This window comes from Aestuariivivens sp. NBU2969 (assembly GCF_019931125.1).
Taxonomy (GTDB): domain Bacteria; phylum Bacteroidota; class Bacteroidia; order Flavobacteriales; family Flavobacteriaceae; genus Aestuariivivens; species Aestuariivivens marinum.
Genome location: NZ_JAIOUU010000001.1, coordinates 346,029 through 403,699, shown reverse-complemented (window position 1 = coordinate 403,699; position 57,671 = coordinate 346,029). Strand labels below are relative to the sequence as shown.

Here is a 57,671-nt window from a genome sequence, read left to right as displayed (position 1 = left end):
ACGTAGATTACAACGTTCGGTAAGTGAGATGCGTAGATAGGTATGTTTTCTATTGAAAGCATCTTGTAATATGCCGTTGTCTTTTGTCATTTTCAATATTTATAACTTATTCGTGTCTGGCTCCTTTTAAAACCTTAAAAACATGCAGCACTGATGGAAAAATAGCATCCATAGATTCCTTTGCACCATTAGTAGATCCTGGTAAGGCTAGCACTAACGTATTGGCTATTGTTCCAGCAATGCTTCTGGATAACATAGAAAACGGGGTGCGCTCTTGTCCGTAACTTCTAATGGTTTCTTCTATACCGGAAATACGTCTGTCTAATAATGGTATTAAAGCCTCGGGGGTTACATCACGATTGGAAAGCCCTGTACCTCCAGAAAAAATAACCATGTCTATATTCTGACTTTGATAGTGTTTTAGTTTCTCTTGAATAATTTCAACTTCATCCGGAATGATAGTATATTCTGAAACTGTAACTTTACAGCTATTCAGTTTTTCAATAATGGCTTTACCTGCTTTATCCTCTTTAAATCCAGCTGAAATAGTATCAGAACATACTACAACAGCGGCTTTCAAATCGGTTATAAAACGGTCTTTAAAATCGGATTTACCACCTTTTTTGCTTAACAGTTTTATCTGGCATATTTCAATGCCTTTATCAATGGGTTTAAGCATGTCGTACATGTTTAGAGCCACCACACTAGCGCCATGCATGGCTTCAACTTCCACACCAGTCTTGTAAATGGTTTTTACAGTAAATATAACTGTGATTTCCAATCCGTTTATGTTATAATCCACACTCGTAAACTCAATAGGGAGGGGGTGGCAATCCGGTAAAATATCTGGAGTGCGTTTCACCCCTAATAAACCTGCGGCTTTGCTCATTTCAAAAACGTTGCCTTTAGGAACAGCGTCGTTCTCTATAGCAGTAATGGTTTCGGGTTTACTAACTTTGACAACGGCTTGCGCAATAGCCATTCGTAGTGTAGGATTTTTATATGTAATATCGACCATGATTAACGTTTATTGTTTACAATTATTAGTTAATGTTATTAACTTAACTATATGGAGTTACAAATGATTATTAACCAATAACTAGTTATTTACTTTCCATTGATGTGTTTCATCTTCAAAAATTTCCTTTCCATAAACAGGAATATCTGTTTTTATACGTTCTAAAATGTACTCTAAAGCTTCATAAACCACTTTACGACGAGGTGATGAAACAAACACAAACAGGCATATTTCACCAGATTTAACAGTACCTAAACTATGATAAATATGCATACAGGTTATGTCAAAATTTTTAAATGTAGCCTCTCGAATATCATAAAACTTAGTATTGGCCATATCTTCATAAGCGGTATACTCAATGGCACTAATGGTTTTGCCTTCAATAATATCGGCACGCACTTGTCCTAGGAAAATATTATGAGCTCCAATACTGGTTTTGGACTGGTGCTTGGCAATGGAGCCTCCAATAAATTCTGAAGAAATTGCCCCCTGTATAAATACGCTTTTAGACCTGTTTTCTTTCATGTTTTTTAATTTTTATAGCCAATAATTCAAAAATGTTAAGGTAGTTGATTATTACACTAACTGCAATATACTACTACTGTTAACTGAAAACAGAATCACCCTCCCGCAAATGGTGGTAACAGTGCAATTTCTTTGCCTGTCAATTTTATGTTTTCAGATACCAATTCCTGATTTTGGGCAATTTTAAAACTTTTATTTTTCAATTCAGGATATTTGATATACAAGTAAGCAATTAGTTCTGAAACCAAGTTTTTTGAAATAGAAATTATTTCTTCGTCACATTTGGTAACTTCAGCAATTTGCCCAAAATATTTAATATTTATATGCATCCTGTATGTCTTTTAATTCTTGTGGGGTATTTACGTTTGCTGTTACATTATGATCATCCATATCCAGTTTAATAGTTTTAATGGTACATTGGCTAACGGCTTTTCGTAATCGCCTTTCACCATTTTGTAATAAGCTTAAAAAAATATTAGAACATTCTTTTTTGTAAAGTGCAATTAGTGGCATGGTTTTACCATGACTTTCGATTTGAATGACTTCACAAGAATCATTGGCATGTCCTATAAGCCACCTTAACACTTCAGTGCTTATCAATGGGATATCACAACTTAAAACAAGGTTATTATCGGTTTTAGAATGAGTCAAACCTGAGTAGATTCCAGACACGGGGCCAGCATCTTTAATAATGTCTTCTATTCTTTTATAACCAAAATCATCATAATTTAAATTGTCGGAAACAATTAAAATCTCAGAAACTAAGGGCTTTAGGGCGTCAATAATATATTGCGTGAAAGGTTTATTATTAAGCTTCAAAAGGCCTTTATCAGTTCCCATTCTAGAACTTTCCCCACCCGCTAAAATAATTCCTGTAATGTTACTTTTGTTAACTGCTAGCATTATAAATTCTTCATTTTTTCTAATTCACTATCCAAAAATTCCCAACAATTTTGGTTTATATCATCAAAAACCCTGATTAAGGTTTTCCCATAGTTGGTCAATATTGTACCCCCTCCATCCTTACCACCAATAGTGTTGATGGTCACAGGATTTTTTGCTGATTGATTAATAGAATCCAAAAGGTGCCAAGCTTTTTTATAGGATAAATTTAATGTCTTAGAAGCTTTCGAGAGCGATCCGGTTTGTTCAATGGCTTTTAGTAATTGTACACGACCTTCACCTAAGAGTACATGCCCGTTTGATTCAATCCATATTCTACTTTTAATCGAGTAGTTCATAATTCAATAGGTAATAATATAGTTTCAACAGAATCGCCAATAGCGATTTGGTTTTGCTCTGCCGGAACAAAAACTAATGCGTTGGAAAACGCAAAGGTTTGTAACATGGATGAATTTTGACCTTCTAATAGTTCTGCTTTCCCATCTAAATAAATCGCTTTTAAAAATTGGGGTCTGTCACCTTTCTTTTCAAAGTTTGAAAGGGATTCAGCCTTTACCCGAGGTAATTCATTCTGTTGATTATTTGTGATCCTTTGCATTGCAATATAAACGTATACATAAAAACAGGTTAGAGCCGCGGCCGGATTGCCTGGTAAGGCAAAAATGAGTGTCTCGGCTTTTTTTCCAAAGTAGAGCGGTTTACCGGGCTTTTGCACGACTTTATAAAACATTTCTTCAACCTGCAATTCATTTAACGCTTTCCCTACATAATCGTAATCCCCAACCGAGATACCTCCAGTAATCAGTACCAAATCATAATTGTTTATGGTTTTGTCTAAAAGCTGATAAGTATTATCAAAATTATCTTCTACTTTGAAAACGGAAACATTATTATGACCCAAATCCACAAGTGCAGCAGTTAACATATGTGAATTACTTTCATAAATTTTGCCATGATCAAGAGGTTGGTTAGCTTCAATAAGCTCATTGCCTGTGGTAATAACAGCAATTCTTGGTTTTTTGTAAACGTCTACTTCCGTAATTCCCAAAGAAGCTAAAAAGCCAATGCCAGCCGGTGTTAATTTAGTGTCTTTTTTTAAAGCGAAGTCGCCTTTCTTTACCTGTTCACCTAAGCAGCGGATGTTATGCCCCTGAGGAATTTCATACTCAAGTATTATATTACCCTCTTTAATTTTTATTTTTTCCTGAATCACAACAGCATTGGCTGTATCTGGGACGGGTGCTCCCGTAAAAATTCGAACAGCTTCACCCGTATTTAAAATAGGTTGGTTGCCATCACCCGCCTTTATCTCTCCAATAAGTTTATAAGAAAGTTTATCGGTTATGTTTATGGCGTAACCATCCATAGCCGATTGTCTAAAAGGAGGCATGTGTATTGGAGATTTTATATCATTCGCTAAAATATATCCAGAGGCATCATTTAATCTCACCTTGGCTATACCTAAGATATCCGAATTGCTTTTAATAAGCTTTATGGCTTCTTTTATAGAAATCATTTAAAAAGATAATATTCGTTGTGTCTAAACAAATATAACGCTTTAAATTTTCTTGTTTTAATGATAAATATCATTTAACTTAAAATACTTTTGTTACTCATACCACTGGTTCCTAAATATGTTAAGGCATATATACTTGTTAAAGCCGTCTTAAATAGTAGCTTATCAATATCCTGTGGCGTATTTTTAGACTTTATAAAAGCCTATTGACAAATGAAAACATTCGTGTTATTACTATTAATATCTATTTCAATACCATTTTTTTCAATATCACAAGAGATGTCGTTTGAAGAATATAACCCTAAGTCAACACTGGTGGTACCTGGTAAGGTTGTAAAGCGTGCCAAATATCCATTTATTGATATTCATGGACATCAATATAGAATGTCTACTCAAGATTTATCGCCAGTTATTGCAGCCATGGATACACTTAATATGCAAATCATGGTAAATTTAAGCGGACGGTCTGGTAATCATTTAAAACAAGCGGTAGAAAATATAAAAAATAACTATCCAAATAGGTTTGTAGTGTTTGCTAATATTGATTTTAATGGAGCTGGAGCGCCAGGATGGATAGAAAAAACCGTGACCCAACTCAAGGAAGATGTTAAGCAAGGGGCCAGGGGCCTAAAAGTGTATAAGAGTTTGGGGATGTATAGCAAAGATGCAGACGGTAAACGCCTAGCTATTGATGATGTGCGTTTAGAACCTATTTGGGAAACGTGTAGTGAACTGGGAATACCTGTTTTAATCCATGCGGCAGATCCTAAACCCTTTTGGGATGAATTTAACGCTGATAATGAACGTTGGCTGGAACTAAAGACTCACCCCAGGCGTAAGCGTGGTGCTAATAATCCGGTTCCTTGGGAAAAAATTATATCTGAACAGCATAATATGTTTAAGAAGCACCCTAAAACCACCTTTATAAATGCACATATGGGCTGGTTTGCAAATGACTTAGGAGCATTGGGTAAATTGCTTGATGAAATCCCCAATATGAATGTGGGTATAGCTGCTATTATTGCTGAATTGGGAAGGCAACCACGATTTGCTAAAGCCTTTTTTATAAAATACCAAGATAGGATTCTGTTTGGTAAGGATAGTTGGAAACCTGAAGAGTTTCCTACTTATTTTAGAGTACTGGAAACGGCTGATGAATATTTTCCTTACCATAAAAAATACCATGCGTTTTGGCCTATGTACGGCATGGATTTGCCCGATGAAGTATTGAAAAAGGTATATTATAAAAACGCATTAAGGATTGTACCAGGACTTGATGAGAGCTTGTTTGTGGATTAATCTAATTTTTTAATATTCTTTAGAAGATTAAAATTTTATTTCTTTCTTGTATTTTAATTGTTATTTGGTTAGTTAATGTTTACTTAAGAAATTTCACATACATATAAAAAAATGCAAATCCTGTTAAAAACAGAATTCCTAACCAGCTCATTAATTTCATAAGTTTGCCAGGTAAAAAGGCTTTGTCGATATACTTGCTGCTTACCAATTTAAAATTGGCTACGGCAACCAAAGGCGCTATTAAAAAGGAAATGGTAGTTGCCAAATCAATAAGAATTTTAAATTGTCCTGAGAAAAATGCATTAATAGCAAACGAACCAATCGCTAAAATAACCAAGGACCAGATGTAAACCTTTCGGGAATCGGTTTCTTTGTTATCGTTTTTTGCAAACAAAATGGTCGTGGTGCGCTGTAAAGTTCTAGCATAGCCATCAAACAAGCCTATGCAGGTGCCAAACATGATTGAAAATGCTGCCGTGGCTATAATCAGGTAACTCCAATTACCCATGGTAGAGGTATAGAGTTTTATAACCCCATCTGCAAAACCAACACTTCCAGTAGGTAAGGTTTTACCTGTACCGTAAATTAAATACGCACCTATGGTAACAAAGCACAACGATAAAAAAGCTGACACCCAATACCCGAAATTAAAATCAAAAAGGGTTTCTTTTAGAGTAGGGTGGTAGTTGGACGATTTCATTTTGGCAACTGTCCATAAACTTACCCAGGTAGACATGTCCATTGCAGTTGGCATCCAGCCCATCAATGCAATGATAAACAATATGCTCGTGTCATCAAAAATATGGGGAGGTATAAAATGTTTAACATGTTCGACAGGACCGTTTATTAATGTTAGTACAAAAACAATAAGTGTTGAAATCAATAATACGATTCCAACAATCTTAATAAAATGGTCCAAAAAGTTATACTTTCCAGACATGAGCAAAGTCACAGTAACCAAAAACACCAGCGCAATTGGGAATAGTTTGAATGTAGGCCACAACACCGACAATCCAAAAAGGTTATCCATAAAACCTGTCGTGACCAAAACCACGGCTGCACTCACAAAAAACATAGAGCAAATAGTTACTAAAAAGTAAATCCAAATGGCATAATTACCTAAATGTTTGTACCCGTCTATGAGTGTTTTGCCCGTAGCATTGGCATAACGTGCACCGAATTCAAAAAAAGGAAATTTAAAAACATTGGCGGCTATGATAAAAAGGACAAGGCCAAAACCAAAATTAGCACCCGCCCGGGTACTCTGTACTAAATGGGACACACCAATTGCAGTACTAGCAAACAAAATACCCGGTCCTAATGTTTTTTTAATTTTTTCCCAGTTCATAATTAATTCTATTACTTGGTTTGGACACCACTTCCTTTTCGATTGCAGTTAAAACAATATTATAATATGCTCTATTTGAAGAAACAAAATGATTATTATTACCACTGTTTTCTAGCAATTCTTCAAACTCTGAAAGCGTCACTAATTTTAAGGATTTAACTTCATTTGGTTGAGGTGTAAGATGTGATAAAGGCACTTTTAGTTCACATATAAACGTGTTGTGAAATTCGTAATCTTTTAAGCCATTTGGATAATCCTGAAAACATTCAAAAACTCCAATTTTCTTTAAATCGCTTTCAGTAATGGTAAGATCTATTTCTTCTTTGGTTTCCCTAATAGCTGCCTGTACAACTGTTTCACCAGCATCAACATGTCCTGCAACAGAAACATCCCAAAGTAAAGGGCAAATTGTCTTTTTTGCAGAACGTTGTGCTAATAGAATATTTCCAGTCCTGGTATATAACCAAATGTGGGTTGTATGATGAAAAAATCCTTTTTGATGAATCACCGATTTTAATTGTGATTTACCCGTAGGCTTTCCTTCTTTAGTAACAATGTCTATATATTCATCCATAAAAATAATTCCCGCTATTGCGGGAATCCCTAACTATTTAAAGTAACTAAATGTGTCTCCATCTTTAATGTTTAGTAAGGTTTCGTAAATTAAACGGATCACATTTTCAACATCATCACGATGTACCATTTCTACCGTAGTATGCATATAGCGTAAAGGTAATGAAATAAGCGCTGAAGCTACACCTCCATTGCTATATGCAAAGGCATCGGTATCGGTTCCCGTAGCACGTGATAAAGCCGAACGTTGGAATGGAATTTTATTGGTCTCAGCCGTGTTGGTAATTAAATCACGTAACTTTTGTTGTACAGCTGGTGCATAAGCGACCACTGGACCTTTACCCAATTCTAAATGCCCCTCTTTTTTCTTGTCAATCATCGGTGTGGTAGTGTCGTGGGTTACATCGGTAACAATAGCCACATTGGGCTTAATGGTTTGGGTAATCATTTCGGCACCACGCAAACCAATTTCCTCCTGAACAGAATTGGTGATGTAAAGTCCAAATGGGAGTTCTTTTTTATTTACCCTTAATAAGCGTGCAACTTCTGCAATCATAAAACCACCCATACGATTGTCAAGAGCGCGACATACAAACTTATCATTGTTTAAAATATGGAATTCGTCCGGATAGGTAATCACACAACCTACATGTATACCTAATTTTTCAACTTCTTCTTTGGTTGCACAACCACAATCAATAAAGATATTATCTGGTTTGGGTGCTTCTTCTTTAGATCGATCACGGGTATGGATTGCTGGCCAGCCAAACACCCCTTTTACAACGCCTTTTTTGGTGTGAATGTCTACTATCTTGCTAGGTGCAATTTGATGGTCACTTCCGCCATTTCTAATCACATAGATTAGACCATTATCTGATATATAATTCACATACCACGAAATCTCATCGGCGTGACCTTCAATAACCACTTTATATTTGGCCTTAGGATTAATTACACCAACCGCAGTGCCGTAAGTATCTGTGATAAATTCATCTACATAAGGTTTTAGGTAGTCCATCCATAATTGTTGCCCGGTCCACTCATAACCTGTAGGGGCTGCGTTGTTTAAATAGTTTTCTAAAAATGTTAGCGATTTTTTATTGAGAATACTCTTTTTTGCCATATTTAAAAGTTTTGCACTAAAATAATAATATTAAACAGAATCAGGTACTGTTTTATACTTGAAAAATAACAAGAAATCTATAAAAATTATTTTGTTGGTCCATGCTATGGTTAATAACTTAAGCATGATTGGAAAAAATGCTTTTTTGTATAAAATCCTGCCAAATTACAGTTAAAAATAATGTTTTGCATAGTGTAAATTATTAATTTTGGTATGGAAATGGCTCCAAATCCTGTTTATGAAAAACATCTTAAAATATATAACCTTAATTTTTCCAATGGTTTTGCTTTCACAGGTAAATGAAGTAGAGCAGGACACTACCGAATATGAATATTTAATTATTAAAGGAGATTCCATTCCAAGAACGGTAATTGATTTGGAAGAGGTAATGTTATTACACAAACTTAAATTCGATAGCAGAAAAGACCGTATTAGGTATTTAATTTTAAGAAAGAAGACGGTAAAAGTCTACCCATACGCTAAAATGGCTGCAGACCGACTGGACTCCTTAAACAAACGTTTGGAAACCATTACAAAAAAACGAGATAAAAAGCGATATACTAAAATAATCCAAAAATATATTGAAGGTGAATTTTCAGATGAATTGAAAAAACTAACTCGTACTGAAGGTCAGATTTTGGTTAAGCTTATCCATAGACAAACGGGACACACCACCTTCGATTTAGTTAAGGATCTGCGTAATGGATGGCGTGCCTTTTGGTATAACACTACAGCCAGCATGTTCGACATTTCGCTTAAAAAGGAATTCGACCCATATAATGACAAAGAGGACTATTTAATAGAAGATATTTTACAACGTAATTTTCAAAGTGGAGTTTTAGAGCGACAAATGTCTGCTATGAAATACGATTTTTATGAACTCACAGATAAATGGTTAAATGCTGAAGCAACTAATACCCAATAGCATTTATGGTAACGTTTAACCAAGCTAAAACAGAACATGATTATCAAATCGTAGCTAAATTGGCCGATATTATTTGGCGTGAGCATTATATTCCAATGGTGGGTAAAGCACAAATAGATTATATGCTTGAAAAGTTTCAGTCTGCTAAGGTAATTGGTGAGCAATCAAACCAAGGCTATGAATATTATTTGATAAATTTTAATACCACACCTGTAGGTTACATTTCAATTAAAAAAGAAGATGATAGCTTGTTTTTAAGTAAAATATATGTATTAAGTAATCATCGCGGCAAAAAAATTGGTAAAACAGCGTTACAATTTGTAGAAAAAAAGGCAAAAGCATCAAGGATAAACAACATTACCTTAACAGTCAACAAAAATAATTATAATTCTATATTGGTCTATGAAAAGCTTGGTTTTAAAAATATAGGCCCAGCAGTAAAGGATATAGGAAATGGTTTTATTATGGACGACTATAAGATGGTTAAAAAGCTCTAAGCTGTTTGGTTATTTCATAAAGAGCAATATTGGTGGCCTGAACCACATTCATACTGCTATTATTGCCAAACATATCAATATGTATAATATCTTCTGCCAACTTTAGAATATATTCAGAAACTCCAAAATTTTCATCCCCTATAATTAAAGCTAAAGGTTTGTTGTTTGAAAATTGAAAGAAATGTATGGGTTTGCTGTCATTGGTAATCTCCAACGCAATGATATGGTAATTTTGATGCTTTAAAGCTTCTACAACTTCTAATACTGAATTTTCAATACTGTAATTAACCACTTTTTCTGTAGCTCTCGACGTTTTTGTCATTTTTCTACCCAGTGGAATAACTTCACCACAAAGTATCAGTTTTTCTATACCAAAAGCATCGGCCATTCTAAACAAGCTGCCAATATTCGAGGAGTTAGTAACATTGTCGCAAACCAATGTAATAGGAAAGTAGTGGGTTTTAAATTTAGTATTGTAATGGGTAAGTTGCATTTTGAGGTTTAAAGTTTAGTATTTCAGGTTGTTTAATAAAGCAACTATTTAAAGTATTAATACTATCCATATAAAATTAGATAAAACTAATAAAAAGAACACTACTTTCAAGATAACAATAAATAGTGTTTTAATTGATGTTTCATCTCCGTGATTTCGAGTAAAGATTAAATCAGTGATGATTTCTGAGTATTCAATAATTGCTACCAGAACATTTTTAATCATAAATTTGTACTTAGCTAATTTTCAAAGGCATATTTCACAATGTTGGCTCCCATTTTAAGGGCTTTTTCTCGTACATCCTTTGGGTCATTATGTACTTCAGGATCTTCCCAACCATCACCTAAATCACTTTCGTAGGTAAACAACAATATTAATCTGCCTTCATAAAAAACACCAAAAGCTTGCGGGCGTTTACCATCATGCTCATGGATTTTAGGCAATCCGTTTTTAAACTCAAAAGCAGCACTAAAAATAGGATGGTTAGCTGGAAGCTCTACCAGCGTTTCATTTGGAAATACTTTTTTAAGTTCCTTAGTTATAAATGGTTTCATGCCATAATTGTCGTCAATATGTAAAAAACCACCAGAAACTAAATAATTGTACAAATTTTCAGCATCGTCATCACTAAAAAATACATTGCCATGTCCCGTCATATATACAAGGGGATATTGAAAAATATCGCTATTACCAACTTCAACTGTTCGAGGCTTTTCGTCTATTTTGGTATTGATATGCTTATTACAAAACTTGATTAAATTGGGTAATGCTGTAGGGTTGCTATACCAATCACCACCACCTTTGTATTTTAAAACCGCAATTTCTTGAGCCCCTAAAGTTAGAAGTACAACGTTAAATAATAGAAATAAAATCGTTTTCTTCATTTATTGATTTATAAAAGCAGCCGAATGACAAGCAACTATTGCAGCTGTTTCAGTTCGTAATCTGGTTGTACCCAAAGTTACAGGAATAAAATTATTTTTTAGAGCCATTTCAATTTCCTTAACACTAAAATCACCTTCTGGTCCAATTAAAATGGTGGTATGAGTGTTGATACTTAATTGTTGTTTTAGACTTTTGCGTTCGGTTTCCTCACAATGAGCAATAAATAAGTCACCTTCAAAATTTTGTGCTACGAAATCCTTAAATGCAATGGCCTCATTAAGTTTGGGCAGATAACAGTTTAACGATTGTTTCATTGCAGATTGCAGTATCTTTTCAAAACGTTCTTTTTTAACCACTTTACGTTCACTATGGTCACAGATTATCGGAGTTATGGTATTGATGCCAATTTCGGTCGCTTTTTCCAGAAACCATTCATAACGATCATTCATTTTTGTGGGTGCTACCGCCAGATGTAAAGTGTATGGACGTTTTTCTTGTAATGTTTTACTAATAATTTTAGCAACACATTTCTTTATATCGGCAATCAAAATTTCAGCAGTAAATAGCCATCCATAACCATTGGTTATATTCAATGTGTTACCAACATGTTTTCGTAAGACCTTCGAAATATGCCGACTTTCTTCCTTGTCAAAAGTAAACTCAATAGTTTGCTCATTTATGTTTGGATTATAGAATAGTTGCATAACGGTCAATTACTTTTATCATTTAAAAATAATTCTTTAATCTAACTTATTAGCTAGCAGGTTTAACAATTAAATCTTTAATCTAGCAGATGCCGTTACATTTTGTTTTGTAAAGTGCCCATCCAAATATTTCAGATAGCCTACAATGGCTATCATCGCGGCGTTGTCTGTGGTAAATTCAAATTTGGGAATATAGGTGGTCCATCCAAATTTTTGTTCGCCATCCTTTAAAGCCTGTCTTATGCCAGAATTTGCCGATACACCCCCACCAATAGCAATATGCTTAATACCTGTTTGCTTTACTGCTAATTTTAATTTGTCAATCAAAATTCCAATAATAGTGTATTGAATAGAAGCACATATATCGTTAATATTTTCTTCAATAAAACTAGGACTGTTCTTTGTTTCTTTTTGAATAAAATAGAGAATGGCGGTCTTTAAGCCAGAAAAGCTAAAATTCAATCCCTCTAATTTTGGTTTGGTAAATTTAAATGCTTTGGGGTTACCCAACTTTGCCCGTTTGTCAATTTCGGGGCCTGCAGGATAACCTAGGCCAAGGATCTTTCCGCTCTTGTCAAATGCCTCGCCAACAGCATCATCAATGGTTTCACCAATAACGGTCATATTAAAGTAATTATCAACGCGAACAATTTGCGTATGACCCCCTGAGATTGTCATAGCCAAAAAGGGAAATGGCGGTTTATTGTAGCCTTCTTCATCTATATAATGCGCCAAAATATGAGCCTGCATGTGGTTAACATGAATTAGCGGTACATTTAAACCAAAGGCCAAAGATTTAGCAAAAGAGGTGCCCACCAATAACGATCCCATTAGGCCAGGACCTCGGGTAAAGGCTATGGCATTAAGTTGTTTTTTAGAAACATTGGCTTGCTTTAAAGCCTGATCTACAACTGGAACTATGTTTTGCTGATGTGCCCTGGAGGCCAATTCAGGAACAACGCCACCATAGGCTTCATGTATTTTTTGATTTGCAATAACATTACTTAAAATTTTTCCGTTATGAATAACGGAAGCAGCAGTGTCGTCGCAAGATGACTCAATTCCGAGAATATAAATATTTTGTTCAGCCATTACTAAATTTTAGGCACAATAATTGTTAATTTTGAAAACAAATAAAGCAAGTACATTTTTTTAAACCAACACAAAACTAGTCTTTTTATTTTTTTAATAGATAGATTTAGTGAGGATATATAGAAGTAGCACTTCACATCCTTTGTTTTATTTGATGTCCCTGTTTTAATAACTAATCTTTTATCTTTGTAAAATATTAAGAAAGTACTCAAAATAGTATCAAAAATAGCGATAGTTATAATGCTGTTCTTCATCATTTTGGTGTTGGTTTTATCTATCCCTTCTGTTCAAACAGATCTTGGTAATTATGTTACCAAAAAATTAAATAAGGAATTCAAAACTAATATTAATGTTGAACGTGTAAGTTTACAATTTAATGGAGATATAGAGCTAAAAGAAATTTACATTGAAGACTACAAACAAGATACTTTAATTAGCATTACAGAATTGAATACCTCTATTTTAAGTTTGTCCAATCTATATAAAGGTAATTTGATTTTTGGAGACATTGATATTGAAGGACTAATATTCAACATCAAAAAGTACAAGGATTCACAAGATACCAATCTAGATGTTTTTGTTAAAAAATTAGAAAGTGATAATCCTCGAAAGGAAAAGGGGAGCTTTTTGTTGTCTTCTAGTGATGTTTCAATTTATGATGGTATTTTTAAATTATCAGATGAAAATAAAGTCAATGAAAAAACATTGGATTTTAGTCATCTAAATATTAATGCTACAAATTTTTTAATAAGTGGTAGCGATGTTAGCGCAAGAATAAATACATTAAAGCTAAAAGATAGCAGGGGTATTACTGTAAAAAACATGATGACTAATTTTAAGTATACCCTTACTGATATGACCTTTGATGGTCTGGAAATAAAAACAGAAAGCTCTATTTTAAAAGGTGGTTTAAAGTTTTTTTACAATCGTGAGGACTTACAGTTTTTTACAGATAAGGTAATTATTGATGCATCATTTAGTGATTCTAATGTATTATTAGATGAACTCAATATCTTTTATAATGAATTTGGTTCAGATCAACATACCAGATTTGATGTTGAACTATCGGGGACTCTAAATAATTTATATGCAAAAAACTTGAGACTTATCTCCAATAGACGTACACGAGTGTATGGGGATATCAATTTTAAAAATTTGTTCAATAAAACACCTAACAATTTCTATATGGGAGGGCGTTTCAGTAATTTATCATCAACATATGATGAGTTAAAAAGTATGTTGCCCAATGTTTTGGGTGCTTCCATACCGTCTTCGTTTGAGCGATTGGGATATTTTACCATAGTAGGAACTTCAGAAGTTACGGCTTCAAATGTTAAGGCAGATATTACAATAGAAACAGATTTAGGGACAATTAATACAAATCTAGATATCTCTAAAATAAACAGTATTGACAACGCATCATATAAGGGAAAATTCATTTTAGAAGAATTTGATGCCGGGGCATTTATAGAGGCTTCCAAAATAGGTAAGGTGTCGCTTAATTTTGATGTTAATGGTAAAGGCTTTTTAACTGAGACAATTAATACCGAAGTAAAAGGTGATATTTTTAGTGTAACCTACAACGGCTATAATTATTCGAATACCAAAGTAGCCGGTACTATTAGAAATAAAATTTTTGATGGTAATCTTGTTACAAATGACAGGAACTTAATTTTCAATTTTAATGGAATAGTAGACTTTTCAGAGGATGTTCGCAAATATGATTTTCAGGCCAAAGTAGACTATGCCAATTTGCGAGCATTAAACTTTGTTAGAAACGACAGTATTTCCTTATTTGAAAGTTCGGTTAAAATGAATGTAAATGGAAGTAGTTTTGATGATGCTTACGGCAATATAGTATTTAATAATACTACATATAAAAACGAACACAACACTTATTACTTTAATAGGTTTGAAACTAATTCAAGGTTTGTGGATGGGGTAAGGTATATAAGTATTAATTCACCCGATATTATTAGTGGGGGTATGGTTGGTAAGTTTAGGTTTAATGACTTGAAAAAACTCTTTGAAAATTCTTTGGGAAATATATATACAAATTATATCCCCAATAATGTTGCAGGTAATCAGCATATCGATTTTAACTTCACCATTTATAACAAAATTCTTGAGGTTTTCTTACCAGACATTCAAGTAGGTAAAAACACTTTTATAAAAGGAACAGTGGAGAGTGACGCAAAGGAATTTAGGCTATTGTTTAAATCGCCTGAAATTAAATTGGCAGAAAACTTGGTGCGCAATATTGAGCTTCAAGTAGATAATGAAAATCCTTTGTTCAATACCTATATTGAATTAGATAGCTTAAGTACAAAATATTATAGTATATCAGATTTTAGTTTGATTAATGCAACGGTTAACGATACTCTTTTTATGCGATCTGAGTTCAAAGGCGGTAAGCGAAACAATGATGTTTACAACTTAAGTTTCTACCATACCATAAACGAAAAAAACGAATCGGTAATAGGGTTTAAAAAGTCTGATGTAACCATAAAAGATAATAAATGGTATATTAATGAAGACAAGGATAGATACAATAAAATTTCTTTCAATAAAGCTTTAACAAGTTTTAATATCGATCAGTTCAAAATCAATCATAATACCGAAGAAATTAAGTTGTCTGGTTTTATAAAAGATTCAACACAAAAAGATATTAAGCTCAATTTCAAGAATGTTGACTTAGCTAAAATAACACCAGATATAGACAGTTTATCTTTAGCAGGTAATGTTAATGGGAAGTTGGATATAGTACAAAAAAAGGGGAGTTATTTTCCCAATTCTAATATAGTTATAGATAATTTAAAGGTTAACGATTTTCTATTAGGCTCTTTCGATGCCTATATTGATGGAAAAGAATCGTTGACTAATTACAATGTAGATATTACAATAAAAGATGATGTAATAAAATCCTTTAGTGCTAAAGGAGATATCGATGTAGATGGCAAACAATCTGATATTAATCTAAATCTTGAATTTAATAAGTTTAACTTGGCGCCTCTTAATCCGTTGCTGCAAGATGTTTTGTCCAATATTAGAGGGCTTGTATCTGGAACTGCAAATATAAAGGGCGACTTAAAAAAGCCAGATATAAACGGAGCATTAACACTTGATGATGGCGGCTTGGGTATTCCTTACCTTAATGTAGATTACGATTTTAATGATAACACGAAAGTTGGACTTAAGGATCAAAGCTTTACCTTCAAAGACTTAAAACTTACCGATACCAAATATAATTCGAAAGGCGATTTAAATGGTTCATTGAGTCATGAAAATCTTTCTGATTGGCGCTTGAATTTACAAATTTTAACACCACGATTGTTGGTTCTTGATACTAAAGAATCAGAAGATGCCTTATATTATGGTACTGGATTTATTGGAGGTTCTGCAAGTATATATGGGCCAGCTAACCTATTAAATATAAACGTTATTGGGGAAACTAAAGCAGGTACCGTTTTTAAAATCCCTATTCGTGACACCGAATCTTTTGGTGATAACACTTATATAAGATTTGTTACCAAAGAAGAAAAGGAAGCTAGAAAAAATGGGGGAGAAATAGTTTTTAACGATATTAAAGGGCTGGAACTTGATTTTGATCTGGACATCACCGAAGATGCAGAGGTGGAAATCATTATAGATAAAAATACAGGGCATTCCCTAAAAGGAAGTGGGGCAGGTGCTTTATTAGTAGAAATTAATACCAATGGAAAATTTAAGATGTGGGGAGATATATCTGTGTTTAAAGGAGTTTATAATTTTGCGTATGGAGGATTGGTACAAAAACAATTCATTGTACAACCAGGTGGAACAATTGCTTGGGAGGGAGAGCCTCTCGAAGCCGATATTAATATTGAAGCCATATACAGAACTCAAGCCAACCCATCACCTTTATTAGACAATCCTATAAATAGAAGCATTCCTGTTGAATTAAAAATTCATTTACAGGACAATTTAATGCAGCCTAACCCGGATTTTACCTTTAATTTCCCTAATGTTAATTCTACAGTAAAATCGGAATTACAATACCGATTAGAATCTAAAGATGACAGACAAAACCAAGCGTTATATTTACTGTCTACTGGTTCATTTTCAAGAGGGTTAAATGAACTTGACTTCTCAGGTACCATCGCAGAACGGCTTAATGGTATTATAAATGGTATATTTTCTAGTGGTGATGGTAAGTTTAATCTTGGCATAAATTACGAAGCAGGTCAAAATAGACCAGACTACCAAACTAATGATAGGGTTGGTGTTACTTTGCAAACACAAATAAGCGATCGTGTTTTAATAAATGGAAAAGTAGGGGTTCCCATAGGTGGCGCAAGCGCTACTGAAACTGTTGTTGCTGGAGATGTGGAAATAGATTTTTTACTCAATGAAGAAGGAACACTTACAGCAAAAGTTTTTAATAGGGAGAATAGTATTCAAAATTTTGGAGAAGCCATTGGATATACACAAGGTTTAGGTATTTCATATAATGTAGATTTTAACACCTTTAAAGAGTTGCTTCAAAACCTGTTTAAAACGAAAGTGAAGGATGAAGAAATTGAGGTTTCAGACAAAACTTCCGCTACTCAATATAATTCCCAACTTCCTGGATTTGTAAAGGTAAAATCTTCTGAAAAAGCAGAAAAATAGTTTGGCTGCTCCCTTAAGTTAGCTATGTCATTTGTAGATATTTAACTAAAACGTTATAGTTCTAATTAGCATTAAAATACTATAAATGCTATATAAATGTAATATTTGTTTATTAATTTTACGTTCCAAAATTTAAGATTAGGTTTAATGCCAAATAAAATAAACAAATTAGCTGTTCTAACTTCAGGAGGAGATTCTCCCGGAATGAATGCTGCTATACGTTCGGTGGTTAGAACTTGTGCTTATCATGATGTGGAATGTGTTGGAGTATATAGAGGCTATGAAGGGTTAATTGAAGGAGACTTCAAGCAAATGGACGCCAGAAGCGTAAGGGGAATCATAAACAAGGGAGGCACCATTTTAAAGTCTGCTAGATCAGAAGAGTTTAGGACGAAAGAAGGACGTCAAAAGGCCTATCAAAAATTAGTTGATAATAATATTGATGGCTTGGTGGTTATTGGTGGTGACGGATCGTTTACTGGAGCCCTAATTTTTAATAATGAGTTTGGGTTTCCAGTCATGGGTATTCCCGGAACCATTGACAATGATATTTTCGGTACGTCACATACCTTAGGCTTCGATACTGCACTTAACACGGTAGTGGATGCCATTGATAAAATACGTGATACGGCAAGTTCACATAATCGTTTATTCTTTATTGAGGTAATGGGGCGTGATGTTGGTCATATTGCGCTAAATACAGGTATTGCTGGTGGGGCTGAAGAAATATTGATACCTGAAGAAGATTTAGGGTTAGATAGATTAGTAGATTCCTTAAACAGAAGCAGGACTTCTGGCAAAACATCAAGCATTGTAATTGTTGCTGAAGGGGATAAAATAGGAAAAAATATTTTTGAGCTTAAAGAATATGTTGATGAAAATATGGAAGGCTATGATGTGCGTGTTTCTGTATTGGGCCACATGCAACGTGGTGGCTCACCTTCTTGTTTTGATCGTGTATTAGCAAGCAGAATGGGTGTTAAGGCTGTAGAGACCTTATTAGAAGGTAAAACCAACTATATGGTAGGTCTTATAGCAAATAAAATGGAATTAACGCCTTTGGATAAAGCCATAAAAGGAAAAACAAAAATAAATTTAGAATTATTACGTGTCTCAGATATTATGAGCATTTAAAATTAATACTTAATAACATGTCAAAATTAAAAATTGGAATTAACGGGTTTGGTAGAATTGGTAGGATTGCATTTCGAGTTGCAGCTTCTAGACCAGATATTGAAGTGGTAGGAATTAACGATTTGTTGGACGTAGAACATTTAGCTTATTTACTAAAATATGATTCTGTTCATGGCAGATTTAATGGCACTGTAGATATAAATAACGGGAACTTGGTTGTTAACGGAAATGAAATAAGAATTACAGCAGAACGTAATCCTGAAGATTTAAAATGGGATGCCGTTGGTGCGGAGGTTGTTTTAGATTGTACAGGTATTTTCACCACGCTTGATAAGGCTCAGGCTCACATAAACGCTGGAGCTAAAAAAGTAGCTATATCAGCGCCTTCTGCAGACGCACCAATGTTTGTTATGGGGGTTAACCATGATAAAATTACTGCAGAACACACTATCGTTTCTAACGCATCTTGTACTACCAATTGTTTAGCACCATTAGCTAAAGTAATCAACGACAATTTTGGAATTGTTGAAGGGTTAATGACAACAGTGCACGCTACAACTGCAACACAAATGACTGTTGATGGCCCTTCTAGAAAAGACTGGAGAGGTGGTAGAAGTGCCTTGGCTAACATTATTCCTTCATCTACAGGAGCAGCGAAAGCCGTTGGAAAAGTAATTCCTGAACTTAATGGGAAACTTACAGGTATGGCATTTAGAGTACCTACACCGGATGTATCAGTTGTGGATTTAACTGTAAGAACTGAAAAAGCGGCGACTTGGGATGATGTTAAAACTGCATTAAAAAATGCATCTGAAAATGAGTTAAATGGTGTTTTAGGTTATACTGAAGAAGCTGTTGTATCTCAAGATTTTGTTTCAGAACCATTAACAAGTGTATTTGATGCTGGAGCTAGTATTGCATTGAATGATAATTTCTTTAAATTAGTGTCGTGGTACGATAATGAGTTTGGGTACTCAACAAAATTAGTTGATTTAGCTAAACACATTGCCTCAATTTAGTTTGTAAAATAATATAATGATAACTCCACAGAGTTATTGTGTATAGTACACAGTATCCTGTGGAGTTTTTTTTAACTCTAAACTTATGATTTTAATTGTCGACAGTGGTTCTACTAAGTCCGATTGGATTGCAGTAGATAGAGAAGGTAACAAATTACTTGAAAAAATTCGTACTAAGGGTCTAAATCCTGCTATTTTACCAGAAAAGAAACTTAAAAAAATAATTAAAAGTAATGATGATTTAAAGAGTAACCGGGATAAAGTCACCCATGTGTTTTTTTATGGAGCTGGGTGTGGCACTGAAAAACCCACCCAACAATTAAAGGAGGTTTTACAAGACTTCTTTAAAAACGCACAAGTAGAGGTAAATGAAGACACCATGGCAGCTGTTTATGCCTGTATAAATAACCCGACCGAAGCAGCTGTGGTTTGCATTTTGGGTACCGGATCAAATTGTAGTTTTTATGACGGAGAAAAACTCCATCAAGATGTATTGTCCCTTGGATATACACTTATGGATGATGCTTCTGGAAATTACTACGGAAAACAGTTAATAAGGGATTACTACTTTAATAATATGCCTGAAAATGTTAAGTTAGCCTTTGGAAGTAAGTACAATATGGATGCAGATTATATAAAGTACAATTTATACAAACAACCCAACCCCAATGCTTATTTGGCTAATTTTGCTGAGTTTATGTTTTTGCATAAAGATTCAGACTACACCATCAATTTAATAAAAGAAGGGGTTAGGCTATTTGCAAAAAATATGATTTTTCAGTATAAAGAACATTTAAAAACCGTTCCTGTCCACTTTGCGGGATCAATAGCCTTTTTTGCTCAAAAAGAAATAAAAGAAGTTGCTGAAGAAATGGGATTTAAGGTTGGAAATTTCGTGAGAAGGCCAATAGATGGTCTAATTCCTTTTCACACCAAAGACATGTAAGAACTTTGTTCTTTTATAATCAAATTAGGCTTAACAAGACGTTTAGCCTTTTTTTATGTTCATTCACTTCATTTCTTGTTCTATTCACATCATTTTATGGGTTTTCATAGGGTGTCGGCTTTTTTCTTAAAAGAAAGTTAATTAACAAAAGCTCCTTCTTCTTTAACAAAACAATAACATCTGCAAGGAGCATTTCTATCTACTTTTAGATAAATCAAACAGCAAACAATCATGAAGACTAACAAAATAACCAAGCTATTTTTATGTATAGTACTTACTTTAAATTTCAATGTATTTGCCCAATTAAACTTTCCTAGAAGCAGTCAGCAAGCCAAAGTTTCACAACGCATAGGTATTACCGATGTCACAATTTCTTATTCCAGACCAAGTGTAAAAGGTCGCCAAATATGGGGGCAATTGGTGCCCTATGGCATGAACAACCTTGGGTTTGGTACTGCTAAGGAATCGCCATGGAGAGCAGGCGCAGACGAGAACACGGTTATTAAATTTTCAGATGATGTAACTATTGAAGGACAGGCTTTAAAAGCTGGTAAATACGGATTTCACATTATAGTGAAACAAGATGATACGGCCACGCTTATTTTTTCCAACAATCATACCTCTTGGGGCAGTTATTTTTACAACCCTAAAGAAGATGCCCTACGGGTGGACATTAAAACAGAATCTGTATCCCATACTGAACTTTTAACCTATAATTTCGACATCGTTGAGCCTCATGCGGCAACAGCTGTTTTGAAGTGGGAAGAAAAGGCATTTCCTTTTAAAATTGAGGTTGATGTGCCAACTGTAGTCTTAAATGATGTTCGAGCCAGGTTCAACGGACAAGATGGCTTCCAAAGGCAAAACTGGGAACGTGCGGCTAATTATGCCTTAAATAATAATGGTGATTTAAATGAGGCTTTAGGCTGGATAGATAATGCTATTTCAGGCAACTTTTTTAGTCAGAAAACATTTAATAACCTCGCCATTAAAGGACAAATCCTTAATAAAATGGGGAAAACAGAGCAGTATGCGACATTAATGGATGAAGCTGCGGGAACGGCCAATAAAAACCAGTTAAATGCTTTGGGTTATCAAATGTTAAATACCAAAGATTACGACCGGGCGTTAAAATATTTTAAGCAAAATGTCGCCAACAACCCTACAGATGCTAATTCTTATGATAGCTTAGGTGAGTGCTATAAAACCATGGGTGATAAAAAGAATGCTATTAAAAACTTAAAGAAGGCTTTGGCACTTAATCCGCCAGCAAACGTAAAAGCAAATTCAGAAAAACTACTGGCCGAGTTAGACGCCATATAAACTGTCATCAATCAAATTACAGCAGTTTTATTTTGACCTGCAAGATTTTTAAACCTTGCAGGTCTGTTTTTTAGCTTAGCTGATATAGTTCCAGATATTTTTGTACTTGCCGATCGATTTGTAGGTATTTAATATGACCTTATTTTCAGGGCTGACCAGGGAAGGATCTGCATGAAGAATTTTTTTGGCGTAGTAACGTGCGGCATTCAAAATGTCTTTGTCTTTAACAATGTCGGCTATCCTTAGGTTTAAAACCCCACTCTGCTGGGTTCCCATAAGGTCACCAGGGCCACGTAGCTTTAGGTCCACTTCTGCAATTTCAAAGCCGTCATTGGTTTTCACCATGGTTTCCAAACGCACTTTACTATCATTACTCAACTTATGGCCAGTCATTAGGATACAATAGCTTTGCTCAGCACCACGCCCAACACGGCCTCGCAATTGATGCAATTGGGACAGACCAAAACGTTCGGCACTTTCAATAATCATTACCGAAGCATTGGGCACATTAACGCCAACTTCAATCACAGTTGTTGATATCATAATTTGAGTTTCGCCTTTTATGAACCGCTGCATTTCATAATCCTTATCGGAAGCTTTCATTTTACCGTGAACAATGGATATTTGATAATCTGGCAAGGGAAAGTCCCTTACAATACTTTCGTAACCATCCATTAGATCTTTATAATCCAAAGCTTCACTTTCCTGGATTAATGGATATACAATATACACTTGTCGACCTTTAGCTATTTCGTCTTTTATAAAACGGAATACATTAAGTCGGTTTTTATCATAGCGATGTACTGTTTTAACAGGTTTTCGTCCTGGGGGTAACTCATCAATTATCGAGATGTCCAAATCGCCGTAAACAGACATGGCTAAAGTACGTGGTATAGGGGTAGCCGACATTACTAAAACATGGGGAGGTATGGCAGCCCCTCCGGTCTCTCCAGTGGATTGAGGATGGCTTTTAGGTCCTTTCTTCCAAAGTTTGCTCCTTTGGGCAACACCAAAACGGTGTTGTTCGTCTATCACGGCAAGCCCCAAATTTTTAAATTTCACCTTGTCTTCAAGCAATGCATGGGTACCGACCAATAGGTTTAAATAACCATTTTCCAATGATTCAAAAATCACCTTTCGTTCTGAAGTGTTTGTTGAACCAGTTAATATTTTAATATTGATGTTCAATAACTTACAGTATTCCAGTAAACTGTTATAGTGTTGAACTGACAAAATTTCAGTTGGCGCCATTAAACAGGATTGATAACCATTATCAAGTGCAATTAACATTGACATAAACGCCACCATAGTCTTTCCAGAACCTACATCCCCTTGTAATAAGCGGTTCATATGTGCATGGCTACCTAAATCGGAACGAATTTCCTTCAATACACGTTTTTGTGCATTGGTCAGCTCGAAAGTTAAATGCTCAGCATAAAACCGATTAAAATAATCGCCTACTTGATCAAAAGGCAGGCCTTTAATTTTAGATTTATGCATTAAATTTTTTAAAATCAATTGCAGCTGTATATAAAAAAATTCTTCAAACTTTAATCGGTGTTGTGCTTTTGCCAAAAGCTCCTGACTTTTTGGAAAGTGTATATTGAATAAAGCCTCACTCTTACTTATAAGTTTTAATTCATGCAATATGATATCAGGCAAGGTTTCAACAAAACGCCCTTTGGTTTCTAAAAAAAGCTCCTGCATGATTTTATTGGTTACCTTATTGGTTATCCCTTTGTTGGTTAATTTTTCAGTTGAAGGGTAAATGGGCTGCATAGCAGAACGCAACTTTTTTTCATGCTCTTCCAATGGTTCCAACTCAGGGTGCGCCATATTAAACCGACCATTAAACCAGTTGATCTTTCCAAATGCTACATACAATTTATTGGTTTTTAGACTCTCTCGAATCCATTTGTGACCTCTAAACCATACCAATTCCATAATACCTGTATCGTCCTGAAACATTGCCACTAATCGTTTGCCTCTTGTTTGGGCAACTTCCTTAAATCCAATGATTTTTCCAATTACTTGAAGTTCTGACGTATTGTGTTGCAGCTGATTGATATTGTAATACTGGGTACGGTCTAAATAGCGATTGGGAAACAAGTTGATTAAATCTTGATACGTGTGAATACCCAGCTCCTTTCGTAACAAATCACCCCGATTGGGGCCTACGCCTTTTAAATAATCTATAGGAGTTTGAAGATTAATAGTATTCATAAATACTAAAATAATTCTTTTGAACCTATTAACAAGTAGCATTTTGAACTAAAGTTTGTTATATTCGAGGTATGAAGTTATTGCTCCAATGGTTTTGTTACTTTTTTACTGTGGTTTGTTTTGCCCAACAAACCGAATACGTTGATTTTAAAACAGCTAAAGCAGATATTGGTTTTGATGTCTCCCAAAACAAGGTTTACGGGGAGGTTTCTTATGTATTTAATATTTTAAATGACATAGACTCAATTTATTTGGACGCAGTTGATATGCGCATAATGCGAGTAAGAATGCTTTCTAAAAATAATAAATCAGACTTTATAGGGCGAGGAGAAGTAGTGAACGATTATGATGGTAAAAAGGTCTGGTTAATGCATGAATTTAAAAAGGGGCAAGCCTATAAATTGAATTTCTTCTTTTTTAAAAACAATCCAAAAAAAGCCCTATATTTTATCGATTGGGAACATGAAGGTCGCTTCGAGAACCTCAGCAACCAAAATAGACAAATATGGACCCAAGGTCAGGGAAAATACACCAGTAATTGGTTGCCCAGTATAGATGACATGAATGATAAAATTGAGTTTGATTTGTCAATTACATTCGATTCTGATTACGAAGTCATAGCAAACGGCAAACTAACAAATAAACAAATCAACGAATCAACAATTACATGGCATTACGATATGCTTAAGCCTATGTCTAGTTACCTAGTCGCTTTGGTCATTGGTAAATACGATAAAAAGGTAGCGTATTCTAAAAGTGGTATTCCACTTGAAATGTATTTTTACCCTGAGGACTCAAATAAAGTTGAACCAACTTACCGCTACACCAAGCGTATGTTTGATTTTTTAGAGGAAGAGATCGGCGTGCTGTACCCCTGGCAAAACTACAAGCAAGTACCGGTGAAGGATTTTTTATATGCAGGGATGGAAAACACAGGTACTACTATTTTCTCCGACAGCTTTGTAATCGACTCCATTGCGTTTGTGGATAAAAACTATGTCAATGTAAACGCCCATGAATTGGCGCATCAATGGTTTGGTGATTTGATTACTGAAACCTCAGGAACACACCATTGGTTGCAAGAAGGTTTTGCGACCTATTATGCCTTACTAGCAGAACGTGATATCTTTGGAGAAGATTATTATTACTGGCGTTTATACGAATATGCCCAAGAATTACTGGAGCAGGACAAGGCAGGACAAAGCACCTCCTTGTTAGATCCAAAATCTAGTAGCACCACATTTTATAAAAAAGGCGCTTGGGTATTACATTTGTTACGTGAAAAAGTGGGCGACGAGGCCTTTAGAAAAGCAGTAAAAAATTATTTGCAAAAGCATCAGTTTAAAAACGTAGAAACCAATGATTTTATTTCTGAAGTTGAAAAGACTAGTGGAGAGAATTTAGACAAATTTGCTCAAGAAACTTTAGTTGATACGGAATCTTTTCGCCTTATATTAATGAAGCGTACTTTAGGGATATTAACAATGCAAAAGATCAATAGTATTTCGTCGGCGTGCAAAACCCATTATGAATCTTTGAAAGCAAATTCAAACTGGGAATCAATTTCAAAAGGAATCAATGACTTTTCAAGAATTAAAGTTTTTCAAGAATTATGGAATGATTCAACAATTAACAAAACTATTTTAGCAAAGTCTATCTTAAATACAAATGATTTAAAGGTGCGTCAGGCTATAGCGCAAACATTAGTCGAAATTCCATTGGATTTAAAAATAGATTATGAATCGCTTTTAAACGACAAGTCCTATATTACAATAGAAGCGGCTCTGTACAATTTATGGCGTAATTTTCCGGAAGACAGAACCAAATATCTTATTCAAACCGAAGACATTATTGGGTTTAACAATAAAAACATAAGAGTACTATGGCTTACCTTGACTTTAGTAACACCAGATTTTGAACCCGAAAATAAGCAAATGTACTTTGAGGAATTAAGAGGGTATACCGATGCAAAATATCATTTTGAAGTCAGACAAAACGCTTTTCAATATCTTAGTTCCATTAAGGCCTGTGATGCGGTTTGTAAAGAAAACTTAGAACAAGCAGCAAAGTATCATGTGTGGCAGTTTTCAAAGTTTGCCAAACAATTATTAAAGGAGATAGATTAAATGAAAGCACTAGTAATATCAGGAGGTGGTAGTAAAGGAGCGTATGCTGGGGGAGTAGCACAGTATCTTATTCAAGAGATGGGTTATGACTATGATATTTTCTTAGGCACATCTACAGGAAGCTTATTGGTGCCCCATTTGGCAGCGGGTAAAATTGAAAAGCTTTACCAGATTTATACTAACGTCCAACAGCATGATATTTTTAGCGTCAACCCATTCGTATTACGTAAAAAAGGTAGAAGGGAGTTTGTTTCCATTGATTTTATAAATACGCTTTGGCAATTTATTAAAATGAAGCGGACTTTTGGAGAAAGCAGAGCTCTAAGACGTCATATTAAAAAACATTTTACTGAAGAAGAATATCATTTCATTAGGGAGGCAAAAGATGATGTGGTTGTAACGGTCTCCAATTTGTCTAAAAATAGAGTAGAGTATAAGTCCATTAAGGATTATAGTTATCAAGAATTTTGCGATTGGATATGGATATCCTGTAACTACATTCCGTTTATGTCGTTAGTTAAGAAAAACGGATTTGAATATGCCGATGGGGGTTTGGGCTGTGTCGTGCCCATACGTGAGGCTATTTTACGTGGCGCTACCGAAGTTGATGCTATTGTGTTAGAGTCTGAATCTATGGAATACAACAAAATACTAGGAAAAAACCCGTTTTCACTGTTAATTAATCTTTTCGGGCATTTATCCGATCAAATAGAGCGTAATGACATTACTATTGGAAAATTAGCGGCAAAAACAAAAGATGTTCAACTAAACCTGTATTACACCCCATCCAAGCTTACGGAAAACTCTTTGATATTCAACAAAAAACTAATGACATCTTGGTGGCAACAGGGCTTTGATTATGCTAAGGAAAAGCTATCCCAAGCCAAGTACAACGAATTGAGAAATGATTAAAATATCTCGCTAACTTCTTCCTTGATAAAGGATAAAGCAGCATCGCTTGGCGCTCTACGTTCCATCATTTCAGTTAAGATAACCTCACGCAGTTTTTCGGCTGTATCAGATTTCTTTAATAAACTGGCTTTTCTAATGAGTTGGATGGTAGCGTTTTTAGCAGCCGAAATAATGTTCCAACATTTTTCACTAATGTATATTTGTTGTGATAAATTATGTTCCAATTCATTTTCAATGGTTTGTATAAGTAAAGATTCATATTCTTCTCTATTTGAAGATATTGGTGGAATTCTAATAAGTAATTTGTTTGGAGAAATACGTTCTAAATATAAAGCCATCCGTTCATAAGCTTGAAGACGCAAAGGAAGCGCAGAAACTTCCAAATCCTTTTTTAGTAAAAACCGCCTTCGTCCATCTTCATTTTTGGTATGTTCCTTAAAAAAGTAATATGCCAAAAGTCCAACTACAAGAGATGGAATCATATACATAAATAAGTCAATTAATCTCTGAGAATAATCCATAGGATTTAATTTGATGTGATTTAACCTCCCAAATATACACAATCTTTTAGGCTTTACATACCTGAAAGGGTACCGATGATTTCTATCAGGTGTAAGCTCGACTTGATTTCAAGTAAAGATTATGGACATCCACATTTATTTAATATTTGATAGAATAAATAGCACACAAAAAAATCATTGTAAATAATCAAAAGTTATTTGTGTAAATGCCTTTACACCTAGAAGCAATCCTTTTTCATCAATATAAAAATCTGGGGTATGATGTGGAAATACTTGGGTATTGCCTTTGGTCATTCCTCCCAAATAAAAGTAAAAACCTGGAACCAGTTCTTGAAAATAAGAAAAGTCTTCCCCAATTGTTTCCGCTTTTATTTGCCTCACATTGTTTTCGCCAGCTGCCTTTTTTAATGAGGGCAACATTTGTTCAACCAATTCATGATTATTATAGGTGATAGCCGTTTCATTACTGAACGAAATTGTCGCTGAGCCACCATAAGCTTTGGCAATAGTTTCTGTTATTTCTGTCATTCGTTTAATAATCAGTGTTTTCATATCAGGATCCAAAGTCCTTATAGTTCCAATCATTTCAGCGGATTCCGGGATAATGTTAAAACGTACACCACTAGTAATTTTTCCAACACTAATTACGGCTGCTTCATTAATAAGTTCACTTTCACGACTTATAATCGTTTGCAACCCATCTATTATTTTTGCCGATATAAGTATAGGGTCTACACCATTCCAAGGTTCTGAACCGTGGGTTTGTTTCCCTTTAACGTTAATAACAAAACGTTCTACCGCTGCCATAGCACCACCCGGCTTATAGTGGATTTCTCCAACATTAACACCAGACCGTATATGTAAACCAAAAATGGCATCTACCATTGGATTTTCCAATACACCTTCTTTTATCATCATTTTAGCCCCTCCATCCTCACCAGGGGGTGGTGTTTCCTCTGCAGGTTGAAAAATAAACTTAACCGTTCCTTTAATCTTGTCTTTGAGTTGTGAAAGAATCTCTGCAGCCCCCATCAAAATGGCCGTATGCGCATCATGTCCGCAAGCATGCATCACTCCAGTTTCAGTACCCAAAAAAGTAGTCCTTACATCCGATCTAAACTGTAAGTCATTACGTTCTGTGACAGGCAATGCATCAATATCTGCACGAAGGGCAATGACCTTGCCCGGTCGAATACCTTTTAAAATGCCTACTACTCCTGTGTGTGCAACTCCTGTTTTTACTTCCAAACCCAAACGCTTTAAGTGATCAGCGATAACTTCGGCAGTTTTAAACTCTCTATTTGATAGTTCTGGATTTTGGTGGAAATGACGCCGCCATTCAATAACTTTAGGTTCTATATCCTTAAATTGTTGTTCTAAAGCAGTTTGACCAAAAACAAATGAAACTATAAAGCAGGTAAGAAAAAGAAATGTATATTTCATATAGTAAGATGTTTTGATCTTAAAGATATTAAAATTAAGTATAGAAGATTGTTTATAATTATTAATAAAATGACTTACTTAAAAGTATAACAATGGTTATTTTCACCATTTAAAATGAAGTGAATTGGAAAAGTATTTATGTCAGTTAAATGAAGCGCAGCTGGCCCCAACATTGCAAATTGAAGGGCCTATGATAGTTATTGCTGGTGCTGGCTCTGGCAAAACAAGGGTACTTACCTATCGCATAGCTTATTTAATGGATAAGGGGATTGATGCCTTCAATATTTTGGCATTAACTTTCACCAATAAGGCGGCTCGTGAAATGAAGGAACGTATTGCTAATATAGTTGGTAGTAGTGAAGCCAAAAATTTATGGATGGGGACCTTTCATTCTGTCTTTGCCAAAATATTACGTATAGAAGCTGATAAACTTGGTTATCCGAGCAATTTCACTATCTATGATACCCAAGATTCTGACCGATTGATAGCTTCAATTATCAAGGAAATGAATCTTGATAAAGATATTTATAAGTATAAACAGATACGTTCTAGAATTTCATCTTATAAAAATAGCTTGATTACTGTACGTGCCTATTTTCAAAACCCAGAGCTTATAGAAGCCGATGCTATGGCCCGTCGTCCCAGAGTGGGAGATATTTATAAGGAGTATGTAAATCGTTGTTTTAAATCAGGAGCGATGGATTTTGATGATTTACTGTTGAAAACCAATGAATTATTAACTCGTTTCCCTGAAGTCTTGGCAAAATATCAAAATCGTTTTAAATATATTTTGGTTGATGAGTACCAAGATACAAACCATTCACAGTACTTGATTGTTAGAGCTCTTTCTGATAAGTTTCAAAATATATGTGTAGTAGGGGATGATGCACAGAGTATTTATGCTTTCCGTGGAGCGAATATTAATAACATACTCAATTTTCAAAAGGACTATGATGATGTGAGTGTTTACCGATTAGAACAAAATTACCGTTCCACTAAAAATATTGTCAATGCTGCTAATTCTGTCATAGACAAAAATCAAACCAAATTGGATAAAGTGGTTTGGACTGCTAATGAAGAAGGTCACAAAATTAAAGTCAACTGCTCGATAACTGATAGTGATGAAGGACGTTATGTAGCCAGTACTATTTTTGAAAATAAGATGCAACATCAATTAAAAAACAGTGATTTTGCAGTACTTTATCGTACCAATGCCCAATCCCGTGCAATTGAAGATGCACTGCGAAAGCGTGATATTAAATACAGAATTTATGGTGGGCTATCCTTTTATCAGCGTAAGGAAATTAAGGATGTCTTGTCGTATTTGAGATTAATCATAAACCCTGCTGATGAAGAAGCCTTAAAACGCGTGATAAACTTTCCTCCACGTGGGATTGGACAGACTACGGTTGACAAACTAATTGTAGTTGCCAATGCTTATGATAGACCTATATTTGATGTTATGAAGCGTATTGACACTATTGATGTAAAAATTAATAGTGGAACTAAGACTAAATTACAGGATTTTGTCACACTTATTGAAAGCTACCAAGTGATGAACCAAACAGCCGATGTTTTTGAATTAGCAGAACATGTTACAAGAACCAGCGGATTAATAAGGGAATTCAATAAGGATGGATCACCCGAAGGTGTTACCAGAATGGAAAATATTGAAGAGTTACTTAATGGGATGAAAGATTTTGTTGAGGGTCAAAAAGAACTGGTGGATTCCACAGGTTCGTTGGCTGAGTTTTTAGAAGAAGTTGCACTCGCTACAGATTTAGATAATGATAAAGATGACTCTGATAGTGTGGCATTAATGACTATACATTTGGCTAAGGGACTGGAATTTCCTTATGTTTATATAGTTGGTCTGGAGGAGGATTTATTCCCTAGTGCTATGAGTATGAACACCCGTAGTGAATTGGAGGAGGAACGAAGGCTATTTTATGTAGCCCTCACACGCGCAGAAAAACAAGCCTATCTTACCTATGCTATGTCTAGGTATCGCTGGGGAAAACTTGTTGATGCAGAACCTAGCCGTTTCATTGAAGAAATTGACGATGCCTATTTGGATATTGTTACCCCTATTGAAGAACGTCGTTTTAACCCTATGCTTAGTGCCGATATTTTTGGTGATGATATTCCCGAGCGAATTACTGGTAAAACTGGATCTAATGTTTTAAGGTTTAAGCCAGCAAAGCAACTGGATTTTAAAAAGAAAAGTGCCCCAAAAAAGCAACCAGAAAAATTTAGAAGTAATGTTCCAAAAAAATTAAAGCCAATATCTAAAGCTTCCATAACTTCCCAAGAGGAAAACCCTAGTAATTTATTTGATAACGGTTTGGTTGTTGGAAATATGGTAGAGCATATTCGTTTTGGTAACGGTGAGGTATTAAAAATAGAAGGCAGGGGAGCCGACACCAAAGCTGAAATTAAATTTACTCAGGGCGGTGTTAAAAAGCTATTGCTACGTTTTGCAAAATTGAAGGTTATTGGATAATAATTAAGACGTATGAAGTTTTTTGTGATTATAGTTTACAGATAATTGGCTTTACAAAAAATTGTTAAAAACCACATTTCAAAATAAAAAATAATATTTAAAATTAGTATTTACTTTGCATTAGGGAAACCTGTTAAATTATTATGGCAGCATTTTATAGAATTTATGAAGAAAACCCTAACCCTAGAGAAATTTCCAAGGTGGTTAATATCCTTAAATCTGGAGGGTTAATTATATATCCAACAGATACGGTTTATGGTTTAGGCTGCGATATTACCAATTTTAAGGCCTTGGAACGTATTGCAAGAATTAAGGGTATTAAGCTGGAAAAAGCTAATTTTTCGTTTGTTTGCCAGGACTTAAGTAATCTAAGTGACTATGTCAAGCAAATAGATTCCGTAACATTTAAAATTTTAAAACGAGCCTTACCAGGACCTTATACCTTTATTCTTCCTGGTGCCAGAACATTACCCAATCCATTTAAAAAGAAAAAAACAGTTGGTATACGCATACCCAATAATGCCATTGCGTTAGAAATTGTTAAACAATTGGGAAACCCTATTGTATCGACTTCGATTAGGGATGAAGATGAAGTTTTGGAATATACAACCGATCCAGAACTTATTCTAGAAAAATGGGGAAGCCTGGTAGATTGTGTTATAGATGGCGGTTATGGGGGAAATGAAGCATCTACTATTATAGACCTGTCTGAAAATGATCCTATAATAGTTAGGGAAGGCAAAGGTAGTTTAGAAATCTTTTAAACAAAAAAACCCAACGTATACGTTGGGTTTTTATTGAAATAGTTTACTAGGTCATTAGTTTCCTCCTGCAGCTAAATTCTTCATTTCTTTTTCAATCATGTCGTAGAACTGATCAATTTTTGGAAGAATAACTATACGTGTACGTCTGTTAGTCGCCCTGTTCTCAGCGGTATCATTATCTACTAGAGGCACATAGTAGCTACGTCCAGCAGCAATTAACTGACTTGATTTAACGCCTAATTCCTCTAACACTCGAATAATAGAAGTAGAACGCTTAACACTTAAGTCCCAGTTATCCAATAAAGGTTCTTTTCTATAAGGCACATTATCAGTATGCCCTTCAACCATACACTCAAAGTCAGGCTTACTGTTAACCACTTTTGCGACTTTAGCAAGTACATCTTTTGCTTGTGATGTTACGTTGTAGCTACCACTTTTAAATAATAATTTGTCAGCAATAGAAATAAACACAACACCTTTCTCTACATTTACCTCAATATCTGGGTCGTTAATACCCACTTCGCGTTTTAGACTAGTAACCAAAGCTAAGGTAACACTGTCCTTTTTAGTAATAGCATCTTGTAAGCGGGAAATTTTCAGGTCTTTTTCTTTAATGCTCTCTAAAGTTTTTTCTATGTTACTAGCACTTTTAGCCGATAAAACTTGTAAGTTTTCAGCACTTTTTCTCAAGTCGGATACTTGTTCTTCTAAAGCAGTTGCTCTTGCTGTAGCTGCTGCTCTATCTTCTAAACAAGCATTTAATTTAACAGTTGCTGAATTAAGTAAATCTTGTGTTTCTTTTTGTTTTTCTTGAAGCGCCATGAATTCTTTTTTAGAAACACATGAACTCAAAAAAATCATTGATAATAAGCTAAGTAATACAATTTTTTTCATAATTGTTTTTCGGATTAATTTTTAAAATTAGAATTACACAAAAGTATGTAAAAATGAGCTGTTTTCAGCACTTTAACATAACTTTTGTTAAGTTTTTAAAAAGTTTCGTAATGTTTTTTATTATTTACGTAATAATTAATCACAATAGATTTTTTTTTGTAATAATTTCTTTTATTTTTTTGAGATTTTCGTTGTTCAATTAGAATTAAAAACCTTCTGTAAAATGAAAAATGAGCCCTTATTACAGAAAATGTGTGTTTGAATTTTAATTCTAAAAGAAACTTTATTCCAGCCATACCATCCAATATCAACCTTGGAATGAGTAGCAACAAAATATGACCTTTGGCATTCTTGACTAGCGTAAATAGGCTGTTTCTAAAATTAAGAAACGTTTTTATGGGGTTTTGATCATTTAAAGTTGCACCCCCTACATGATAGACTTCAGATTCACCACAATACATAACTTCGTAACCGGAATTATATGCTCGCCAGCACAAATCAATTTCTTCCATGTGGGCAAAAAACGATTCATCAAAACCATTGAGCGCTTTAAAAACAGAACTTCTAATAAAAAAACAAGCTCCAGAAGCCCAAAATATGGTCATAATATCATTGTATTGTCCATTGTCTTTTTCAATGGTATTAAAAATACGGCCACGGCAATAGGGATAGCCATATTTATCAATAAATCCCCCTGCAGCCCCAGCATACTCAAAATAATCTCTATTATTATAATCTAGAAGTTTTGGTTGAATGATGGCCGTATTATGTTCTGTATCAAAAATGTCAATAACTGGTTGCAACCAGCCTTTAGACACCTCAACATCACTATTTAATAGACAAAACACATCAGCATCAACGTGTTTCAAAGCACCATTGTAACCTTTGGCGTAGCCGTCATTTATTTTATTCTGGATAATATTAATAGTTGGGAAATAAGTTTTGGTAAATTCTACAGAATCATCGGTTGAAGCGTTATCTGCAACATAAATATCACAACCTTTGGAATACTCAATAACAGATGGCAAAAACTTTTTTAATAGCTCTTTTCCGTTCCAATTCAATATAACAATAGCAACCTTCATAACTTATAATCTGGTAAATCTTTTAAAAACAGAAAGCATTTTTCCTTAAAATCCATTACACAATAATAATGATTAATACCATTGGTAACCATTAGATAAGAGGCGTTTAAGACTAAGTTGTATTGAGCAATTTGGTCAAATGTGCTTTGGCTTATACTTACGTTAGGTGCTTTACATTCCACAATTAATCGAATGCTTCCATTTGGATTATAAACTACAATATCATATCGTTTTTTTAAATCATTAACTTTCAATTCTTTTTCTACATTCACTAAAGATTTTGGGTATTTTTTTTCCTTGACTAGAAATTGAACACAATGTTGCCTAACCCATTCTTCAGGTTGTAACACCACAAATTTTTTGCGAATAGTATCAAATATAGAAATTTTATTTTCGCTATTTTTGAATCGGAATGAGTACTTTGGAAAGTTAAGCGCTTGCAATGTTTGTGTTTTTAGTTTTCAAAGTTAAGTTTCGAAATCATAAAATCCCAATTTATAAATCCCAAATTCCAAAAGATGTACTTTGGAATTTAATTTTTGAAATTTTATTACGATTTGGATGAAGTAAAACAACTGGTACAGGATATTAAAAACGGTAATTTAAAACCCATTTATTTTTTAATGGGTGAAGAACCCTATTATATTGATAAGATTTCTGATTTTATTGAAGAGACTGTTTTAAGTGAAGAAGAAAGGGGGTTTAACCAAGTTGTACTTTACGGACGGGATATAACAGTTGAAGATATTGTAAGTAATGCTAAACGATACCCCATGATGGCAGAGTATCAAGTAGTTATTGTAAAGGAAGCCCAAGATTTGTCACGTACTATTGAAAAACTGACGCCTTATGCTGAAAATCCGCAGCGATCAACCATACTGGTCATAAATTATAAATATAAAAAAATTGATAAACGTAAGGCACTTTATAAGGGTATAAATAAAGTAGGTGTTGTTTATGAAAGTAAAAAACTTTACGAAAATCAGGTAGCTGATTGGATAAGACGTGTATTATCGCCTAAGGATTATACCATTACACCAAAAGCTTCCCAAATGCTTGTTGAATTTTTGGGGACCGATCTCAGTAAAATTAGTAATGAACTGCAAAAACTTCAAATCATTCTACCTACGGGAAGTCAGATTACACCAGAATTGATTGAAGAGAATATAGGTATTAGCAAAGACTTCAACAATTTTGAGTTACGCAAGGCCATAGGTGAACGCAATGTTGTTAAAGCACATCAAATTGTGAATTATTTCTCTGAAAACCCCAAGGATAATCCCATGGTCATGACAATATCACTACTTTTTAATTTTTTTTCCCAATTGTTGCATTTTCATGGATTAAATGATAAATCTCCACGAAGTGTTGCTTCAGCATTAAAGATAAACCCCTATTTTGTTAACGAATACATAAATGCCGCAAGAAACTACCCAATGAAAAAAGTAAGTGCTATAGTAGCCACTTTAAGGGAATTTGATGTAAAAAGTAAAGGAGTAGGGGCCAATGCCATTTCCCAAGGCGATTTACTTAAGGAACTGCTAGTTAAAATTTTGTAACCCAGTTAGACTTTTACATATAAACCAGAAATGTTAACATTAACATTGTAAAAAGGGTTAGGATAATTAATAATGGGGTGACAAACTTTAACCATTTATCAAAACCTACTTTTACAATAGCCAGTGAAGCGAGTATCAGTCCTGTTGGGTTAATGAAGGCAAACAATCCCATGCCATATTGATAGGTGTTTACCACCAGTTCTCGGTCTAAGCCAACACCATCGGCAAGAGGCGCCATTATAGGCATGGTCAATACGGCCATTCCAGATGAAGACGGTATGAAAAAGGAAAGACCTGCATAAACAAACAACATGGCGTTAGTGAAGAGTCCTTTGTTCATACCATTTGTAAAATTACTTGTGTAATAAAGCATGGTATCACTTATTAATCCGTCTTCCATCAATACCGTAACCCCTCGTGCAATACCAATAATCAAAGCAACACTTAATAAATCACTGGCTCCTTTTACAAACAAATCAACAAAAGTTAATTCCTTTATATTGGCTATTATCCCAATGAAAATAGAACCAACCAAGAACACGCTAGTCATCTCAACAAACCACCAATCTAACTGCGAAACACCATATATCATAACAATAAAGCATAATATAAAAATGACAAGAATAAAACGTAATTGGTTGTTGAGTTTAATAGTGATATTGGTTGTATCTCTAAATAAATTTTCAATTTCACTTTTTTGTTCGTAAATAATGGATGCTTTAACGTCCTTTTTTACTCGCTTGGCATATCTAAGAATATATATTAAGCAAATTACCGTACAGCACAAGAGCATTATTAATCTAAAATTAAAACCTGCTGTCCAGTTAATACCAGCTGCATCAGAAGCAATTATTGAGCTAAAGGGATTAGTTGTTGAGCACATGGTACCAACACTTGACCCAATATAAATAGACGCCAAGGGAACCAAGGCATCGTATTTTGCTGCCAAAAATATAGGGATAAGAATAGGGTAAAAGGCAATGGTTTCTTCTGCCAAACCAAACGTTGTACCACCAATTGCAATTAAAAAAGTAACTGATATGATTAACCAATACTCCCTACCTTTCAGGACGACCGACAACCATGCAATTCCAGCATCAAAAGCTCCTGTATGGTTCATAATACCTATTAAACCACCTATAAAAAGGACCAAAAAAATTATATCGGCAGCTTCAATTATACCTTTGATGGGTGACTTTATAAATGCCAAAATACCTTGAGGCTTAGCCTCCAATTTTTGATATGTATTTGGTATGCTTATGGGTTTCCATATATCTCCATTGGTAAACTTTTCCAAAGGGATTTTTATTTGTAAACTATCTAATGTACGTTGGGTAGCTGCTAAGGAATAACTCTCCTTGGGAGTGGTTTTTGTAAATATATTTTGTGACTTATCATAGGATAAGGTATCGTATTTCCCAGCAGGAACTATAAAGGTAAGAACAGACACAAAAGCTGCAATCAATAATAAAATGGTTTGGGCGGTTGGGAATTTAATTTTTTTCAAACGATTACATTTTTATAAAAATAAATATAACATTATTTTAGTTTTAATTTTAATTTGCACCATGAATGTTGATATACACCCTAGCTGGAAACCACATTTAGAGGATGAGTTTAACAAACCCTATTTTAGTCAATTAGTCGATTTTGTAAAATGTGAATATAAAAGCAACACTTGCTACCCGCCAGGAAATCAGATTTTTAATGCGTTTAACCTATGTCCTTTTGATAATGTAAAAGTTGTTGTTATTGGTCAAGATCCTTATCATGGAGCTGGTCAAGCTAACGGATTATGCTTTTCAGTTTGTGATGGGGTACCACATCCACCATCACTCATTAACATCTTTAAGGAAATAGAAGTTGATATGGGTATTACTTACCCTAAAAGTGGAAATTTATTGCGTTGGGCCAATCAAGGGGTATTGTTGTTAAATGCAACATTAACGGTAAGAGCTAACCAAGCCGGTAGTCACCAAAATAAGGGATGGGAAAGATTTACCGACGCTGTAATAAAGTTAATAAGTGATAAAAAACAGGGCAATATTGTGTTTTTACTATGGGGAGGATATGCCAAAAGAAAATCAATATTGATTAATGAATCTAAACACCACATTTTAAGCTCAGGACACCCTTCACCACTAAGTGCTAATAGAGGGTATTGGTTTGGCAATAAACATTTTAGTAAAACTAACTCCCTGTTGGAGCAAGCGGATCTTCCTGCAATACTTTGGTAAGTGTTGGTCTAATAACAACTGGTCTTTTAGCAGCAGTTTTTTGTTGTTTGTTTGTCTTTGGGCAACTAAAAAATAAGAGCAGGAAATTAACAGCAACTAAGACTAAGATGCAAAGTGTAATTTTCAGTAACATAGATCAAGGGTTAGTGTTCAGTTAAAATACATAAAAATCCGATAATATGCAAATGATTAACTGATTGTATATAATTTTTTTACAAAAATACTAATAAATTATTGTTTAATCGTACAAAAATGACAGAAAAGTAATAAATAACTTATCGATTTAGTTAAATGATGGGGTTAGGATTTTAACAAAGCTTTAGGAATAGCATCCTTATGAATCATTATAGAAATGGTTTTCAATTTAAAATAAGCCTCACTCATATAAATATATCCACCATTTGATACTCTATCAGAGTCGAATCCCCATGAATTTTTAACCTTATAATAACGATTTCCATTTTGATCTTCAACAATACCTGTAATGTGCATTAAATGATCATCCGTTGTGTTAAAGTTTTCAAATTCTTGCTGCCTATAAGCCACAGTTATTTCTCTTTCTGACCTTATTTTAGATAGAATGTTCATTGTATCTTCTTCGGTATTGGGAATAACAGCCAAGCCATGTTTTGATGAAAATGTTTTTTCACTAACATCACAATCCAATTCTATTGTGTATCCATTTTCTAAAGCATGATTTGTTATTGAAACCATGTCTTCTAAAGGCACATTAAAAAAAGTTCCATTTGAAAAATTATCAGGAATATTTAATATGAAGTTAGAATAATAGGGTATATGAGTAAAAGATGTTATAGTAATATAATCCTTTGGATTTATTTTAGTATATTCTAAAAAACTTAGAGGTGTAAAAATTTCACCGTTAAATTCAAAATTGGTAATATTATTTCCTAAATGTTCATCTAAGATGTTGTCTATATCTTTTTTCCAATTTCCATTATATGCTTTAGGGCTTTTAAGATACTCATCTAAAACTATTTTCATATTGTTTATTAAATTCTCATGATCATGAATATTTTTTCCTTTTGGCAACCCACTGTAAACATTTGCAGGAACTAAGCCATTTTCGGCAATGCTATATATAACATCATGTGCCAGCCCACCTTCGCTAAACTGAGCTTTACCCTGCCTCATAACATAATTCCATGCTTTTTTTGGATAGGTATTTCTAACATTATACATCTCTGAAATATCAATCTTATTTCCCGTTAGCCTAATAATCTCACTCTCCAAAAAAGACGATGTAGAGAAACTCCAACAGGTTCCGGTTTTTCCTTGACTAAGAACTTCGGTTGCTTCCAAATCTATGATAGTCTTAAATTCATAAGATTGGCAAAACAGCAATGATGCATAAAAACTAAAAACAAGAATCAAAAGATTATTTTTCATGGAAGAGTATAAGGTATATTATGAAATAAAATTTATTTTTGGCTAAAATAACAAATATGAAGCAAGCGAATTGGGTTATTGCCAAAGAATACGAAGATATTACCTATAAAAAAAGTGGTGGTGTTGCAAGGATAGCTTTTAACAGGCCAAATGTTCGCAATGCTTTTAGACCAAAAACGACCAGCGAGCTTTATGATGCATTTTATGATGCTAATGAAGATATAAATATTGGTGTTGTATTATTATCTGCAGAAGGTCCATCGACTAAAGATGGTGTTTATTCTTTTTGTAGTGGAGGAGATCAAAAGGCAAGGGGTCATCAAGGTTATGTTGGAGAAGATGGGTACCATCGATTGAATATATTGGAAGTTCAACGGTTAATCCGTTTCATGCCAAAAGCCGTTATTGCCGTTGTTCCTGGATGGGCAGTTGGTGGCGGTCATAGTTTGCATGTTGTTTGTGATTTAACATTGGCAAGCAAGGAACATGCTATCTTTAAGCAAACCGATGCGGATGTCACTAGTTTTGATGGTGGTTATGGTTCAGCTTATTTAGCTAAGATGGTTGGTCAAAAAAAGGCGCGTGAAATATTTTTCTTAGGACGTAATTATTCAGCCCAAGAAGCTTTTGAAATGGGGATGGTCAATGCCGTAATCCCACATCATGAATTAGAAAGTACTGCTTACCAATGGGCCCAGGAAATATTGGCCAAATCACCAACATCCATTAAAATGTTAAAGTTTGCCATGAACTTAACTGATGATGGCATGGTTGGACAACAAGTTTTTGCCGGTGAAGCAACTCGCTTAGCTTATATGACAGATGAAGCTGTTGAGGGTAGAAACGCCTTTTTAGAAAAGCGTAAGCCCAACTTCGAAAAAAAATGGATACCTTAATATGAGTAAAGTAGTATTGTGGCTATCCACCATGCGGTTGAGAACATTACCGCTTTCCGTTTCAGGTATCATTTTGGCATCTGCTCTGGCCGAATATAATGGTTGTTTTAGATTGGATATTTTTATCCTATCGATATTAACTACCCTGAGTTTTCAAATTTTATCCAATCTGGCTAACGATTATGGTGATGGTGTTAAGGGTACGGACAATAATGAAAGGGTAGGACCGCAACGTGCTATACAAAGCGGTAAAATTTCTCCAGATGAAATGTTCAACGCCATTAGGATTAACATATTAATATGTATAGCCCTTTCCATTTTTCTAATTTTTGCTGCTTTTGGTGTTAAACACTTTTTATTAACTATTTTGTTCTTCATTTTGGGCATTGCATCAATTTTAGCAGCATTGCGCTATACTATTGGAGATAAAGCTTACGGCTATAGAGCATTGGGTGATATATTTGTATTTATATTTTTTGGATTGTTGAGTGTTATGGGATGTTATGTCCTTTATGCCAAAACATTCGATCATGTGGTGGTTTTACCCGCTTGTACCATTGGACTGCTTAGTGTGGCAGTGTTGAACCTGAATAATATGCGCGATTTGGAATCGGACAAACAATCTGGTAAAATCACAATGGCTGTTAAATTGGGTGCAAAACGAATTAAATCATATCATTTTTTTATAGTAATTTCAGCAATGATATTATCTGCACTTTTTGGTATTCTATACTTTACTGATATTTTAAATTTAATTTTTGTAATAACTTATATTCCGCTAATAGTTCACCTAAATAAAGTTAGTAAAGTAAGTGACCTTAAATTATTAGATCCTGAACTTAAAAAATTAGCCTTTACAACATTTTTTCTAGCTGTTTTAATGGCAATTGGACATTTGCTTTAAATAAAAGTGTTTATCCATTTCTTTGTTAAAACAATTTTTAATTCTTAGTTAAAATCAGTATTTTTCTGAATCAAAAAGTATTAAATAAAACATCTTTGTTAAAGTATTGTGACGTAGTAAAATAATTTTTGGTCGTTACACGTCTTTATTTAGCGTGTAGATGTATAACTATAGAAATATATAAACTTATGAAGATTACCTATTACGGCCATGCTAGCCTAGGAATAGAAGTTAATAATGTTACAATTCTAGTAGACCCTTTTATATCAGGAAACCCAAAAGCATCACATATTGATATTAATAGATTGGAAGCTGATTATATTTTGGTTACACATGCACACCAAGATCATATTCTAGATGTTGAAACCATCGCTAAACGAACTGATGCTGTGCTTATTTCAAACTTTGAGATTATTTCCCATTTCGAAAAATTAGGTTTAGAAGGGCATCCCATGAACCATGGCGGGCAATGGGATTTTGAATTTGGAAATGTAAAATATGTTAATGCCATACACACCTCTTCGTTCCCAGATGGTAGTTATGGTGGACAGCCAGGAGGGTTTGTTATTGAAGGTGAACATAAAAACATTTACATTGCCGGAGATACAGCTTTGACTTATGATATGAAGTTGATCCCATTACAAACTAATTTGGATTTAGCTATATTGCCTATTGGAGACAACTTTACCATGGGAATAAACGACGCTATCATTGCAAGTGACTTTGTTCAATGTGATAAAGTATTGGGGTATCATTACGATACCTTTGGCTATATTGAAATTGACCATGAAGAAGCCAAACGTAAATTTTTTAATAAGAACAAAGACCTAATGTTACTTGATATAGGAGCAAGCATTGAACTATAGTTTGTTCTTTTTAAGCCATTCCTCCCGCAAATCATTACTTATTTGTCCCTCACCATTGTGTTTCCATCCAGGAGGCTTTAAAAGATAATTTAATCGATCTTTAAATGCTTTATTCCCAGAAAAAGCATCTTTAAACATATTATACCATTCCACAAAAGCTATTTTAATAGGGTTGTAGGTATTAATGTTTTTCACCAAACCATAAACAACTTTTTCTTTTTTAAGCTCAGGTTGAAATGTACCAAATAATTTATCCCAAACAATTAAAATACCTGCATGGTTACGATCCAAATATAAGGGGTTGCTACCATGGTGTACTCTGTGGTGTGAAGGTGTATTCATAACAGCTTCAAACCATTTTGGCATCTTATCAATAGCTTCGGTATGAATCCAAAACTGATACAACAAGCTAACCGACATCTGAAATACAATCATACCTGGATGAAACCCTATAAGCGGCAACCAAATCCAAAATACAAAAGTATAGAATCCTCCAGACCATGTTTGTCTCAAGGCCGTACTTAAATTATAATGTAATGACGAATGATGTACCACATGAGAGGTCCAAAACAAGCGGCATTCATGTGAAATTCTATGGAACCAATAGTAACTCAAGTCATCTGCAAAGAAAAGAAGTATAAAACTCCACCATGTAATTGGAATTGTAAGTACCCTGTAATTGTTATATATAAAAAAGAAACACCAAAAGATTAAAGCTTTACTAAAGTATCCCAAAAGTACATTGCCTAGTCCCATGGCTATAGAAGCAAAAGCATCTTTAGTCTCATATCCCTTGATAGACTTAAGCGTGTCTCTCGTGGTGACATACAATTCTATAAGCATTGCCGCTATAAAAAAAGGGATCGCGTATACAATTATGTTGGGAAATGTTGGCATAAATTAACATAAATATTGGTTATCTAAAATACAAAAATAAATGAGTATTTTTGGCAACATCATGACGGCTAGATACCAAAAACACATCCTAGAATTTAAACAGCTCAGCGGTACATCAAGAGGTATATTACAAACTAAAGAGACTTGGTTTATTATTATATCCATGAAGGATAAGTTTGGAGTGGGGGAGTGTGGCCTTTTTAGAGGGCTTTCTATTGATGACCGACCCGATTTTGAAGAACAATTAAAATGGGCATGCGATAATATTGACTTAGGCTTAGATAAATTAGTCAGTGAGCTTTTCGAACTACCAAGTATACAATTTGGTTTGGAAATGGCTTTTAAATCCTTGGCTTCTAAAGACCCTTTTCATTTGTTTCCCTCACGGTTTATTGATGGAACCGATAGCATACCCATTAATGGCCTAATATGGATGGGCAGTGAAGCCTTTATGAAGCAACAGATTAAGGAGAAAATTGAAGCTGGATTTACGTGTATAAAAATGAAGATTGGAGCTATCGATTTTCAAACAGAATTAGGCCTAATAAAATCCATTAGAAAAGATTTTAGTCCTAAGGACATTGAAATTAGGGTAGATGCCAATGGTGCTTTTTCAATACCTGAGGCTTTGGAAAAATTAAAATTTTTATCAGACCATCAGTTACATTCCATAGAACAACCAATAGAACAAGGCCAGTGGCAAGAAATGGCTAAACTTTGCGAGCAGACGCCATTGCCAATTGCTTTGGATGAAGAGCTAATAGGTGTTTTTTCTGTAACAAAACGACAAAAGTTGCTACAAACCATAAATCCACAATATATTATTTTAAAACCCAGTTTAATTGGTGGCTTTCAAGGAAGTGATTTATGGATAGAGTTGGCCGAGCAACAAAACATAGGATGGTGGATTACCAGTGCGTTAGAGAGTAATGTAGGTTTAAATGCTATAGCACAATATACCTATAGCAAGCATAGCCAACTACCACAGGGCCTTGGTACAGGAGGATTGTTTACAAATAATTTTGATTCTCCCTTACAAGTAGAAAATGGTAATTTACATTATAATTTTAATATAGATTGGAACTTTAAACTTTAAAACTTAAATATGTATATAGCACAAGCATTTAATGTATTGCATGATTGGTGGCGTTATTTAATAGGTGTATTTATTGTAATTTTTGCAGTTATAATAGGTCAGCTACCTTTTACCTTCGCTGTTTTATACAAATCGTTTACCAACGGAGAGGGGCTAAATAATTTGGATGAAACTAAAATGATGCAATTACTGGAACCAAATTTAAATCTGTTCTTAATGTTGTTGTCGTTTGCTGCTGGTTTGGTAGCAGTTATTTTTGTAAGCAGGATTTTGCATAAACAGTCCTTAACCCACTTAACTACCAGTAGACCTAAAATAGATTGGAAACGGTTTTGGTTTGTTTTTATACTTTGGGGTGTGGTATCAAGTAGCATGGTTATTATTGACTATTTATACATTAGTCCGGAGCATTATCTTTTTAATTTTAAACTGATTCCCTTTTTAATATTATGTGCTATAGCCATTATTTTTGTACCCTTACAAACCAGTTTTGAGGAATATTTGTTTAGAGGGTATTTAATGCAGGGCATTGGTGTGATTGCTAAAAACAAATGGATACCACTCATACTAACATCGATTGTTTTTGGATTGTTGCACATTGCCAATCCAGAGGTTGACAAACTGGGTTACGTGATAATGGTTTATTATATAGGAACTGGTTTATTTTTAGGCATTATGACCTTAATGGACGAAGGTTTGGAATTGGCATTAGGCTTTCATGCTGCCAACAACCTATTTACGGCATTGCTGGTTACCGCAGATTGGACAGCGTTTCAAACACACTCTGTTTTAAAGGATATGAGCAATCCAGAAACAATGGGGGTAGGTGAAATCTTTGTGCCTGTATTTGTGATTTTTCCAATTTTGCTTTTTGTTTTGGCCAAAAGATATAAGTGGACCAATTGGAAGGAAAAGCTGTTTGGAAGGGTGGAAAAACCTTTGGAAGACAATTATAGGGTTGTTGAATAATAATAGCTTAATAAATTAAACCTAAAAAGTGAGGTTTAGAAGGTCTGGGCCAGGGCTACAGTATAATACTACAAATACTTGGATCGTGGGGAATTAGTTTGTAGTTTCACTAAAAAAATCAAATGGATCAAGAATTTAGTAAAAAAAGAAGGTCAACTTTAAAAAAGATAGTTGCTTCATTAGGAGTATTAGCAATGCCTCCAATTGTGTTATCTCAGGAAAGCACAATCAACAAAAAACGTAAACGTCTTTTAAAAATAGCACACATTACAGATGTTCATATATCTGAAGACAACAATGCCCCTGAGCGCTTTAAAAAATGTCTGAAAGAGATAAAAGCGCATAAGGTTGATTTTTTTCTTAATGGTGGGGATACCATTATGGCTGCCGATTATGGACATATCACTAGGGATCAGGTGCTCAACCAATGGGAATTATGGAAAATACTTAGAAAGGAGTTTATAGAATATGATATGTTTAGTTGTTTGGGGAACCATGATATGTGGTGGGCAGCGCCTGATAAAGCTGATACCATGTATGGTAAAGATTATGTTTTGGAAAATTTAGGCATACCAAACAGATACTATAGTTTCAAAAAAAAGCATTGGCATTTTTTAATATTAGACAGCAACAATAAAAATGCAGGATCCCTTGATCAAGAACAACGCAACTGGTTAGAAAACGAACTTCTTAAAATGCCCAAAGAAGCAAATGTGTTGGTAATGACACACTATCCCATTCTTGGAGTTAGCACAATTCCTTATGGAGGTAGCCACACCGATAGTAAATACATCACCAAGTTATTTTATAAACATAAAGACAAAAACATTCATTGTATAAGTGGACACATGCATTTATTGGACAACGCTGTTTATAATAATGTTAACTATTATTGTAATGGCTCCATGAGCGGCTTTTGGTGGGGTGATGGAGATGAGGAGTCTGCTGGAAAATGTTGGTATCACGAAACACCACCCGGGTATACCATTCTAGAATTATTTGATGACGGAAGTTTAAAAAACACATATTATCCCCATATTTATTGATTTACTAAGCAGAATTACTTGAGTTTCGAATATCCAAGCGAATCACTACGCTGCAGCCTTTTTTAAGGTATTTGCTTTATATGACGAATGTCATTAAAAAAAAGGCTGTACTTTTTTAACTTTAAACAATTCTAAAGTTAAAAGTAATCATGAAAAATTCAAATCTTTCATTTATTAAAACTACGTGCTATAATGTATTTATTATTGGTTTTTTATTTTTATTAACGGCCTGTAACAATGGCCCTTCAAAAGATAAAACAAATAAGACAGCAACCAAGGATACTGTAAAATTTGAGACTATTTATTGGAATGTTAAAGCCATCCATCCAAATGGACAAAGTCTCGATGTCAAAATGTTTGATAACGCAGGAGAATCTTTCGATATAAAGGCTATTCAAAACTCCGATCAAGATAACCTACTAGATGTAAAAGCTATTGTTGATGGTGAGATATTGCCTGTTAAGGTATTAGTAAGTAAAAATCAATATACACCTGTTGTAGCCATAACAGATGCTGGTAGTGCTTACAAGCTTAAAGCCATAACTCCAGAAGGGGAGGAATTTGAAATCATAGGCGTCGTTAGATTTGGAAATGTTGTTATTATCAAAGCCCTTACCAGTAAGGGAAAGTTCTATGGTGTTAAAGCCATTTCGCCAACGGGGCAACTTAATGATATTAAAGGAATAAAAATCAATTCTCAAGATAGAGAGATGACTTTAAAAGGCCATAGTATTTATGCACATGTAAAAGCAATGCATCCATCTGATAATGAAGATAATTTCACACTACCAAAGAAAAATATAACCAAAGGGCCTTACAAAAGTAATTTCGAAAGAATTATCTGGAATATTAAAGCGATAACCCCCGATGGTAAAAACCTGGATATAAAAGCTATTGATGCAAAAGGCAATATATTTGATGTAAAAGCTATACAAGACTCTAAACAACATAGTTTTATGGATATAAAAGCCCTTGTTGAGGGTGCAGAATTACCGGTTAAAATATTACAAAGATCAGAGTCTGATGAGTATGCCCCCATTAAGGCTATTGGAATTGATGGAACTATATACGACATAAAGGCATTGACAGAAGACAAGATAAAATTAGATGTAAAAGGCATTAGTAGATCAGGAAATATTATTCATGTTAAAGCTATTGACGAAAATGGGGAGTTTTACGGTGTTAAGGCATTTGCTCCAGACGGAAAACTTAATGCAGTAAAAGGTATTAAGATTTTTAACAGAACAGTGGAGATGAAAGTACAAGGACATCCAGTATATGCACATTTAAAAGCTATAAGTCAATAACCTGTTTTTGAACACTAGAAGTAAATGTCTTGCTCATTTGTGTTATAAAACAATCGAGCGTTTGGTAGCAGCTTGTGGTTATTATTAAAACCATAGCTAATTGTTGTTTTAATATTGAATCATCCACTGGATAATCCAATATTAAAAGTGTACTATAATGTTCTCGCGTTATGTAACTTGAGCTTTGGATAAAAGCGAAAAGTTCTTATTAATGTTTCTTGAAAAAATTTTACTCCAAAAGTTTCTTTACGATGTTTAATGGAACACTTATTATGCGACTAGCCTGTGGTGAGCGGAGCCGAACCATAGGAGGGAAGCGTAATGTGTGTGGAATGTAAATGAGAAGCAAGGAGCTAAAAATGGAATTAGTATTTTGCAAATTTTTTTTTTATGATTTTAAAGTTGTTTTATCTTCAAAAACATAATATTTAAGCAATAATAAATCAATTAACGCTGTTAATAGTAAACAACATCCCCAAGCTAATATATGACGCACGTTCAAAATTTCGGTTAGAAACCAATTAAGTAAAGAACTTAAAATAAGAACGCCAAAATCTAATACATAAGCCCTATATAAACTTTTCCAATAATTAGATTTAAACAAAAAGGTGAAATGTCTATGAAGAGCATGCTGTCTAGCAGTTCCAATTATAAAAGCTAATATCCAACTTATAGTCGCCCTAGGAGAAAATGGATTAAAGTAATAGATAATTTCATAGGTAATGAATCCAAGTAAAACGCCTAACAATGCAATTAATAGCATGCGAACAAATTCTTGGGATTTAGTATATTTTATAAACTTTTTAATCAATTACCAAATGGATAATATATATTAGGAATGTTTAATGGAATCTTCATAAAATAGTAAAATTAAGTAAAGATATGTGTATAGAATGAATGTGTTATTAATTATTTAGAAAATATTGAAATATTATAATTACATTCACTTTATAATCTAATAACCAGCTTTTTAAGAAATTGAAAAATCTAATTACCATTTACCGGTGGATAACCGCCCTAACGATTACCTTAATTACAGGAAGTATTGCTTTAGTCTTAGTTATCATAAGCTTCGGGAAGCTAAGAAACCTTTGTGTAATGTATATTATAAAACCTTCTTCTAGGTTTATTTTATGGGTTATAGGTTTCAAAAGTTATTATCCCGCAATGGACAAATTTCCGAAATATCAAGTACTTTATACTTTCAATCATAATGCTGAACAAGATATTTTTCTTTTAACTGCATTAGGGCTTCAAAATACTAGATTTCTTCTTTCTGAAAAAACATGGATTTATATTCCTTTAGTTATTTCTGCTTTAGCGACAGGAACATTTTATATACCTCAAAAAAAACATCCCAAAAGAAGATTAAGATTCTTTAAGAAAACCACTAAATTTCTAAAAGAAACTAACTACTCTATAGCCGCTTCTTCAGAGGGTGTGCATAATCATTTTCATGGAATTGCTCCTTTTAATCGAGGTATATATCGCATGGCTATAGAATGTAACATTCCAATTGTCCCCTTGTTTATTAATGTTCCAGAAGAAAGTAATATGACTGACTCTAAATATGCTAAAAACGGAACGCTTGGTATAGAGCTAATGGAAGAAATTTCAACAAAGCATTGGGATCTTAATAATCTAGACAAGCATGTTAACGATGTTCGAAATGTGTTTGTAGAGCGATTCAACGAGTTAAATCCAAACAGTAAAACTACATGAAAGAAAAGTATCAACAAGCACCTGGTAGAGGGTTAATGAATCAAACAGCTTTTGATTTACGGATGAATTATTTGGAGACCTTATCAAAAGACATTAGCAAGGATGTAAAGTCTGAATCTATAGCTTTATCTCAAATACAAAACAATATTGAAAGTTTTATAGGAACTGTTGAAATCCCTTTAGGGTTAATAGGTCCGCTATTATTTAATGATAAGAATAAGGCGCCAGAATTAGTGCATAGTGCTGTAGCTACAACAGAAGGCGCATTAGTAGCGAGTTTAAACAGAGGAGCTAAAGCTATAAGTGAAAGCGGTGGATTTGAAGCTCATATTGTGCATCAAAAAATGGTAAGAACACCCATGTATACTTTTAAGCGTTTGTCAGAGTCTATAGCTTTTGATGAATGGATTAAAAGTAATTTCAAAAAAATAAAAGAACAAGCACAAATGCATAGTAATCATGCTGAATTACTTGAAATTACAAGTGTTATTATTGGAAAAATTGTACATCTAAAATTTGTGTATTCTACAAGTGATGCATCAGGACAAAACATGACTACTTCATGTACTTGGAGTGCATGTTTGTGGATTGAAGAAAACTTTGAGTTGTCAACCTCAATTGAAATATTAAATTTTGTAATTGAAGGAAATGGTGCTTCAGATAAAAAAGTTTCTTTTTATGCGATGCAAAACGGAAGAGGATGCCATGTAATTAGTGAATGTTTTTTAACAAATGAAGTGATTGAAAAAACATTGAGGACAAATGCTAAAGATATGTTTAGCTCTTATAATCATTCCCTATCCATTAGTCGATTAGATGGTATGATCGGACATAATGTTAATGTAGCAAATGCCATCGCCGGAATATATGCTTCTACAGGTCAAGATTTGGCATGTATTCATGAATCCTCCATTGGTATTTTACAAATTGAACTAACAAAAGAAGGTTTATACTTATCATTAGTGCTTCCAAACTTAGTAATAGGAACTGTCGGTGGCGGTACTCATTTACCAGTGCCATCTCGAATATTAGAATTGATGGATTGTAAAGGTGCAGGAAAGATAGAGCGTTTTGCGAAATTAATTGCAGGATTTGCGTTGTCAATAGAAATTTCAACCTTGGCAGCTATTGTTAGTGGTCAATTTGCACGAGCACATCAAAAATTGGGAAGAAATAAACCTATAAAATGGTTGCTCAGATCTGAAGTAGATGCAGATTTTATAAAAACAAATATTCCATACTTTTCTGCAAAAATAGATTATGTAAATTTTAATAATGAAATCCATATGGAAAATGGAATTCTTACAGATTTAACAAAGAAAATTACTAAAAAAGTAATTGGTTTTATTAAGGCAGATATTCATTCTGTGGAAGGAAAAGAATATCCTTTATTGCTCAAAAGTAAAGCACTTGGCAAGGAGGTTCTAGATGGTTTACATTTTATGGCAAGTAATGTGAGTGTTGATTTAGCCGATATTCTTGCAAAGCATTACCATGTATTAGAATACAAAGACAATCATACAAAAGAAATAGACGTTTATGAAGCATTGCAGAATATAAGGTATCAATTCATGCCAGTTTTATATGGTACAAAAAATGATAGCGACAGAGAAATTTATTTGATTATTATGGAGCGATTAGCTTCAGAAAACATGTTGCTTATAAACTCTGAATCAACTCCAGAAAAATGGACGCTTCCAATCCTCAAAAAAACCATAAATAGCATTCATATTGTACATGCTAATTATCAATATGAAACAGATAAGATTGATTCAATAGAGGCTTTTGTTATTGAAAAAGCGCTTGAACTTTACGCTGATTTCGTCGCTTTGAACAGAAAGGATTATGATTATTTAGATGCAGACCATCGTTTTGATCAATTAACAGATTTTATAAATGATTGGAGAAAAAACGGATATAAACCCAAAAGTAAATTGACTTTAATTCATAATGATTTTAATCCAAGGAATATTGCAATAAGAACTAATGGAAATCCTTGTATTTATGATTGGGAGTTGGCGACTTACGGCATTCCTCATCGCGATATATTTGAGTTATTAGCTTTTACACTTGCACCAAATTTTGAGAAGTCAGATTTAACAGATGTATTGAAACACCATTACAAGTTGGTTAAATCACTAAATAATTATGACTATAGTTGGTCTGATTATTTGTGTGACTTTAAACTGGGAGGTCAGGCATTTTTAGTCTCTAGAGTTAATTTTTATTTGACAGGAAGTATTTTAATGAATTATCCATTTATTGAAAGGGTGTTTGCAACATCTTTTAATATGTTGGATACCGTTAAAAAGATGTCTTAGATGAATAATCTATATATTCATATATATCTGTTTTTTTTTCCTTTAGTTCTCGGGAATGTTTTGCATATGATTATTGTCAAGCGTAATTGGTTTAAAATCATAGCTATTCCTATTTCAAAAAAATTGCTTGGAAATAGTAAAACATATAGAGGAATCATTGTACTGCCAATCCTAACAGGGTTATTAGCCTTGCTAAGTAGTTATTGGTTTGGTCCTTTTGAAGTGTCATTAGCTAATGATGCATTCGTAGGTTTTGGACTTGGACTCGCTTACATTTTAGCAGAATTACCTAATTCATATATAAAAAGAAGGTTAGGGATCGCTAATGGAGAGCAATCAAAAAAGTGCAAATATTTACAATACTTTACAGATAAAGCAGATTCGTTAATTGGTGTTTTAGTATTCTATTTTTTTGTGACAACTGTCTCTTTTGGGACCATTTTAGTTCTATTTTGTATAGGCATATTGCTGCATATAAGTATCAGTCAACTTTTAGTATACACCAAAATAAAAAAGAAATTTTGATGTTTATACAATCTCTTAAAGAAAAGTTATCTACTGATTTGGTTGGCGCTAAAGCCTCAAGTCTTTCAGCACTATTTGAGTATGGATTTTCTGTACCTAATGGATATGCAGTCTCTAAAAGAGTACTGGAAATTTACACTAAAGACAAGACGCTTCCAGACGGTTTTAAACAATCTTTAGAAAGCTGTTTAGTTACTCTGAATTCACATAAAATCATCATTAGAAGCTCTGCTATTGGCGAAGATTCTGATAGTTTTTCTTTTGCGGGTCAGTTAGATTCTTTTGTGGTTAATAACAATACGGAAGAAGCACTAATAGCAATCCAAAACTGCTGGAATGGATTGAATAACGATAGAGTTATTGCCTATGCAAAACTTTCTGGAAAGAAGCTTATAGAAATGGGTGTGGTTATACAAGAGTTTGTTGAAGCAGATTATGCCGGAGTTACATTTACATCTTCACCTTATAATGTTGACCAAGTATATACAGAATATGTAAAAGGAGCTGGTGAACAATTGGTGTCGGGAAAAGTAACCCCTGAAAACTTTTCCGTTAATTTCACTGAAATACCTAAAGAAAATCTGCCTTTTAATGGTTCAGAATTAATTCGTTTAGCAACGACTTTAAAAGAAAAATACGGATATCATATAGATATTGAGTGGGTATCTAAAGGACAACATATATTTTTTGTGCAAGCAAGACCCATTACTGTTTTACAAAAAAAGAAAGTTCATTGGACAAACACAAATTTAAACGAGAATTACCCAATTCCAATGTCTCCGTTATTGTATTCTATTGCACGAGATTCGTATTATCACTATTTTAAAAACCTTGCTGGTTTATTACAAATTCATAAAAAAAGTCTTCGAACATTGGAGTATGATTTTAGCAATACAGTTGGTATTTGGAGTAACAGACTTTATTATAATATGACTAGCATTCACAATATTCTTTCTTCATCTCCATTAAAAGTATATTTCAAGGATGCATTTAATAAATTTGTAGGGTATTCTGAAAAAGATGTCGCTCAAATAGATACTTCTAAATCTACCTCTATTATTCGTTTTGTATTTCGTTTAATTCGATTGAATTTTTCATTAGAAAAACATGTTAGAAGCATCGAGAAAATGGTTGATGATTTTGCTTTTAAAGCGAATTCAAAAGATCAGAGTCTTCCATTGTCAACATTATTTTATACTTTTTTAGACCTAAGATTCAACCAATGGTATCATGCAAGCTTGGCTGATTTTTTCTCTATGATTCATTATAAAGTTTTAGGTGAAATAACGAAGAAGTTTTATGGCAAAAAAAGCATCGGGATGCACAATACTTTGGTACAAGCTATTCCTGGCTTGATGAGTAGTGAGCCGTTAAATGAGACCTATGATATTGTTCAAGAAATTAATAAAAACAGTGAGATAAAGACGTTCTTTGATTCACACTTGCCAAAAGAAGTTTATCAAGAAATTCAAGAGAATCCAAATTATTCACATTTGAAGAAAAGCCTTAGTTCTTATCTTGAAAAATGGGGATTTAGATGCTCTGGTGAACTTATGTTTTTTAGCACAAATTATATTGAAGAACCCACTAAATTTATAGAGTTGTTACAAGTCTATATGTCACAAGATGCTCAAGATCCAAGAAAAGCAATTGCTATTAAAGATCGAGAAAGAAAACTAGCTATGCGCAATTTTGCATGGAAAATAATAAAGAAAAGATCAATATTTTTCCCAATATCAATTGTAGAAGTTGGGATGCTTTACTTAAGCGCAAAACTTTGTAAGCAAGCAATATCGAGCAGAGAAAGAGTGCGTTATAAACAAGCAGAAATGTATTATCATTTTAAAACCATTGTTAAAAAAATTGGAGCTCAATTTGTAGAAGAAGAGAAGATTACTACTGCAGATGACTTATTTTTTATGAGTTATAAAGAGATTGGTGAATTACTATCTTCTTCTGCCATTTTTTCGAAAGACATTAAGGAATTAATTATAGAACGACGTACAAGATTTAATATAGAATCTAATAATGAATATCCAGAAAACTTTACAACTAATTTTGGAGAAAGACCAGAGTCCATAAAGGAAGAAGTTTCTTATTATGGAGATTTCACAGAGTTTAATGGATTGGCTGTTAGTGGAGGAAGGATTAAAGCAAGAGTAAAAGTATTAGAATCTGTATTAGAAAGTGCGAAACTCAATAAAGGAGATATATTAGTAACAAAACAAACAGATCCTGGATGGGCTATGGTATTTCCATTAATTGGAGGACTTATTGTTGAGCGTGGAGGAGCTTTGTCTCATGGCGCAATAGTAGCACGAGAATTTGGAATTCCGGCAGTAATAGGAATAGCAAATATTACAGAGATTTTGAGCGACAACGATGAAGTAATCTTAGATGGAGATCTTGGTAAAATTCAACTTTTATGATAGCTGTTTTAATAGAATATATAAAAATTAGAATTCACCTTGTTCAACTCATAGGTTTGACAATACTATTGTCTATCCTAGTATTATCTAGGAATAATACTTTCGATGTATGGATGTATTCGATGCTGTTTTTAGTTGCATCTTTTATTGTGTTTAGAATTTTAGACGATGCTTTTTCTGTGGAAGCTGACAGGAAAGAACATTCAGAGAGGACCTATTTAATTCCTCAGAAATTCAAATCATTTAAAAAAATAACAGCAATCATTATTGGCATCTATCTATTAAATATAGGACTACTTTTTTCAACTGCTTTTTTAATAATACTGCTACTTTTAATTAGTTCATTGGTTTTATACCTTTTGTTTGAAAAACACTTATCAGTTCTAAAATTAATTCCATTATTAAAATACCCAATTCTTCTATATTGTGTTTCAATGATTTCATCTAATGAAGTTGAACTAGGGATACTCTTTTCTTCATTTTTGTTAATGGCTGGCTTTGATAGTTTTGATAGTGTAAAAAGAAATTCAAATCGCATTTGGCAACCTATGCTATTTCTTTTTTTTTGCAGTATGTTCCTTTTTAAACCATGGTTAAACCAAATTGATATTCTATTTAGCTTAATCCCTTTACTCATAATTTATTTGATTAGAAACAAAAGTGTTGCTCCCTATTTTTCAATACTATATTTTCCAATAACATTCTTTATACTAAAACATTGATAATATGAACACTCCATTTTTAAAAGATTTCAAAAATCCAGATAGGTACCGATTTGAATTGGTTAATTGTTATTCTTGTAATAGCGATGATTATTCATTTTTCTTGAAAGGGGAAGAAGATTTAACAGGTAAAGAAGGCGAGTTTCAATATGTGAAATGCAATAATTGTGAGATGGTTTATCAAAATCCCAGAATTACCTTAGATCAAATTAAAGAATTTTATGACGGAGAATATATTGCCCACCGTAAAAAGAAAAACTGGGGAATATTAACGCCATTGTATGAATGGACAATGAATAAGCACGATAGAGATAAGGAAAAGATAGTTGTTAAACATATAGAACTCAATAATCAAACAGAAATTCTTGATGTTGGTTGTGCGGTAGGCACATTTTTATTGCATATCAACAAAAAACACGGTGTTAGAATAAGTGGTGTAGATTTTAAAGAAGGATTAGAATATCCAGATTTCAACAAAATTGAATTTTATGAAGGCTTATTTTATGAGCAAAAGATAGAAGAGAATAGATATGATGCGGTAACGATGTGGCATTTTTTAGAGCATTGTTACGACCCTAATAAATCAATTCAAATGGCAAAAAAAGTATTGAAAAAAGGAGGGAGATTGATTGTAGAAGTTCCAAGATTAGATAGTTTAACTTATAAAATATTTGGCAGAAAATGGCCTGGAGTTCAAGCTCCACAACATACCGTTTTGTATGACAAAAAAGCGTTTATTAGTATGATTGAAAAAAACGGATTTAAGGTTTCTACATATTTGCCTTATGGAGCCTTTCCTCCTTATTTTTATATTTTTGCAGGATCCTATTTTAGAACAATAGGGAAGAACTTAAATCTAAATCGCATTATTTTTCCTTACTTTTTAGGACAACTAATATTGACACCTATACTATGGTTTCAAAAATATTTAAACCTTTCTATGCAAACTATAGTTTGTGAAAAAATAGAGAGATAATTTGACACAATGAATCAAAATAAAACAATTTCAAAAAATTTAAAAGCAAGAAACGATATTGCTTTCTTTAGTTTATTAATTCCAGTAACGTTGTTAGTTTCTGGGGTACTGCTTTCTATCAAATACGAAGGACTTTTATATTGGGTTGGTCAATTAGTATTGTCGTTTTTCTTTCTTCAGACTTTTATTTTATTGCATGAATGCGCTCATTTAAGTTTTTTTAAATCACGTTCAATAAATGTAGTATTTGGGCATCTGTTTGGTATTCTATCGTTTATTCCATATTACTCTTGGCAACAAATGCATAATTTACATCACCGATGGACAGGTTGGAGAGACAAAGACCCTACTACAGAATCTACAATAAGTCCAAGTTCTTCTAAAGTAAAAAACTGCATAGTAAATATCGCCTGGAAATTATGTATCCCTCTGTTTTATTTGAGTTATAAATTAAGTAATTACTGGAATTTGTTTAAGATAAAACGTTTTTTAAATCCAAAAAAATATAAAAAAGTTAAAACACAATTTCTTGTTTACTTAGCAGTGTATGCGATGCTTTTTTACTTCTTTTGGAAATATATAGTACAGGTCTTTATTTTTGCATTTGCGATAAGTTTATTGTGGAAAGAGTTGGTTATTATGACACAACATTCTCATATTGAAATCCCTATTTCTAATAATAAGGAAGTGAAACCCATATCCTATTTAGATCAAGTGCAGTACACTAGAAGCTTTTATGTCAATTTATTCTTTGCGAAGTACTTCTTGTTTAATTTTAATCTTCACGAGGTGCATCATGCACATCCTGGAATACCTTCGTATAAGTTATCGGATATAAAGTTAGAAGCTCATCAAAAACCAAATTTTTTCTATTGGTTATTTAAAGCAAAAAAGATGAAAGGTGTAGATTATATCTTTAAATCATCTAAGCATACAGGAGAGATGTTTTAATTATGCATTTTATTGAATATCCTAATATATGTAATTTCTGTTCTGATGGAGGTGATAACTCCTACCAATACTACATTATAAACCTGATTTCATCGTAAGGATTTAGAAAAAAAGTGCTAATTGTTTTGTGTTTTCAAATAGATGAATTGCAAGTGCAGAAACTTAAAACATTATGTCAAATAGAATTTCCTTGTTAAACTTGGCCGCATAAAATTTTGGCTAAAACAATAGGTGAAAAGAGCGTGCATATTTTAGGGGTTTAACAATAAAGAATTTTAAGGGTTTCAATTATACAAGGTATTTCAAAGTAATGTTAACGAGTTCGAATGTTTCCTAAAATATAGCGAATGAGCCGTTAATTGTTTCCAAAATTATATGCAGCCTTGATTTTTAGTTT

52 protein-coding genes (1 of these 52 only partly in view) are annotated in these 57,671 nt (G+C 33.7%); 27 read left to right on the top strand and 25 right to left on the bottom strand.

Annotated elements, in window-relative coordinates:
* From moaA to glp, 7 genes are all read right to left on the bottom strand, one after another.
* Positions 1-90 carry the 5' portion of a GTP 3',8-cyclase MoaA gene (moaA, locus tag K7G79_RS01740; RefSeq protein ID WP_223548542.1) on the bottom strand. 918 nt of this gene lie to the left of the window's left edge, so 90 of the gene's 1,008 nt are visible here — the first part of the coding sequence; it begins with the start codon at positions 88-90; its stop codon lies beyond the left edge, outside the window.
* A gap of 16 nt (positions 91-106) precedes the next feature.
* Entirely contained in the window at positions 107-1,018 is a 912-nt protein-coding gene (moaCB, locus tag K7G79_RS01735; protein ID WP_223548540.1) for a bifunctional molybdenum cofactor biosynthesis protein MoaC/MoaB, read from the bottom strand.
* Between the two features lie 81 nt (positions 1,019-1,099).
* Complete coding sequence (locus K7G79_RS01730) at positions 1,100-1,543, bottom strand: molybdenum cofactor biosynthesis protein MoaE (RefSeq protein WP_223548538.1); 444 nt, start codon at positions 1,541-1,543, stop codon at positions 1,100-1,102.
* Positions 1,544-1,638: 95 nt separating this feature from the next.
* Entirely contained in the window at positions 1,639-1,872 is a 234-nt protein-coding gene (locus K7G79_RS01725) for a MoaD/ThiS family protein (protein ID WP_223548536.1), read from the bottom strand.
* Positions 1,856-2,446, bottom strand: coding sequence for a molybdenum cofactor guanylyltransferase (locus K7G79_RS01720; RefSeq protein WP_223548535.1), 591 nt, complete (start codon positions 2,444-2,446; stop codon positions 1,856-1,858). Before K7G79_RS01720 ends, K7G79_RS01725 begins: the two co-directional genes overlap by 17 nt.
* Entirely contained in the window at positions 2,446-2,784 is a 339-nt protein-coding gene (locus K7G79_RS01715) for a winged helix-turn-helix domain-containing protein (protein WP_223548533.1), read from the bottom strand. The genes K7G79_RS01720 and K7G79_RS01715 overlap by 1 nt, the downstream gene beginning before the upstream one ends.
* The gene (gene glp, locus K7G79_RS01710) at positions 2,781-3,962 is read right to left on the bottom strand and encodes a gephyrin-like molybdotransferase Glp (RefSeq protein WP_223548531.1); all 1,182 of its coding nucleotides are present in this window, start codon (positions 3,960-3,962) and stop codon (positions 2,781-2,783) included. The genes K7G79_RS01715 and glp overlap by 4 nt, the downstream gene beginning before the upstream one ends.
* 213 nt (positions 3,963-4,175) lie before the next feature.
* Between glp and K7G79_RS01705 the strand changes: the two genes are divergently transcribed.
* Positions 4,176-5,261 (top strand): amidohydrolase family protein, encoded by a 1,086-nt coding sequence (locus K7G79_RS01705; RefSeq protein WP_223548529.1) that lies wholly within the window; start codon positions 4,176-4,178, stop codon positions 5,259-5,261.
* Between the two features lie 79 nt (positions 5,262-5,340).
* On the opposite strand, the gene K7G79_RS01700 is transcribed toward K7G79_RS01705, so the two are convergent.
* Genes K7G79_RS01700 through K7G79_RS01690 form a run of 3 tightly spaced genes read right to left on the bottom strand, consistent with a single transcriptional unit; the run spans position 5,341 to position 8,305 of the window.
* Positions 5,341-6,609 carry an NRAMP family divalent metal transporter gene (locus K7G79_RS01700; protein ID WP_223548527.1) on the bottom strand — a complete coding sequence of 423 codons (1,269 nt, stop codon included), beginning with the start codon at positions 6,607-6,609 and terminating at the stop codon, positions 5,341-5,343.
* Positions 6,590-7,183, bottom strand: a complete 594-nt coding sequence (locus tag K7G79_RS01695) for an NUDIX domain-containing protein (protein ID WP_223548525.1) — start codon at positions 7,181-7,183, stop codon at positions 6,590-6,592. Before K7G79_RS01695 ends, K7G79_RS01700 begins: the two co-directional genes overlap by 20 nt.
* Before the next feature lie 33 nt (positions 7,184-7,216).
* Positions 7,217-8,305, bottom strand: coding sequence for a M42 family metallopeptidase (locus tag K7G79_RS01690; RefSeq protein ID WP_223548524.1), 1,089 nt, complete (start codon positions 8,303-8,305; stop codon positions 7,217-7,219).
* Between the two features lie 238 nt (positions 8,306-8,543).
* On the opposite strand from K7G79_RS01690, the gene K7G79_RS01685 reads away from it, so the two are divergent.
* Both K7G79_RS01685 and K7G79_RS01680 read left to right on the top strand, forming a co-directional pair.
* Positions 8,544-9,230 (top strand): DUF4294 domain-containing protein, encoded by a 687-nt coding sequence (locus K7G79_RS01685; protein ID WP_223548522.1) that lies wholly within the window; start codon positions 8,544-8,546, stop codon positions 9,228-9,230.
* 5 nt (positions 9,231-9,235) lie between these two features.
* The gene (locus K7G79_RS01680) at positions 9,236-9,727 is read left to right on the top strand and encodes a GNAT family N-acetyltransferase (protein ID WP_223548520.1); all 492 of its coding nucleotides are present in this window, start codon (positions 9,236-9,238) and stop codon (positions 9,725-9,727) included.
* Here the strand turns inward: K7G79_RS01680 and K7G79_RS01675 are convergent.
* The 4 genes from K7G79_RS01675 to tsaD form a co-directional block, all read right to left on the bottom strand.
* A complete protein-coding gene (locus K7G79_RS01675; RefSeq protein WP_223548518.1) occupies positions 9,714-10,220 on the bottom strand; it encodes a TrmH family RNA methyltransferase in 507 nt (168 codons plus the stop codon). The two genes, K7G79_RS01680 and K7G79_RS01675, sit on opposite strands and share 14 nt — an antisense overlap.
* 239 nt (positions 10,221-10,459) lie before the next feature.
* Positions 10,460-11,104: a DUF4159 domain-containing protein gene (locus K7G79_RS01670; protein ID WP_223548516.1), complete on the bottom strand. Its 645-nt coding sequence runs from the start codon at positions 11,102-11,104 to the stop codon at positions 10,460-10,462.
* A complete protein-coding gene (locus K7G79_RS01665; RefSeq protein WP_223548514.1) occupies positions 11,105-11,809 on the bottom strand; it encodes a 16S rRNA (uracil(1498)-N(3))-methyltransferase in 705 nt (234 codons plus the stop codon).
* Positions 11,810-11,878: 69 nt separating this feature from the next.
* Positions 11,879-12,901, bottom strand: coding sequence for a tRNA (adenosine(37)-N6)-threonylcarbamoyltransferase complex transferase subunit TsaD (gene tsaD / locus K7G79_RS01660; RefSeq protein WP_223548512.1), 1,023 nt, complete (start codon positions 12,899-12,901; stop codon positions 11,879-11,881).
* Between the two features lie 240 nt (positions 12,902-13,141).
* On the opposite strand from tsaD, the gene K7G79_RS01655 reads away from it, so the two are divergent.
* From K7G79_RS01655 to K7G79_RS01635, 5 genes are all read left to right on the top strand, one after another.
* Positions 13,142-17,551, top strand: a complete 4,410-nt coding sequence (locus K7G79_RS01655) for a translocation/assembly module TamB domain-containing protein (protein WP_223548510.1) — start codon at positions 13,142-13,144, stop codon at positions 17,549-17,551.
* 147 nt (positions 17,552-17,698) lie between these two features.
* Positions 17,699-18,685, top strand: a complete 987-nt coding sequence (gene pfkA / locus K7G79_RS01650) for a 6-phosphofructokinase (RefSeq protein ID WP_223548509.1) — start codon at positions 17,699-17,701, stop codon at positions 18,683-18,685.
* A 17-nt stretch (positions 18,686-18,702) separates the two neighbouring features.
* Positions 18,703-19,704: a type I glyceraldehyde-3-phosphate dehydrogenase gene (gene gap, locus K7G79_RS01645; protein ID WP_223548508.1), complete on the top strand. Its 1,002-nt coding sequence runs from the start codon at positions 18,703-18,705 to the stop codon at positions 19,702-19,704.
* A gap of 85 nt (positions 19,705-19,789) precedes the next feature.
* Entirely contained in the window at positions 19,790-20,650 is an 861-nt protein-coding gene (locus tag K7G79_RS01640) for an N-acetylglucosamine kinase (protein ID WP_223548507.1), read from the top strand.
* Positions 20,651-20,881: 231 nt separating this feature from the next.
* Entirely contained in the window at positions 20,882-21,973 is a 1,092-nt protein-coding gene (locus tag K7G79_RS01635; protein WP_223548505.1) for a DUF2911 domain-containing protein, read from the top strand.
* A 75-nt stretch (positions 21,974-22,048) separates the two neighbouring features.
* Here the strand turns inward: K7G79_RS01635 and recG are convergent, their stop codons facing one another.
* On the bottom strand, positions 22,049-24,196 hold the full coding sequence (gene recG / locus K7G79_RS01630; protein ID WP_223548504.1) for an ATP-dependent DNA helicase RecG: 2,148 nt from the start codon (positions 24,194-24,196) through the stop codon (positions 22,049-22,051).
* Positions 24,197-24,267: 71 nt separating this feature from the next.
* On the opposite strand from recG, the gene K7G79_RS01625 reads away from it, so the two are divergent.
* A complete protein-coding gene (locus K7G79_RS01625) occupies positions 24,268-26,322 on the top strand; it encodes a M1 family metallopeptidase (RefSeq protein ID WP_223548502.1) in 2,055 nt (684 codons plus the stop codon).
* Positions 26,323-27,234 carry a patatin family protein gene (locus K7G79_RS01620; protein ID WP_223548501.1) on the top strand — a complete coding sequence of 304 codons (912 nt, stop codon included), beginning with the start codon at positions 26,323-26,325 and terminating at the stop codon, positions 27,232-27,234.
* Here the strand turns inward: K7G79_RS01620 and K7G79_RS01615 are convergent.
* Positions 27,231-27,755 carry a hypothetical protein gene (locus tag K7G79_RS01615; protein ID WP_223548499.1) on the bottom strand — a complete coding sequence of 175 codons (525 nt, stop codon included), beginning with the start codon at positions 27,753-27,755 and terminating at the stop codon, positions 27,231-27,233. The two genes, K7G79_RS01620 and K7G79_RS01615, sit on opposite strands and share 4 nt — an antisense overlap.
* 174 nt (positions 27,756-27,929) lie before the next feature.
* Positions 27,930-29,198, bottom strand: a complete 1,269-nt coding sequence (locus tag K7G79_RS01610) for an amidohydrolase (protein WP_223548497.1) — start codon at positions 29,196-29,198, stop codon at positions 27,930-27,932.
* Positions 29,199-29,322: 124 nt separating this feature from the next.
* On the opposite strand from K7G79_RS01610, the gene K7G79_RS01605 reads away from it, so the two are divergent.
* Both K7G79_RS01605 and K7G79_RS01600 read left to right on the top strand, forming a co-directional pair.
* Positions 29,323-31,701, top strand: a complete 2,379-nt coding sequence (locus tag K7G79_RS01605; protein WP_223548495.1) for an ATP-dependent helicase — start codon at positions 29,323-29,325, stop codon at positions 31,699-31,701.
* 143 nt (positions 31,702-31,844) lie between these two features.
* Entirely contained in the window at positions 31,845-32,465 is a 621-nt protein-coding gene (locus tag K7G79_RS01600; protein ID WP_223548494.1) for an L-threonylcarbamoyladenylate synthase, read from the top strand.
* A gap of 54 nt (positions 32,466-32,519) precedes the next feature.
* Here the strand turns inward: K7G79_RS01600 and K7G79_RS01595 are convergent, their stop codons facing one another.
* The 3 genes from K7G79_RS01595 to K7G79_RS01585 form a co-directional block, all read right to left on the bottom strand.
* Entirely contained in the window at positions 32,520-33,359 is an 840-nt protein-coding gene (locus K7G79_RS01595) for an OmpA family protein (RefSeq protein WP_223548492.1), read from the bottom strand.
* A gap of 95 nt (positions 33,360-33,454) precedes the next feature.
* Entirely contained in the window at positions 33,455-34,444 is a 990-nt protein-coding gene (locus K7G79_RS01590) for a glycosyltransferase family 2 protein (RefSeq protein WP_223548490.1), read from the bottom strand.
* A complete protein-coding gene (locus tag K7G79_RS01585; RefSeq protein ID WP_223548487.1) occupies positions 34,441-34,887 on the bottom strand; it encodes a type I restriction enzyme HsdR N-terminal domain-containing protein in 447 nt (148 codons plus the stop codon). Before K7G79_RS01585 ends, K7G79_RS01590 begins: the two co-directional genes overlap by 4 nt.
* 114 nt (positions 34,888-35,001) lie before the next feature.
* Between K7G79_RS01585 and holA the strand changes: the two genes are divergently transcribed.
* Entirely contained in the window at positions 35,002-36,003 is a 1,002-nt protein-coding gene (gene holA, locus K7G79_RS01580; RefSeq protein ID WP_223548567.1) for a DNA polymerase III subunit delta, read from the top strand.
* Between the two features lie 13 nt (positions 36,004-36,016).
* On the opposite strand, the gene K7G79_RS01575 is transcribed toward holA, so the two are convergent.
* Entirely contained in the window at positions 36,017-37,510 is a 1,494-nt protein-coding gene (locus tag K7G79_RS01575) for a YfcC family protein (protein ID WP_223548485.1), read from the bottom strand.
* A 61-nt stretch (positions 37,511-37,571) separates the two neighbouring features.
* Between K7G79_RS01575 and ung the strand changes: the two genes are divergently transcribed.
* On the top strand, positions 37,572-38,240 hold the full coding sequence (ung, locus tag K7G79_RS01570; RefSeq protein WP_223548483.1) for a uracil-DNA glycosylase: 669 nt from the start codon (positions 37,572-37,574) through the stop codon (positions 38,238-38,240).
* A 300-nt stretch (positions 38,241-38,540) separates the two neighbouring features.
* On the opposite strand, the gene K7G79_RS01565 is transcribed toward ung, so the two are convergent.
* Complete coding sequence (locus tag K7G79_RS01565) at positions 38,541-39,647, bottom strand: C1 family peptidase (protein WP_223548481.1); 1,107 nt, start codon at positions 39,645-39,647, stop codon at positions 38,541-38,543.
* A gap of 56 nt (positions 39,648-39,703) precedes the next feature.
* Between K7G79_RS01565 and K7G79_RS01560 the strand changes: the two genes are divergently transcribed.
* The 3 genes from K7G79_RS01560 to K7G79_RS01550 all read left to right on the top strand — a co-directional run bounded on the left by K7G79_RS01560 (position 39,704) and on the right by K7G79_RS01550 (position 42,313).
* Entirely contained in the window at positions 39,704-40,543 is an 840-nt protein-coding gene (locus K7G79_RS01560) for a 1,4-dihydroxy-2-naphthoyl-CoA synthase (protein ID WP_223548479.1), read from the top strand.
* Position 40,544: 1 nt separating this feature from the next.
* A complete protein-coding gene (menA, locus tag K7G79_RS01555; RefSeq protein ID WP_223548477.1) occupies positions 40,545-41,447 on the top strand; it encodes a 1,4-dihydroxy-2-naphthoate octaprenyltransferase in 903 nt (300 codons plus the stop codon).
* A gap of 188 nt (positions 41,448-41,635) precedes the next feature.
* On the top strand, positions 41,636-42,313 hold the full coding sequence (locus tag K7G79_RS01550) for a metal-dependent hydrolase (RefSeq protein WP_223548476.1): 678 nt from the start codon (positions 41,636-41,638) through the stop codon (positions 42,311-42,313).
* On the opposite strand, the gene K7G79_RS01545 is transcribed toward K7G79_RS01550, so the two are convergent.
* Entirely contained in the window at positions 42,308-43,210 is a 903-nt protein-coding gene (locus tag K7G79_RS01545) for a sterol desaturase family protein (protein WP_223548474.1), read from the bottom strand. The genes K7G79_RS01550 and K7G79_RS01545 overlap by 6 nt on opposite strands.
* A gap of 61 nt (positions 43,211-43,271) precedes the next feature.
* Here K7G79_RS01545 and K7G79_RS01540 point away from each other — a divergent pair, with 61 nt between their 5' ends.
* The 4 genes from K7G79_RS01540 (at position 43,272) to K7G79_RS01525 (ending at position 47,628) form a co-directional block, all read left to right on the top strand.
* Positions 43,272-44,306: an o-succinylbenzoate synthase gene (locus K7G79_RS01540; protein ID WP_223548566.1), complete on the top strand. Its 1,035-nt coding sequence runs from the start codon at positions 43,272-43,274 to the stop codon at positions 44,304-44,306.
* Between the two features lie 9 nt (positions 44,307-44,315).
* The gene (locus K7G79_RS01535) at positions 44,316-45,275 is read left to right on the top strand and encodes a CPBP family intramembrane glutamic endopeptidase (protein ID WP_223548472.1); all 960 of its coding nucleotides are present in this window, start codon (positions 44,316-44,318) and stop codon (positions 45,273-45,275) included.
* Between the two features lie 122 nt (positions 45,276-45,397).
* A complete protein-coding gene (locus K7G79_RS01530) occupies positions 45,398-46,321 on the top strand; it encodes a metallophosphoesterase (protein WP_223548470.1) in 924 nt (307 codons plus the stop codon).
* 149 nt (positions 46,322-46,470) lie between these two features.
* Positions 46,471-47,628, top strand: coding sequence for a hypothetical protein (locus K7G79_RS01525; protein ID WP_223548468.1), 1,158 nt, complete (start codon positions 46,471-46,473; stop codon positions 47,626-47,628).
* 388 nt (positions 47,629-48,016) lie between these two features.
* Here K7G79_RS01525 and K7G79_RS01520 read toward each other — a convergent pair whose 3' ends face one another.
* Complete coding sequence (locus tag K7G79_RS01520) at positions 48,017-48,439, bottom strand: GtrA family protein (RefSeq protein WP_223548467.1); 423 nt, start codon at positions 48,437-48,439, stop codon at positions 48,017-48,019.
* 356 nt (positions 48,440-48,795) lie between these two features.
* On the opposite strand from K7G79_RS01520, the gene K7G79_RS01515 reads away from it, so the two are divergent.
* The 4 genes from K7G79_RS01515 to K7G79_RS01500 are packed head-to-tail and all read left to right on the top strand — an operon-like array spanning position 48,796 to position 54,625.
* Positions 48,796-49,350 (top strand): 1-acyl-sn-glycerol-3-phosphate acyltransferase, encoded by a 555-nt coding sequence (locus K7G79_RS01515; RefSeq protein WP_223548465.1) that lies wholly within the window; start codon positions 48,796-48,798, stop codon positions 49,348-49,350.
* Positions 49,347-51,671 (top strand): phosphotransferase, encoded by a 2,325-nt coding sequence (locus tag K7G79_RS01510; RefSeq protein WP_223548463.1) that lies wholly within the window; start codon positions 49,347-49,349, stop codon positions 51,669-51,671. The genes K7G79_RS01515 and K7G79_RS01510 overlap by 4 nt, the downstream gene beginning before the upstream one ends.
* Complete coding sequence (locus K7G79_RS01505) at positions 51,672-52,196, top strand: CDP-archaeol synthase (RefSeq protein ID WP_223548461.1); 525 nt, start codon at positions 51,672-51,674, stop codon at positions 52,194-52,196.
* The gene (locus K7G79_RS01500) at positions 52,196-54,625 is read left to right on the top strand and encodes a PEP/pyruvate-binding domain-containing protein (RefSeq protein WP_223548564.1); all 2,430 of its coding nucleotides are present in this window, start codon (positions 52,196-52,198) and stop codon (positions 54,623-54,625) included. Before K7G79_RS01505 ends, K7G79_RS01500 begins: the two co-directional genes overlap by 1 nt.
* A gap of 274 nt (positions 54,626-54,899) precedes the next feature.
* Here the strand turns inward: K7G79_RS01500 and K7G79_RS01495 are convergent, their stop codons facing one another.
* Complete coding sequence (locus tag K7G79_RS01495) at positions 54,900-55,262, bottom strand: hypothetical protein (protein ID WP_223548459.1); 363 nt, start codon at positions 55,260-55,262, stop codon at positions 54,900-54,902.
* Between the two features lie 89 nt (positions 55,263-55,351).
* Here K7G79_RS01495 and K7G79_RS01490 point away from each other — a divergent pair, with 89 nt between their 5' ends.
* On the top strand, positions 55,352-56,323 hold the full coding sequence (locus K7G79_RS01490; protein WP_223548458.1) for a bifunctional 2-polyprenyl-6-hydroxyphenol methylase/3-demethylubiquinol 3-O-methyltransferase UbiG: 972 nt from the start codon (positions 55,352-55,354) through the stop codon (positions 56,321-56,323).
* Between the two features lie 9 nt (positions 56,324-56,332).
* Positions 56,333-57,274, top strand: coding sequence for a fatty acid desaturase (locus K7G79_RS01485; RefSeq protein ID WP_223548456.1), 942 nt, complete (start codon positions 56,333-56,335; stop codon positions 57,272-57,274).
* Positions 57,275-57,671 lie beyond the last annotated feature (397 nt).

What these genes read in the sequence shown, in the direction of transcription:
- moaCB (WP_223548540.1), bottom strand. Translation starts at nt 1,018, where the DNA reads ATGGTCGATATTACATATAAAAATCCTACACTACGAATGGCTATTGCG.
- K7G79_RS01730 (WP_223548538.1), bottom strand. Translation starts at nt 1,543, where the DNA reads ATGAAAGAAAACAGGTCTAAAAGCGTATTTATACAGGGGGCAATTTCT.
- K7G79_RS01725 (WP_223548536.1), bottom strand. Translation starts at nt 1,872, where the DNA reads ATGCATATAAATATTAAATATTTTGGGCAAATTGCTGAAGTTACCAAA.
- K7G79_RS01720 (WP_223548535.1), bottom strand. Translation starts at nt 2,446, where the DNA reads ATGCTAGCAGTTAACAAAAGTAACATTACAGGAATTATTTTAGCGGGT.
- K7G79_RS01715 (WP_223548533.1), bottom strand. Translation starts at nt 2,784, where the DNA reads ATGAACTACTCGATTAAAAGTAGAATATGGATTGAATCAAACGGGCAT.
- glp (WP_223548531.1), bottom strand. Translation starts at nt 3,962, where the DNA reads ATGATTTCTATAAAAGAAGCCATAAAGCTTATTAAAAGCAATTCGGAT.
- K7G79_RS01705 (WP_223548529.1), top strand. Translation starts at nt 4,176, where the DNA reads ATGAAAACATTCGTGTTATTACTATTAATATCTATTTCAATACCATTT.
- K7G79_RS01700 (WP_223548527.1), bottom strand. Translation starts at nt 6,609, where the DNA reads ATGAACTGGGAAAAAATTAAAAAAACATTAGGACCGGGTATTTTGTTT.
- K7G79_RS01695 (WP_223548525.1), bottom strand. Translation starts at nt 7,183, where the DNA reads ATGGATGAATATATAGACATTGTTACTAAAGAAGGAAAGCCTACGGGT.
- K7G79_RS01690 (WP_223548524.1), bottom strand. Translation starts at nt 8,305, where the DNA reads ATGGCAAAAAAGAGTATTCTCAATAAAAAATCGCTAACATTTTTAGAA.
- K7G79_RS01685 (WP_223548522.1), top strand. Translation starts at nt 8,544, where the DNA reads ATGAAAAACATCTTAAAATATATAACCTTAATTTTTCCAATGGTTTTG.
- K7G79_RS01680 (WP_223548520.1), top strand. Translation starts at nt 9,236, where the DNA reads ATGGTAACGTTTAACCAAGCTAAAACAGAACATGATTATCAAATCGTA.
- K7G79_RS01675 (WP_223548518.1), bottom strand. Translation starts at nt 10,220, where the DNA reads ATGCAACTTACCCATTACAATACTAAATTTAAAACCCACTACTTTCCT.
- K7G79_RS01670 (WP_223548516.1), bottom strand. Translation starts at nt 11,104, where the DNA reads ATGAAGAAAACGATTTTATTTCTATTATTTAACGTTGTACTTCTAACT.
- K7G79_RS01665 (WP_223548514.1), bottom strand. Translation starts at nt 11,809, where the DNA reads ATGCAACTATTCTATAATCCAAACATAAATGAGCAAACTATTGAGTTT.
- tsaD (WP_223548512.1), bottom strand. Translation starts at nt 12,901, where the DNA reads ATGGCTGAACAAAATATTTATATTCTCGGAATTGAGTCATCTTGCGAC.
- K7G79_RS01655 (WP_223548510.1), top strand. Translation starts at nt 13,142, where the DNA reads ATGCTGTTCTTCATCATTTTGGTGTTGGTTTTATCTATCCCTTCTGTT.
- pfkA (WP_223548509.1), top strand. Translation starts at nt 17,699, where the DNA reads ATGCCAAATAAAATAAACAAATTAGCTGTTCTAACTTCAGGAGGAGAT.
- gap (WP_223548508.1), top strand. Translation starts at nt 18,703, where the DNA reads ATGTCAAAATTAAAAATTGGAATTAACGGGTTTGGTAGAATTGGTAGG.
- K7G79_RS01640 (WP_223548507.1), top strand. Translation starts at nt 19,790, where the DNA reads ATGATTTTAATTGTCGACAGTGGTTCTACTAAGTCCGATTGGATTGCA.
- K7G79_RS01635 (WP_223548505.1), top strand. Translation starts at nt 20,882, where the DNA reads ATGAAGACTAACAAAATAACCAAGCTATTTTTATGTATAGTACTTACT.
- recG (WP_223548504.1), bottom strand. Translation starts at nt 24,196, where the DNA reads ATGAATACTATTAATCTTCAAACTCCTATAGATTATTTAAAAGGCGTA.
- K7G79_RS01625 (WP_223548502.1), top strand. Translation starts at nt 24,268, where the DNA reads ATGAAGTTATTGCTCCAATGGTTTTGTTACTTTTTTACTGTGGTTTGT.
- K7G79_RS01620 (WP_223548501.1), top strand. Translation starts at nt 26,323, where the DNA reads ATGAAAGCACTAGTAATATCAGGAGGTGGTAGTAAAGGAGCGTATGCT.
- K7G79_RS01615 (WP_223548499.1), bottom strand. Translation starts at nt 27,755, where the DNA reads ATGGATTATTCTCAGAGATTAATTGACTTATTTATGTATATGATTCCA.
- K7G79_RS01610 (WP_223548497.1), bottom strand. Translation starts at nt 29,198, where the DNA reads ATGAAATATACATTTCTTTTTCTTACCTGCTTTATAGTTTCATTTGTT.
- K7G79_RS01600 (WP_223548494.1), top strand. Translation starts at nt 31,845, where the DNA reads ATGGCAGCATTTTATAGAATTTATGAAGAAAACCCTAACCCTAGAGAA.
- K7G79_RS01595 (WP_223548492.1), bottom strand. Translation starts at nt 33,359, where the DNA reads ATGAAAAAAATTGTATTACTTAGCTTATTATCAATGATTTTTTTGAGT.
- K7G79_RS01590 (WP_223548490.1), bottom strand. Translation starts at nt 34,444, where the DNA reads ATGAAGGTTGCTATTGTTATATTGAATTGGAACGGAAAAGAGCTATTA.
- ung (WP_223548483.1), top strand. Translation starts at nt 37,572, where the DNA reads ATGAATGTTGATATACACCCTAGCTGGAAACCACATTTAGAGGATGAG.
- K7G79_RS01565 (WP_223548481.1), bottom strand. Translation starts at nt 39,647, where the DNA reads ATGAAAAATAATCTTTTGATTCTTGTTTTTAGTTTTTATGCATCATTG.
- K7G79_RS01560 (WP_223548479.1), top strand. Translation starts at nt 39,704, where the DNA reads ATGAAGCAAGCGAATTGGGTTATTGCCAAAGAATACGAAGATATTACC.
- menA (WP_223548477.1), top strand. Translation starts at nt 40,545, where the DNA reads ATGAGTAAAGTAGTATTGTGGCTATCCACCATGCGGTTGAGAACATTA.
- K7G79_RS01550 (WP_223548476.1), top strand. Translation starts at nt 41,636, where the DNA reads ATGAAGATTACCTATTACGGCCATGCTAGCCTAGGAATAGAAGTTAAT.
- K7G79_RS01545 (WP_223548474.1), bottom strand. Translation starts at nt 43,210, where the DNA reads ATGCCAACATTTCCCAACATAATTGTATACGCGATCCCTTTTTTTATA.
- K7G79_RS01540 (WP_223548566.1), top strand. Translation starts at nt 43,272, where the DNA reads ATGACGGCTAGATACCAAAAACACATCCTAGAATTTAAACAGCTCAGC.
- K7G79_RS01535 (WP_223548472.1), top strand. Translation starts at nt 44,316, where the DNA reads ATGTATATAGCACAAGCATTTAATGTATTGCATGATTGGTGGCGTTAT.
- K7G79_RS01530 (WP_223548470.1), top strand. Translation starts at nt 45,398, where the DNA reads ATGGATCAAGAATTTAGTAAAAAAAGAAGGTCAACTTTAAAAAAGATA.
- K7G79_RS01525 (WP_223548468.1), top strand. Translation starts at nt 46,471, where the DNA reads ATGAAAAATTCAAATCTTTCATTTATTAAAACTACGTGCTATAATGTA.
- K7G79_RS01515 (WP_223548465.1), top strand. Translation starts at nt 48,796, where the DNA reads ATGGACAAATTTCCGAAATATCAAGTACTTTATACTTTCAATCATAAT.
- K7G79_RS01510 (WP_223548463.1), top strand. Translation starts at nt 49,347, where the DNA reads ATGAAAGAAAAGTATCAACAAGCACCTGGTAGAGGGTTAATGAATCAA.
- K7G79_RS01505 (WP_223548461.1), top strand. Translation starts at nt 51,672, where the DNA reads ATGAATAATCTATATATTCATATATATCTGTTTTTTTTTCCTTTAGTT.
- K7G79_RS01500 (WP_223548564.1), top strand. Translation starts at nt 52,196, where the DNA reads ATGTTTATACAATCTCTTAAAGAAAAGTTATCTACTGATTTGGTTGGC.
- K7G79_RS01495 (WP_223548459.1), bottom strand. Translation starts at nt 55,262, where the DNA reads ATGAGTAAAGGGATTAAGCTAAATAGAATATCAATTTGGTTTAACCAT.
- K7G79_RS01490 (WP_223548458.1), top strand. Translation starts at nt 55,352, where the DNA reads ATGAACACTCCATTTTTAAAAGATTTCAAAAATCCAGATAGGTACCGA.
- K7G79_RS01485 (WP_223548456.1), top strand. Translation starts at nt 56,333, where the DNA reads ATGAATCAAAATAAAACAATTTCAAAAAATTTAAAAGCAAGAAACGAT.